Annotated in this window: 40 protein-coding genes and 1 riboswitch; of the genes, 14 read left to right on the forward strand and 26 right to left on the reverse strand. The window is 68.1% G+C overall.

All coding sequences use genetic code 11. The features are described 5' to 3' along the window. Window positions 1-1,013: NAD-dependent epimerase/dehydratase family protein (locus ACFULV_RS33150; RefSeq protein ID WP_378663715.1), on the forward strand; the 1,013-nt coding region annotated here is incomplete at its 5' end. Between the two features lie 54 nt (window positions 1,014-1,067). On the opposite strand, the gene ACFULV_RS33155 is transcribed toward ACFULV_RS33150, so the two are convergent. Continuing rightward, window positions 1,068-1,949: a DUF5995 family protein gene (locus ACFULV_RS33155; protein WP_378663718.1), complete on the reverse strand. Its 882-nt coding sequence runs from the start codon at window positions 1,947-1,949 to the stop codon at window positions 1,068-1,070. 108 nt (window positions 1,950-2,057) lie between these two features. On the opposite strand from ACFULV_RS33155, the gene ACFULV_RS33160 reads away from it, so the two are divergent. After that, entirely contained in the window at window positions 2,058-2,906 is an 849-nt protein-coding gene (locus ACFULV_RS33160; RefSeq protein ID WP_378663721.1) for an SDR family oxidoreductase, read from the forward strand. Between the two features lie 25 nt (window positions 2,907-2,931). Here ACFULV_RS33160 and ACFULV_RS33165 read toward each other — a convergent pair whose 3' ends face one another. From ACFULV_RS33165 to ACFULV_RS33190, 6 genes are all read right to left on the reverse strand, one after another. Further along, entirely contained in the window at window positions 2,932-4,506 is a 1,575-nt protein-coding gene (locus tag ACFULV_RS33165) for a regulator (RefSeq protein ID WP_378663724.1), read from the reverse strand. Window positions 4,507-4,521: 15 nt separating this feature from the next. Next, window positions 4,522-5,205, reverse strand: a complete 684-nt coding sequence (locus tag ACFULV_RS33170) for a cysteine hydrolase family protein (RefSeq protein WP_378663726.1) — start codon at window positions 5,203-5,205, stop codon at window positions 4,522-4,524. Continuing rightward, entirely contained in the window at window positions 5,202-6,587 is a 1,386-nt protein-coding gene (locus tag ACFULV_RS33175) for an allophanate hydrolase (protein ID WP_378663728.1), read from the reverse strand. Before ACFULV_RS33175 ends, ACFULV_RS33170 begins: the two co-directional genes overlap by 4 nt. Window positions 6,588-6,644: 57 nt before the next feature. Beyond that, window positions 6,645-7,310 (reverse strand): GntR family transcriptional regulator, encoded by a 666-nt coding sequence (locus tag ACFULV_RS33180; RefSeq protein ID WP_378663731.1) that lies wholly within the window; start codon window positions 7,308-7,310, stop codon window positions 6,645-6,647. 43 nt (window positions 7,311-7,353) lie between these two features. After that, the gene (locus ACFULV_RS33185) at window positions 7,354-8,712 is read right to left on the reverse strand and encodes a hypothetical protein (protein WP_378663734.1); all 1,359 of its coding nucleotides are present in this window, start codon (window positions 8,710-8,712) and stop codon (window positions 7,354-7,356) included. A 153-nt stretch (window positions 8,713-8,865) separates the two neighbouring features. Continuing rightward, a complete protein-coding gene (locus tag ACFULV_RS33190; RefSeq protein WP_378663737.1) occupies window positions 8,866-9,795 on the reverse strand; it encodes an IclR family transcriptional regulator in 930 nt (309 codons plus the stop codon). A gap of 87 nt (window positions 9,796-9,882) precedes the next feature. Here ACFULV_RS33190 and cysD point away from each other — a divergent pair, with 87 nt between their 5' ends. The 5 genes from cysD to ACFULV_RS33215 are packed head-to-tail and all read left to right on the forward strand — an operon-like array spanning window position 9,883 to window position 15,805. After that, on the forward strand, window positions 9,883-10,788 hold the full coding sequence (gene cysD, locus ACFULV_RS33195; protein WP_378663740.1) for a sulfate adenylyltransferase subunit CysD: 906 nt from the start codon (window positions 9,883-9,885) through the stop codon (window positions 10,786-10,788). Then, window positions 10,788-12,662 (forward strand): adenylyl-sulfate kinase, encoded by a 1,875-nt coding sequence (gene cysC, locus ACFULV_RS33200; RefSeq protein WP_378663743.1) that lies wholly within the window; start codon window positions 10,788-10,790, stop codon window positions 12,660-12,662. The genes cysD and cysC overlap by 1 nt, the downstream gene beginning before the upstream one ends. Further along, entirely contained in the window at window positions 12,659-13,876 is a 1,218-nt protein-coding gene (locus tag ACFULV_RS33205) for a hypothetical protein (protein ID WP_378663745.1), read from the forward strand. Before cysC ends, ACFULV_RS33205 begins: the two co-directional genes overlap by 4 nt. Next, window positions 13,873-14,658 (forward strand): SDR family oxidoreductase, encoded by a 786-nt coding sequence (locus ACFULV_RS33210; protein WP_378629410.1) that lies wholly within the window; start codon window positions 13,873-13,875, stop codon window positions 14,656-14,658. Before ACFULV_RS33205 ends, ACFULV_RS33210 begins: the two co-directional genes overlap by 4 nt. A 13-nt stretch (window positions 14,659-14,671) precedes the next feature. Continuing rightward, window positions 14,672-15,805 (forward strand): sulfotransferase family protein, encoded by a 1,134-nt coding sequence (locus ACFULV_RS33215; RefSeq protein WP_378663748.1) that lies wholly within the window; start codon window positions 14,672-14,674, stop codon window positions 15,803-15,805. Between the two features lie 156 nt (window positions 15,806-15,961). Here the strand turns inward: ACFULV_RS33215 and ACFULV_RS33220 are convergent, their stop codons facing one another. From ACFULV_RS33220 to ACFULV_RS33255, 8 genes are all read right to left on the reverse strand, one after another. After that, on the reverse strand, window positions 15,962-17,770 hold the full coding sequence (locus ACFULV_RS33220) for an exonuclease domain-containing protein (RefSeq protein ID WP_378663750.1): 1,809 nt from the start codon (window positions 17,768-17,770) through the stop codon (window positions 15,962-15,964). 150 nt (window positions 17,771-17,920) lie between these two features. Beyond that, window positions 17,921-19,141: a serine hydrolase domain-containing protein gene (locus ACFULV_RS33225; protein WP_378663752.1), complete on the reverse strand. Its 1,221-nt coding sequence runs from the start codon at window positions 19,139-19,141 to the stop codon at window positions 17,921-17,923. Between the two features lie 220 nt (window positions 19,142-19,361). After that, complete coding sequence (locus ACFULV_RS33230; RefSeq protein ID WP_378663755.1) at window positions 19,362-19,955, reverse strand: hypothetical protein; 594 nt, start codon at window positions 19,953-19,955, stop codon at window positions 19,362-19,364. Window positions 19,956-20,013: 58 nt separating this feature from the next. Then, on the reverse strand, window positions 20,014-20,649 hold the full coding sequence (locus ACFULV_RS33235; protein ID WP_378663758.1) for a hypothetical protein: 636 nt from the start codon (window positions 20,647-20,649) through the stop codon (window positions 20,014-20,016). Beyond that, entirely contained in the window at window positions 20,646-21,434 is a 789-nt protein-coding gene (locus ACFULV_RS33240) for an ABC transporter ATP-binding protein (protein ID WP_378629424.1), read from the reverse strand. Before ACFULV_RS33240 ends, ACFULV_RS33235 begins: the two co-directional genes overlap by 4 nt. Then, window positions 21,431-22,498 carry a FecCD family ABC transporter permease gene (locus tag ACFULV_RS33245; protein WP_378663761.1) on the reverse strand — a complete coding sequence of 356 codons (1,068 nt, stop codon included), beginning with the start codon at window positions 22,496-22,498 and terminating at the stop codon, window positions 21,431-21,433. Before ACFULV_RS33245 ends, ACFULV_RS33240 begins: the two co-directional genes overlap by 4 nt. Then, complete coding sequence (locus ACFULV_RS33250) at window positions 22,495-23,493, reverse strand: FecCD family ABC transporter permease (RefSeq protein WP_378663763.1); 999 nt, start codon at window positions 23,491-23,493, stop codon at window positions 22,495-22,497. Before ACFULV_RS33250 ends, ACFULV_RS33245 begins: the two co-directional genes overlap by 4 nt. Then, window positions 23,490-24,452, reverse strand: coding sequence for an ABC transporter substrate-binding protein (locus ACFULV_RS33255; RefSeq protein WP_378663764.1), 963 nt, complete (start codon window positions 24,450-24,452; stop codon window positions 23,490-23,492). The genes ACFULV_RS33250 and ACFULV_RS33255 overlap by 4 nt, the downstream gene beginning before the upstream one ends. A 103-nt stretch (window positions 24,453-24,555) precedes the next feature. Then, window positions 24,556-24,748: riboswitch (cobalamin riboswitch) on the reverse strand. A 191-nt stretch (window positions 24,749-24,939) separates the two neighbouring features. Between ACFULV_RS33255 and ACFULV_RS33260 the strand changes: the two genes are divergently transcribed. Continuing rightward, window positions 24,940-25,164 (forward strand): hypothetical protein, encoded by a 225-nt coding sequence (locus ACFULV_RS33260; protein ID WP_378663767.1) that lies wholly within the window; start codon window positions 24,940-24,942, stop codon window positions 25,162-25,164. A 265-nt stretch (window positions 25,165-25,429) separates the two neighbouring features. Then, a complete protein-coding gene (locus tag ACFULV_RS33265; protein ID WP_378663770.1) occupies window positions 25,430-26,197 on the forward strand; it encodes a helix-turn-helix domain-containing protein in 768 nt (255 codons plus the stop codon). 50 nt (window positions 26,198-26,247) lie between these two features. Here ACFULV_RS33265 and ACFULV_RS33270 read toward each other — a convergent pair whose 3' ends face one another. Next, window positions 26,248-26,727 (reverse strand): MarR family winged helix-turn-helix transcriptional regulator, encoded by a 480-nt coding sequence (locus ACFULV_RS33270; protein WP_378629435.1) that lies wholly within the window; start codon window positions 26,725-26,727, stop codon window positions 26,248-26,250. Between the two features lie 106 nt (window positions 26,728-26,833). Between ACFULV_RS33270 and ACFULV_RS33275 the strand changes: the two genes are divergently transcribed. Continuing rightward, window positions 26,834-27,964, forward strand: a complete 1,131-nt coding sequence (locus ACFULV_RS33275; protein WP_378663772.1) for a GDSL-type esterase/lipase family protein — start codon at window positions 26,834-26,836, stop codon at window positions 27,962-27,964. A 71-nt stretch (window positions 27,965-28,035) separates the two neighbouring features. On the opposite strand, the gene ACFULV_RS33280 is transcribed toward ACFULV_RS33275, so the two are convergent. The 4 genes from ACFULV_RS33280 to ACFULV_RS33295 form a co-directional block, all read right to left on the reverse strand. Continuing rightward, window positions 28,036-28,272, reverse strand: a complete 237-nt coding sequence (locus ACFULV_RS33280; RefSeq protein WP_378629440.1) for a hypothetical protein — start codon at window positions 28,270-28,272, stop codon at window positions 28,036-28,038. 196 nt (window positions 28,273-28,468) lie between these two features. Continuing rightward, window positions 28,469-30,412: an acetoacetate--CoA ligase gene (locus ACFULV_RS33285; protein ID WP_378663775.1), complete on the reverse strand. Its 1,944-nt coding sequence runs from the start codon at window positions 30,410-30,412 to the stop codon at window positions 28,469-28,471. Next, window positions 30,409-31,155, reverse strand: a complete 747-nt coding sequence (locus ACFULV_RS33290) for a 3-hydroxybutyrate dehydrogenase (RefSeq protein WP_378663778.1) — start codon at window positions 31,153-31,155, stop codon at window positions 30,409-30,411. Before ACFULV_RS33290 ends, ACFULV_RS33285 begins: the two co-directional genes overlap by 4 nt. Beyond that, window positions 31,152-32,525 carry an MFS transporter gene (locus tag ACFULV_RS33295; protein WP_378663781.1) on the reverse strand — a complete coding sequence of 458 codons (1,374 nt, stop codon included), beginning with the start codon at window positions 32,523-32,525 and terminating at the stop codon, window positions 31,152-31,154. Before ACFULV_RS33295 ends, ACFULV_RS33290 begins: the two co-directional genes overlap by 4 nt. Window positions 32,526-32,624: 99 nt before the next feature. On the opposite strand from ACFULV_RS33295, the gene ACFULV_RS33300 reads away from it, so the two are divergent. Next, entirely contained in the window at window positions 32,625-33,593 is a 969-nt protein-coding gene (locus tag ACFULV_RS33300; protein ID WP_378663784.1) for a LysR family transcriptional regulator, read from the forward strand. Between the two features lie 22 nt (window positions 33,594-33,615). Here the strand turns inward: ACFULV_RS33300 and ACFULV_RS33305 are convergent, their stop codons facing one another. After that, window positions 33,616-35,058 carry an MFS transporter gene (locus tag ACFULV_RS33305; RefSeq protein ID WP_378663787.1) on the reverse strand — a complete coding sequence of 481 codons (1,443 nt, stop codon included), beginning with the start codon at window positions 35,056-35,058 and terminating at the stop codon, window positions 33,616-33,618. Continuing rightward, window positions 35,058-35,594, reverse strand: coding sequence for a helix-turn-helix domain-containing protein (locus tag ACFULV_RS33310; RefSeq protein WP_378663789.1), 537 nt, complete (start codon window positions 35,592-35,594; stop codon window positions 35,058-35,060). Before ACFULV_RS33310 ends, ACFULV_RS33305 begins: the two co-directional genes overlap by 1 nt. A 134-nt stretch (window positions 35,595-35,728) precedes the next feature. Between ACFULV_RS33310 and ACFULV_RS33315 the strand changes: the two genes are divergently transcribed. Continuing rightward, on the forward strand, window positions 35,729-36,385 hold the full coding sequence (locus ACFULV_RS33315) for a TetR/AcrR family transcriptional regulator (RefSeq protein ID WP_378629448.1): 657 nt from the start codon (window positions 35,729-35,731) through the stop codon (window positions 36,383-36,385). Then, on the forward strand, window positions 36,382-37,224 hold the full coding sequence (locus ACFULV_RS33320) for an LLM class flavin-dependent oxidoreductase (protein WP_378663792.1): 843 nt from the start codon (window positions 36,382-36,384) through the stop codon (window positions 37,222-37,224). Before ACFULV_RS33315 ends, ACFULV_RS33320 begins: the two co-directional genes overlap by 4 nt. Here ACFULV_RS33320 and ACFULV_RS33325 read toward each other — a convergent pair. From ACFULV_RS33325 to ACFULV_RS33340, 4 genes are all read right to left on the reverse strand, one after another. After that, window positions 37,213-38,838, reverse strand: a complete 1,626-nt coding sequence (locus ACFULV_RS33325; protein ID WP_378663795.1) for a dipeptide ABC transporter ATP-binding protein — start codon at window positions 38,836-38,838, stop codon at window positions 37,213-37,215. The genes ACFULV_RS33320 and ACFULV_RS33325 overlap by 12 nt on opposite strands. Continuing rightward, window positions 38,835-39,650 (reverse strand): ABC transporter permease, encoded by an 816-nt coding sequence (locus tag ACFULV_RS33330; RefSeq protein ID WP_378663803.1) that lies wholly within the window; start codon window positions 39,648-39,650, stop codon window positions 38,835-38,837. The genes ACFULV_RS33325 and ACFULV_RS33330 overlap by 4 nt, the downstream gene beginning before the upstream one ends. An 89-nt stretch (window positions 39,651-39,739) precedes the next feature. Next, the gene (locus ACFULV_RS33335) at window positions 39,740-40,693 is read right to left on the reverse strand and encodes an ABC transporter permease (protein WP_378663798.1); all 954 of its coding nucleotides are present in this window, start codon (window positions 40,691-40,693) and stop codon (window positions 39,740-39,742) included. Window positions 40,694-40,699: 6 nt separating this feature from the next. Then, the gene (locus tag ACFULV_RS33340) at window positions 40,700-42,316 is read right to left on the reverse strand and encodes an ABC transporter substrate-binding protein (RefSeq protein WP_378663801.1); all 1,617 of its coding nucleotides are present in this window, start codon (window positions 42,314-42,316) and stop codon (window positions 40,700-40,702) included. A 244-nt stretch (window positions 42,317-42,560) separates the two neighbouring features. Between ACFULV_RS33340 and ACFULV_RS33345 the strand changes: the two genes are divergently transcribed. After that, window positions 42,561-43,043, forward strand: a complete 483-nt coding sequence (locus tag ACFULV_RS33345) for a nuclear transport factor 2 family protein (RefSeq protein WP_301907190.1) — start codon at window positions 42,561-42,563, stop codon at window positions 43,041-43,043. Window positions 43,044-43,090: the final 47 nt, after the last annotated feature.

Raw genomic sequence — 43,090 nt, forward strand, 5'->3', positions numbered from 1 at the left:
CGGTCACCCACCGCGAGGCCGGGGCCGTTGCGTTGTCCGGCCACGTAGCATCGGTGCCGAGGACGGGAGGACCCTCGATGTCGGTGCTGGTACTGGGCGGATATGGAACGGTCGGGGCGCACCTGGTGCGATTGCTGCGAGCCGAGGGGGTGACCGCGCACGCGGCGGGACGAGATCCCGCCAGGGCAGATCGGGTAGTCGACCTGCGCAACATCGCCGGCGTCGACGCGGCCTTGGACGGGGCGACCATCGTCGTGAATTGCGCGGGCGCGGAAGATATTCGCTTGGCACAGGCCTGCGCCGGTCGCGGGATCGTCTTCGTCGACATCTCCGCGACGTCGAACTACGTCCAGGCACTCGAAGACCTCGACGGCCCCGTGGTGCTCGGCGTCGGGTTGGCGCCCGGACTGACCACCCTGCTCGCCGTCGACGCGCTCACGCATCGTCGCGGCCCGGTCGACATCATGATCGGCCTCGGCTCCGGCGAAACCCACGGCCCCGCCGCGACTGCCTGGACCTACCAGCTCCTCGGCAGGCGCTTTCCCGACGCCGACGGCACGAGCGTTCGTAATTTCACCGGACGGCAACGCTTTTCAATGCCCGGGGACGCCGGCTACCGACCGTTTCCCGCCCTGCGCGCCGACTTCGCCGATCAGTACCGCCTCACCCGCGAGTTCGGCGTTCCGGTGCGAACCTATCTCCGCCTCGACTCCCGACTCGCCACTCTCGGTCTGGCCGCTCTCACCTGGGTGCCCGCCCTGCAATCGCTGGCGCCCGCCCACATGCCCGGTAGCAGTGACCGCTGGGTCGCGCTCGCCCGCGCAGCGGACGGGTCGACCACAGCGGCGAGCGGACGTGGACAATCGCTGGCTACAGCTGTGGTCGCCGCCATCACGGTTCGGGCGCTGATTCGCAATCCGGTCTCCGCGCCGACCTGGATCCACCAGCTGCTCGAACTCGACGACATCGGTCACGACCCACTCGCGGCCGAGATCCGGTTCGACCGCTCCTGACAACTCCGACAAAACTGCGCGAGAGGGTATTTCGACGGAGCTTCGCAGACGTGTTCAGAGTGCGTTGATCCGGGCCAGTGCTTCGAAAGCCAGATCGGCGGCCTGCCACAGGGCCGTGATCTCGGTGCGGATGGTCGGTGCGAGAGCGGGGTCTTGCAGGGCGAGGCCGTTGGTGAAGATCACTGTGTTCGCGCCGAGGTCAGCGGCGATGAGCATCTGCTCGGTGGCGACGCCGGCGCCGAACAGCTGGTCCAATCCCTCACCGACGAAATAGAACCGCCACAGCGGGCCGAGGTCGGCGCCGTAGGCCGCCTTGGTGCGGTCGATGATCACGTCGCCGACGGAGGCGATGCCGGCCACGATCTTGAAGTAGTCCGGCGCGTTCTCCGGCCTGCTGCCCACGGCTGCCACCGAGTAGGTCAGGTCGACGGTGAGGTGTGCGTTGTAGCCGGCCATGGCGGTACGGGCGCGCGACGCCCCGCAGTCGCGGGCGAGTGCGAAATAGTGTGCCCACTGTGGTTCCGCGATGCCACCGGTGAATTCGGCATGCAGATTGTCGAGAAATCGGCGCAGCAGTTCCGAGCTGATGGCGTGCGCGTACTCGCGGTTCGCGAACGCGGCCGGGTCGCGCTGCATCGGCATCACCGCGGCGTATTCGACGCCGTCGAGCCCGATCGCGAACAGTCCGCGTAGGTCGCGATGCTCGACGAGGATCTCGGTGATCCGATGATGGCGGCCCACCGCGTCCTCGAGCCGGCCCAGGCTGTCGGCGCCGGAGATCGCCGACGTGTCCGACAACCGCGCGATCTCGTCGATGTCGGTCTGGGACAGGGTGGACCCGCAGGCCGTGTCCCAGACCGCGCCCGCGGCCGGGCCCGCGGGCAGAATCAGTGCCGCGACGGTGACACAGGCGGCTATTGCACTCGATACGCGCACGCGCCGATTCCACCATCTCTCGGCGCGATTCGCGCATCGACGCGCACATCGACCCACCCGATGGGCGTGTCGGCCCACCGCGCCGCGAGGGGCCCATAGCCTGGACCGATGCCGGAGACGATTGCGATTTCAGGGGCCAGCGGACAAATCGGCGGCCGCGTTGCCCGTCTGCTCGCCCCCTCGGGCGCCCGCCTGCGACTGCTGGGACGCCACGTCGAGCACATCGCGCCGATCGACGGCGCCACCACGGCCACCATCGACTTCGGCGATCCGACCACCGTGGCGGCCGCGCTCGACGGCGTGCAGACCTTCTTCTTCGTCTCGGCCACCGAGAGCGCCGACCGCGCGGCTCAGCAGACGGCGGTGGTGAACGCCGCGAAAGACGTGGGCGTGCAACGGATCGTGTATCTGTCGTTCGTGGGGGCCGCGCCCGATGCCACGTTCACGTTCGGCCGTGACCACTGGTACACCGAACAGGCCATCCGCGCCTCCGGCCTCGCGTTCACCTTCCTGCGCGACAACCAGTACCAGGACATCATCCCGCATTTCGCCGACGCCGACGGGGTGATCGAAGGTCCGGCCGGAGACGGCGAAGTCGCCGCGGTCACCCGCGCCGATGTGGCGGATTGCGCCGCGGTGGTGCTCGGTTCGGACGCGCACAACGGCACGACCTTCGACCTCACCGGGCCGCGAGCCTTCAGCTTGACCACCGCCACCGCCGATATGACCGAAGTCCTCGCCCGACCGTTCCGCTACGTCGAGCAGACCGTCGACGAGGCTTACGCCTCCCGCGCGAAGTACAACGCGCCGAAATGGGAAGTCGACGGCTGGGTCAGCACCTACACCGCGATCGCCCAGGGCGACCTCGCGCAGGTCACCGACGCGGTCCCGCACCTGACGGGCCACCCGGCCATCGACTTCCGCGATTTCCTCGCGACACTGCCGAAGAACTCCTGAACTCTGGGGAGTCGCGCCGACCGGCTCACCCGGTCGTCTCCTCGGTAGCGGGCGTTGTCGCCGGCAGCAGCGAGTACGCCAGGCAGACGAGCGCGAAGAACAAGTAACCGAGTGCCACACCGGGCGCGGCGGCCCATTCGACCGCGTGCGCGTGAATCAGTCCGATCCAGCTCAATCCGGCGCCGATGATCGCCGCCACTCCCGCCGCACGGAAACGTTTGTCGAGGATGAACGTGACAATCGCACCGAGCACGAGACCGGCCAGTACCGCACCGGACCCGAACACTTTCAGCCCGTCATAGACCACGCCCGCTTGACCGAGCGCGTCCGAGCCGACCTTCGCCGCCGATGTTCCCGCCGCGGACAGCGCGTTGTCGATCTGGGTGACGGCCCACTCCGCCAGGTTGGGCAGCAGCGCGGCCACGACCGCCACCGCGTGGATCCGCGGCACCGCCTGGAATGCTTGCGCGCCGATCAGCAGGCCGATGTAGAGCAGGATCGGAACGATCGCCGGGATGGGCAGCAGCGTGGCGAGGATGCCGAAAAGGCCCAGCAGGCACATGATGCCGATGGTCAGGCCACTGGCGAGGGAATAACCCGTGCGCCCGCCCGCGTCCTTCCAACCCGGGTGACCGATGTAGACGGCGGGTGGGAAGGGCGAGCCGAAGCCCGCGCCGATCACCGCACCGAAACCGTCGGCCAGCAGCACGCTGCGCAGGTTGTAGTTGTCGCCCGCGGCGGCGGCGCTTTCCACGTTGCTCATGGCTTCGGTGAAGTTGTAGATGCCCAGCGGGATGGCGGTGGCCAGCAGCGGAGCGAGGTTGCCGAGGCCGTCGAAGAGCAGGTCGAGGCGCAGGTCGGGCAGCCCGAGCGCGATGTCGTGCGCGGCCTGGGCGACATCGGGTGCCGACATGTACCCGCCGATCCAGCCGATCGCCGTGCCGACCAGCAGCGCGACCAGCCCGACCGGGATGTTGCCCGGCAGTTTGATGTCGGTGAAGAAGCCGATCAGGATGATGGCCAGCACCGGCAGTCCGATCCAGGCCACCTCCCACATCTGCGCGGCGGGGCGCATGGCGATGAAGGTGATCGAGATGCCGGCCAGGGTGCCGAGCATCGCGGCGCGCGGGGTGACCTTGCGGATGTAGGGGCCGACGAAGGCGCCGATCATCACGATCACGCCGATCATGAACGCCCAGGCCAGCCCGGCTGCCCACGCCTGCAAGGGATCTCCGGTGGCCAGGTAGATCGGCAGCATCACCACGAACACGACGATGAACATGTGCGGAACGCTCGGCCCGTAGGGCAGTGCGGTGACATCGGCGCGTCCTTCGCGGCGGGCCAGGCGCCTCGCCAGCACCATGTAGTACAAGTTGCCCAGCACGAGCGCGACGCCGAGGGCGGGCAGCACCGTGCCGAGCACATCGGCACTCGGAATCTTCACCACCGCGATGGTGAGTGTGGTCAGGGTGAGGACGTTGACCAGGATGTTGAACGCCAGCCCGAAGAAGGCGTTGGTATCTCCCCTGGTCCACCACGGAAGTGCCGGTGGCGCAGGTTGTTCCGGTGTGACTGTTGTTTTCGAGGTGTCGACGGACATGGTGGATCCTGTTCGCTAGGCCGTGACAGTGGTGGTGGTGCCGAGTGCGGCGATGACATCCGCGGAGCCGGCGACCCAGCCGAAGATCGCGCCCTGAGCCGCGATCATCGCCAGTCCGACGCGCTGGAATTCCGGGAAATAGGAGCCGACGCAGTCCGCCACCACGAGGCATTCGTAGCCGCGGTCGTTGGCCTCGCGGACAGTGGTGTGGACGCAGACCTCGGTGGTGACGCCGGCAACGAGCAGGGTGGTGATCGAATGCTGTTGCAGCACAGCGGCCAGTTCGGTCGCGTAGAACGCGCCCTTGCCCGGCTTGTCGATGACAGTCTCGCCGTCGAGCGGCGCCAGTTCGTCGATGATGTCGTGGCCGTACTCACCCCGGATCAGGATGCGCCCGAATCGCCCCGGATCACCGATGCGCTGCGAGGGGTTGCCGCGCCGAAGTTTCGACGGTGGGCAATCGGACAGGTCCGGCAGGTGGCCCTCTCGGGTGTGGATCACCGTGATGCCCGCAGCCCTGGCCGAGGCGAGCACACCGGTGAGAGGTTCGATGACGGTGCGCAACAGCGCCACGTCGTTGCCGAGGCTTTCGCCGAAGCCACCGGGGAGCAGGAAGTCTCGCTGCATGTCGATGATGACGAGCGCGGTCGTGGTGGGATCGAAGGTGAACGGGCTCGGGGTGGCGGGGATTTCGGTCATCGTCGCTCCTGCAGGGATACCGGGCCGAGGTGGTGGGGCAGTGCGGTGGTGCGCGGTTCGTCCAGCAGCCGTGCGGCGGCGGCGAGAACGAGGTCGTCGGCGAGTGCCGGGCCGAACACCATGAGCGAGACCGGCCTGCCGTCGCGGGTGGTGCCGCCGGGAACCGCGATCGCGGTCAGGTCGAGGAGATTGCCGAAATGGGTGTAGTGGCCGAGCACGGTGTTGGTCGCGATGGGGTCGGCCAGCACCTCGGGGACCGTGAAGGTGGTGCCGATGGTCGGCACCACCACCGCGTCGACCTCGTCCCATATCCGGGCGACCTCAGCGCGCAGTTCCTGCAAACGTTGCTGTGCGCGGAACACGTCCACGGCGCTGAATTGCCGTCCACTGTCCAGGATTTCCCGGATCACGGGCAGGATCGAGGCGGGCCGGTCGGTCAGGAACTCGTCGAATTCGACCAGACGTTCCGCGACCCACGGACCTTGGTAGAGCAGCGCGCCCGCGGCGAGGAAGGGTGCGAGTGTCGTGTCGACGCAGCTGAACCCCATACCCGGCAACCTGTCTCGCGTACCGAGGTGTGCCGCGCGCATGGCGTCGTCGCCGAAGAACTCGAGCTCCTGCGATGCCGGTAGGCCGAGCCGGATCGGGCCACCGGGGAATCGTCCTCCTCTGGCGCGGGTCCACGGATCCTCGTGATCGAGCGCCATGATCACCTCGGCGACCAGGTCCAGGTCCTCGACAGTGGTCGCCATGAGGGTGAGGCAGTCCAACGACTTACACGCGGGCACCAGCCCGACGGTGCTGATCAGGCCGCGCGACGGCTTCCAGCCGACGATGCCGTTGAGTGCGGCGGGTACGCGGCCCGAACCCGCCGTATCGGTGGCCACACAGAACGGCACCTGGCCGAGGGCGACCGCGAGCGCCGATCCAGAACTGGAACCGCCGGAGATCAGATCGCCGCCGAAGACGCTGCGCGGCACCGGGTACGGAGTTCGGGTGCCGTTGAGGCCGGTCGCGAACTGGTCGAGATTGGTCTTGCCGACGAACAGCGCGCCCGCGTCGAGCAGGCGCTGCACGGCGGGTGCGGTGCGCGTGGCGAGGTAGGCATAGTCGGGGCAGGCCAGCGTTGTCGGATAGCCGGCGACGTCGATACTGTCCTTCACCCCGAAGGGAACGCCGTACAGCGGCAGCGTCCGTGCGCCGGGCATGCGTTCGATAGCGGCTGCGGCAGCGAGCAATTCGTCACGGGGTACCGGGGTGATCCAGGTGCCGTCGTCGCCGCGCGCGGCGATCGCGTCGGCCACTCGCGCCGCGGTTCTGGTCGGGGAGCCGTTGCCGCCCTGGTGCTGGGCGAGGATCTCGGTGACCGTAGAGCCTGTCATGTTGTCGATTGTCGACAGAAAGTGTGACGGCGGGAGGATCGGTCTGTATCGGATGTGTTAGCAGATACCGAGTTTCAGGTATGTTTGCTCACCGTGCTGACGGAGCGCGGTCTCCGCCCGCAGCGGGTCGTTGGTCTCCAGCGCGGCGAGCAGTTCCTGATGTCGGCGCACACCTTCGCGACGTGCGCCCACCTCGGTTTCCTCACGGAGATTGCGTGCCATCGCGAGCTGTAGCTTCACCAGGATCTGCTCGTACACGAGGTCCAGTTGCCGATTGCCCGCCAGCGCGACGATTTCGGCGTGAAAGCGGCGGTGGGCGTCGTCGCGGGCGACCCAGTCCTTGCGCCGGTCCGCCGCGGTCAGTTCCGCGAGCGCCGCGCGCACCCGCCCCAACCGCAGGTCCGTACTCGGGAGGGCGACGGTCACCGCGTGCTGTTCCAGCGCCCGCCGCACCTCGAACAACTCGACGATGTCGCGCGCCGACCACACCACCACCCGATACCCACGCCGCGGCAGATGCTCGACGAGACCCTGCTCGGCCAGGCGCCGCAGCGCCTCCCGCACCGGTGCCCGGCTGATCCCGAGCCGCGCGCACAGGGCTTCCTCGCCTACCCGCTCCCCCGGCGCCAACGCGCCGCTGAGAACCTGCGCGCGCACGTGCTCAGCGGTCATCTCCACCAGACTCGCCGGGAGATCGGTCGAATTCGATGCGGCTGCCGTCATGAGTCGAGTCTACGAACAGCGAACCGGGTGGCGCCGACGCCGCTTAGACCAGGCGCAGGCTGTCGATCATCTTCTTGGCCTGATCGGCGGTGAGTTCGCCGGTGGTGCCGCGGTCGACGAGGATGGTCAGGACGAGGGTTGTATTGGCGGCGTTGCGAAAGCCGAAGGTGTAGACGGAGTAGGCATTCGCGGTGCAGCCCGGGATCTGCGGGGTCCACGGCCCCGAGGTCTCGACGAATTGGCCGCTGATTCCGCTCTGGGTCTTCAACGACGTCGGCGCGCTGATCTTTCCGCCGGTCGGGTCCGAATATCCCCCTGCCGCGGCTATTTTCGCGACACTCTTCGCGGCGGCCGCCACCTCGGTCTCGGTGGTCGAGGTCACCGCGGCCATCGCGCGATACACCGAGCCGGGGCAGTAGTCGGCTCCCTCGGTCGCCTGGCCGCGACCGTCGATCGCGCCCGTCGCGTTGGAGAACGACATGGTGTCGCTCTCGGAGTGGACCGTCCACGCCGAGGGCACGTCGTAGGCGACGCGATAGGAGGCGATGAGCACGCCCTTCGAGCCGGGCGCGAGCGGTGCGGTACTGGTGCCCGACAGTGGTCCTGATTTCGTCGTGGTGGTGGACGTGCTCGCCGAGGTGGTGGACTCGTCCGAGGAGCTGGCAGCGAACCCGACGGCGACGGCGACCCCGATCACCAGCACGACGACCACCGCGATCGCCGCGATGATCGCGCCCGAACCGCCACTGCGCCGCGGTGGAGGCGAATACTGCTGTGGTGCATAGCCGTACGGCTGCTGGCCGTACGCCGGCTGCTGGGCGAACTGACCCGGTCCGAATTGGGACCCGTACGGCTGCTGACCGATCCCGGGCTGAGACGCGTAAGACTGTCCGCCACCGGACTGCGCCGCATACGGGTTGTGACCCGCTCCGGGTTGCTGCCCATACGCCTGCTGACCGCTCCCCGGCTGGGCCGCATACGGATCGTGGCCCGCCCCCGGTTGCGGCCCGTAGGCCTGCTGCCCGGTCCACGGTTGTCCGACCACTGTCGGCGGCGCGAATGGGTGCTGCCCGGTGCCCGGCTGTCCAGCTCCGGGCTGCTGCCACTGCTGCCCGGTTCCGGGTTGCGGCCCGTACGGCTGCTCACCGGTCCCCGGTGGTGCGAATTGCTGCCCGAACACGGTGGGCGGCGCGATCGGATGCTGCCCGCTCCCAGGGTGATTCGCTCCCGGCTGCGGGTCGGCAGCGGATTGCCGGCTGTCTTGCGGTCGGGGGGCCGACTGCTCGGCCGGGTTGCCGGGCGAGCGCAGGATGGTGGGGTCGGCGGGGGGTTGTGCGGCGGGGTCAGGGGTGGGGCCTGACATTCCGGGCGCCTCCCACCACCGATCACTGTCGTTTGCCACGGCCCGTCCTTCCTCGCCATCTGCCTCCACGACCGTCGAGCGGGTCGCGTTCGGTCAGATCCCCTCTCAGAGTAATGGCGAACCATCGTCGCCGAGAACTCGAAATGGTGCGTTCGCGGGTAGCCCGGGTGTCACTGGAAACCGAACGCGGGGTCAGTCCCCGAGACCGCCGGAGGTGATTCGGTCGGCGGCGTTCACCGTCGCCGCGCCGAGCTCGCTCAAGGCAATGGCCGACAGCCGACTGTCGGGGCAGCTCACGACCGCGGCGACGACCGCACCGGTGCGATCGCGGATCGGGGCGGACAGCGTGACGACGGCGTTCTCGGGGCCGAGTTCGTCGGGCAGGTAGTCGATGGTGATCAGTTCGGTGATGACGGAACCGAGTTGGGCGCGCAGGGCGGCCGTGATCGGTGAATCACGCAGGCCAGCCAGCACTTCCAGCATCGGTGTCGAATCGTCGACCAGCCGTTCGACCGAGTAGCCACGGGTGCGGATCTCGGCGAGCACGCGCGCAAGGCGGTCGCGGTGGGCCGGGTCGGCGGTGGCCAGCCAGGCCTGCTGGACGGGTTCGGGCGCCCAGGCGATGAATTCGCGGCAGACGGGGGGCGCGAGCGGCAGGCGCCTGCCCGGACGGATCCAGCCGGCCGAGGGATGCCCGACGACCTCGGTGACCACGATGCTGTCCCCGGCACGCTCGGCGAGGAACACCGGTACACCCACCTTCTCGGACAGGTCTCGCAGGTGCGGCACCGCGGTGCGACGCAGCGGAAACGCCGCTTCGGCACGCCGGGCGACGGTCAGCAGCCGCAGCCCGATGCCGTAGCAGCCGTCGTCGTCGCGCACGGTCCAGCCATCGGCGGTGAGCTGGGTGAGTACGGCATGCGCGGTGGCGCGCGACAGCCCCGCTTCGCGCACGATCCGAGCCAGCGACAAACGGTCGGTGGCATGTCGTGACAGCAGCTCGAGCACTTTCACCACGCGCTGTGTCGGCGGCGACGCGGCGCCCGGAATCTCGGCATCACCCATCGAATCAGGGTTCACCTCTTGACCGGCGCGCTCGGCCCGGCTTATCGTCGGTGTCACAATACCGAACAATAGCGTCGAATATTCGACATCGCAACCCGTCGGGGAAAGTTCCCCGGCGAACCGCACGAACGAAGTGGGTGAACAGTGCAGGCGGGGTACGAGTTATCGCATCTGGCGGCCTTGGAGGCCGAGTCGGTGCACATCTTCCGGGAGGTCGCGGCCACACTCGCGCGACCGGCCCTGCTCTTTTCCGGCGGCAAGGATTCCGCCGTGCTGCTGCACCTGGCGCGACGCGCGTTCTGGCCCGCGCCGCTGCCGTTTCCGCTGCTGCACGTGGACACCGGCCACAACTTCGACGAGGTGATCGAGTTCCGCGACCGCACCGCCGAACGCACCGGTGCGCGCCTCGAGATCGCCCGGGTCCAGGACGACATCGACACGGGTCGCGCGGTGGAACGCCCCGGCGGCACCCGCAACCCCCTGCAGACCACCACCTTGCTGCGCGCGATCGGTGAGCACCGATTCGACGCGGCATTCGGCGGCGCACGCCGTGACGAGGAGAAGGCGCGCGCCAAGGAGCGAGTGTTCAGCTTCCGCAACAGCTTCGGCGAATGGGACCCGCGAGCACAGCGGCCCGAGGTGTGGAACCTCTACAACGGCCGCCATCAGCCCGGCGAGCACATCCGGGTATTCCCGCTGTCGAACTGGACCGAGCTCGATATCTGGGAGTACATCGACCGCGAGGCCGTCGAGCTGCCGTCGCTGTACTACGCGCACCGGCGTCAGGTCGTCGAACGCGACGGAATGCTGTTGTCGGCCGGCCGATTCATCACGCCGAAGGCCGGTGAGCGCACGTTCGAAGCGACCGTCCGATTCCGCACGGTCGGCGACGCCACCTGCACCGGGTGCGTCGAGAGCAGCGCCGACACCGCGGCGAAGGTGATCGCCGAGACCGCCGCCACCCGACTCACCGAACGCGGGGCCACCCGTGCCGACGACCGGATCTCCGAGACCGGCATGGAAGACCGCAAGCGAGAGGGCTATTTCTGATGCGCCGCAACCTGTTACGACTGGCGACCGCGGGCAGCGTCGACGACGGTAAGTCCACCCTCATCGGCCGGCTGCTCTACGACTCCAAGTCCCTGTTCGACGATCAACTCGCCGCCATCGAACGAGTCAGCACCGAACGCGGCGGGGCGGCGGCGGATCTGGCGCTGGTCACCGATGGACTGCGCGCCGAACGCGAGCAGGGCATCACCATCGACGTCGCCTACCGCTACGTGACGACACCACGCCGTAAGTTCGTCATCGCCGATACCCCCGGGCACGTGCAGTACACCCGCAACATGGTGACCGGCGCGTCCACCGCGGACCTCGCGCTGATCCTGGTCGACGCCCGCACCGGCGTTTCCGAACAGACCCGCAGGCACGCGTTCCTCGCGACGCTGCTCGGCGTGCCGCACCTGGTGGTGTGCGTGAACAAGATGGACCTGGTCGACTGGTCGCAGGAGCGATTCGAGGAGATCCGCACCGAGTTCGCCGCGTTCGCCGCCAAGTTGACGGTGGGCGATCTGAGCTTCGTGCCGGTGTCGGCGCTGCTCGGCGACAACGTGGTCGACGGCTCGGAGCACATGGACTGGTATCCGGGACCGCCGTTGCTGCGCCACCTCGAGGACGTGCACATCGCCTCGGACCGCAACCTCATCGATGCCCGGCTGCCGATCCAGTACGTCATCCGGGCGCAGGAAGGACTCGACCACCGCAGTTACGCGGGCACCATCGCGGGCGGCATCTTCAAGCCCGGCGACGAAGTGGTGGTGCTGCCCGGCGGGCGATCCTCCCACGTCAAGGAGATCTGGGGCCCGGGCGGCACGAAGGTCGACGAGGCGTTCACCGGCATGGCGGTCTCGCTGACTCTGGACGACGACATCGATGTCGGGCGCGGGGACCTGCTCGCCCGGCCGGGTAACCGTCCACACATCGGCACCGACCTGGACGCGATGGTGTGCTGGTTCTCCGAGAGTGCTCAGTTGCGCGAGGGTGCCCAGTACTTGGTGCGCACCGCGGCGCAGACCTCGTCCGCCGAGGTCACGGCCATCGACTACCGCCTCGACGTGAACACGCTGCACCGGGTCGAGGACGTCACCACCTTGTCGCTCAACGACATCGCGCGCATCCGGTTGCGCAGCCGTCGCCCGCTGCTGTCGGACCCGTATCGGGAGAATCGGCGCACGGGCAGCTTCATCCTGATCGATCCGGTGACCGATCAAACGGTCGCCGCGGGAATGGTGACCGGCCGGGAATCCGGGATCGATTCCGCGAACGTCGGCAGCGAACGCGCGGCCCCGGCCGTGGTCTGGCATCGATCGGCGGTCAGTCGCGCCGAGCGCGGGCATGCGGGCGCGACGGTGTGGTTGACCGGCCTGTCCGGGTCGGGCAAGTCCACCCTGGCGGTCGAGCTCGAGCGACTGCTGGTCGCGGCAGGCCGTCCCGCCTACCTGCTCGACGGTGACAATCTGCGGCACGGTCTCAACGCCGGTCTCGGCTTCTCCCCCGCCGACCGGGACGAGAACGTCCGCCGGGTCGCCGAAGTGGCCGCGCTGTTCGCCGATTCGGGTGCGGTGGCGATCGTGTCGGTGATCAGCCCGTTCGCCGCGCAGCGCACCGCCGCGCGGACCGTCCACGCCGACCGCGAACTGCCGTTCCACGAAGTCTTCGTCGACACCCCGCTCGCGGAGTGCGAGCGCCGCGACTCCAAGGGCCTCTACGCGAAGGCCCGTGCGGGAGAACTGCCCGGCTTCACCGGAATCGGCTCCCCCTACGAACGACCCGACCATGCTGACCTGGTCATCACTCCCGAGCTCGGCTCCCCTGCCGAGATCGCCGCCCACATCCTCCGAGAGCTAGGAATCGCAGACCGTTGACCCACTCCAGTACCGCCACCGAATCCGGTAGCAGCGCGCCACCGGAACCGCTCACCGCGCCGTTCCTGGCCGCGGTGGCCCAGGCCGAAACGCTCATCGCCGGAGCGGACTTCGTCCGCAGCGATCAGGACCTCGCCGAGGGCTACGACTATCTCGCCGCCAGCGTCGCCGCCTGCCTGCGCCTTTCGGGCGCCCACGGCACTTCGCATCCCTACTTCGTGTCCTCGACCGGCCCGTACGCCAAAATGGGCCTGGACAACCCGGACACCCTCTACTACCACGCCACCATCGAGCCGACCGCCGAGTACCTGGTGAGCGGGGTGCGCGGCAGTACCGTCGATCTGAGTTTCCAGGTACTCAAAGGTGACTACACCGCGACCGACGTGCCCGGTGGCGCCGATGCCTTCGACGACCGGCGCATTCCGATCGCCGTCGACGGCAGCTTCTCGCTGCGCTTCGGACCGCCGAAGGCCGATGCCGGGCCGGACTACTTCCCACTCGGGGAAGGCGCGTCCATGCTGGCCGTGCGCGAGGTCTACAGCGACTGGACCGAGCGCAAGGGCTCGATCCGGATCGAGCGGGTCGACACCATCGGCACCGCACCGGTCGAACCGGATCTGGCCCGTCTGCGCAAACGGTACGGCGCGGCGGCGAAGATGCTGCTCACCCGCGTGCACACCTGGTTCAACTTCCCGAAGTGGTTCTACCTCGACCTGCCGGTGAACACCCTCACCGCGCCCCGGCTGACACCCGGTGGACTGAGCACCCAGTACTCCTCGGTGGGCCATTTCGATCTGGCCGACGATCAGGCACTGGTGATCACCGTCCCGAAATCCGATGCGCCGTATCAGGGTTTCCAGCTGGGCAGTCTCTGGTACATCTCCCTGGACTACGTCAACCACCAGACCAGCCTCAATCATGCCCAGGCCCAGGTGGATTCGGATGGCCTGATCCGGATGGTGGTGAGCAAGCAGGACCCGGGCATCGCGAACTGGATCGAGACCACCGGCCGCACGCGCGGCATTCTGCAGTTCCGGTGGCAGCGCACCGATCGGCCGATGACCGAGGCCGATGGGCCGACGGTCGAGGTCGTACCGATCGACGCAGTCGCACAACACCTTCCGTATTTCGAACACAACCGGATCGACGCCGCCGGCTGGCGCGACCGGATCTCGGCCCGGCAGCGGGCTTTCGCCGAAAGGATGCTCGGATGAGCGGGGCACTGTTGGACGGCAAGGTCGTCGTCGTTTCCGGGGTCGGACCGGGTCTGGGCCGGTCGATCTGTCTGGAGGCGGCCGCGGCAGGGGCGACGGTCGTGCTCGCGGCGCGCACCGAGTCCCGCCTGCTCGAGGTGGCCGCCGAAATCGAGGCCGCGGGGGGCGCCACGCTGAGCGTGCCCACCGACATCACCGACGAGGCCGCGGTGCGGAATCTCGTGGCGCGCACGGTCGACACCTTCGGCCGGGTCGACGCACTCGTGAACAACGCGTTCTCGGTGCCGTCGATGAAACCTCTGGACCGCACCGATTTCGACCACATCCGATCGAGCCTCGATATGACGGTGCTCGGCGGTCTGCGGATGACGCAGGCGTTCGCGCCCGCTCTCGCCGAGGCCAAAGGCGCTGTGGTGATGATCAATTCGATGGTGGTGCGCCACTCCGAGCCCCGCTACGGCAGCTACAAACTCACCAAGGCCGCGCTGCTGGCCATGTCGCAGACCCTGGCCACCGAACTCGGCGGCAAGGGCGTGCGGGTCAACAGCGTGCTGCCCGGCTACATCTGGACCGATCAGCTGAAGTGGTACTTCGGTCAGGTCGCCGAGAAGTACGGCATCACCGTCGAGCAGGTCTACGAGCAGACCGCGTCGAAATCCGATCTGAAGCGGTTGCCCGAGCCCGACGAGATCGCCCGTGCCGTGGTGTTTCTCGCCTCCGACTGGTCGTCGGCGATCACCGGACAGACCCTCGACGTCAACTGCGGCGAATACCACAACTAGGAGCTTGTAGAAGATGACTGTGCGCACCGATGTCGGCACCGTGGCCGACCTGCACGCCTCAGCCACCAAACTCACCGGTCTCACCGATTTCGGGGCCGACGACTACACCGAGGCGTTGCAGGTTCTGCTCGACTCGTATCGCGACGAGGCCGGGCTCACCGAGCTCGGCTCCAAGATGTCGCGCTTCTTCCTGCGCGGCACGCTGGTCGCCCGCGCGCTGAGCGAAGCGGCGTGGGCGGCGAATCCCGGCTATGTCGAAACACCGGTCACCCGGCCGATTTTCGTCACCGGCCTCCCCCGCACCGGCACCACCGCGCTGCACCGGCTGCTGGCCGCCGATCCGGCCAACCAGGGGCTGGAGATGTGGCTGACCGACTTCCCGCAGCCGCGACCACCGCGCGAGACCTGGGGCGACAATCCCGCCTACCAGCAGATCGACGCGGGCTTGCGGCAGCATCAGGTGCAGAACCCCGAGTTCATGGGCCTGCACTACATGAGCGCCTCCGACGTGGAGGAATGCTGGCAGCTACTGCGCCAGTCGGGCATGTCGCATTCCTACGAATGCCTCGCCTACGTGCCGGGCTACTCGCAATGGCTCGCCGGCCAGGACTGGACCCCCGCCTACGCCCGCCACCGCCGCAACCTGCAGCTGATCGGCATGAACGACACCCGCCGCTGGGTCCTCAAGAACCCCAGCCACCTGTTCTGCCTCGATGCCCTCCTGGCGACCTACCCCGACGCCATCGTCATCCAAACCCACCGCGACCCCGCGACCATCATCCCCTCGGTCTGCAGCCTCAACGAACACGCCACCCGAGGCTGGTCCACGGTCTTCACCGGCGACACGATCGGCCGCACCCAACTCGACCTCTGGGCCCGCGGCCTCGCGGAATTCACCGCCGCCCGCACCCGCCACCCCGAGGCCACCTTCATCGACGTCGACTTCGACGACCTGCGCGCCGATCCCCTCGGCGTCGTCGACCGGATCTACACCCGCACCGGCACCACCCTCACGCCCGAGGCCAGAACAGCCATCACCGCACTCGATCACGAAAGCCGCACGGGCGACCGCAAAGCCACCCACCACTACTCCCTCGCCGACTACGGCCTCACCGAGAACATGGTCGCCGAAAGCTTCGGCAGCTGATCTCGAACGGTCAGGCTATCGACGCTCGCCGGCATCTCCGACCGGAGGCCGGCGAGCGATGCGATGTCGTGCTTGTCAGCGAGGCCGGCATCGACCGACAGCAGGGCAAGCAAAACGCAGTCATCAGCGCGCGACCGGCCGCCACCTCGTGCGGCTTCATTCGTCGACGTCGACCCCGTACCGCCTGGCCAGTTCGGCGAGATCGGTCTCGTAGCCCTGGCCAACCGCGCGCAGCCGCCAATCTTCACCGCGCAGATACAACTCGGCGAGCAGCAGGGTGCGTTCCACGGTTGCGGCATCGAGCGTGGCACGTATCGCGGTGCTCGATTCCGTGCCTGCGGCGAAATCCAGCTCGATGGCGCCGACGTCGCCGAAGGTGAGACCGGCGCCGTCGAGCGAAGCGGCGAGGACGATGCGAGTGCAGTGCTCGGGCAGGTCATCGAGGACCAGGGTGATCGACTGCTCGTTCGGCCCATCCTCGGAAAGCTTGGCGCCCTGCGATTCTGGCTGGTTGTAGAACAGGAAGTCGTCGGAGTCCTCGACTCGCTCATCGCTGCCGAGCAGGAACGCGACGAGATCCACGGTCGGCGCACTGAGCTGGCTCCACGTTGCCCGCAGAGTCCACGTATTGCCGCCCTCGGCGATCGGCACGTCGATCACCTGACCTCGCGACAGCACCGTCGGCTCCGCGGGCCGGATTTCAGCACGACCAGGTGCGGTCGATGCCGCAGGGATAGCCGCGGGCGCGATCGCACCCTGCTCGAGCAGGTCTGGCCCGTGGACCGCCAGTGCGAGTTCGTCGGCCTTTCGCGCGCGCCGGTCGGATTCCCCACCTGCGAGAAGGAGCAGATCTGTCACTGTCGCGGAAAGATTGACCGCGGCCGAACCACCGAGCTCGACGATCCGCGAGCGCGCCGCCGCAGCCTCGCCGTGGGTTCCGCCCAGAACCAGAATCCGCCGACCGGCCAGCGGACCCGATATCGCCCGTGCGGATGGTGTCGACCGACGTGGCGCCGCAACATCGGGTACCGCCGTCCCTTTCCGGTGCCCCGGTTCTACCGACTCGAGCAGCGCGGCGAACCGAGCCTCATCGATCACCGGCGTTCCGAACTCGAACGCCTTGCGCGCCTTGCCCGTTTCCGCATGGGCATTGTTGGTGACCAGCACACTGGTTCGGTTGCTCACCGTGCTCGTGACGTCGAGCCCCGCAGCCTCGGCACGGGCGACGAGCTCTTCGCGTTCGATCCGGGTCTCCCCGGTCAGCGCTACCTTCATCCCCTGGCGCAGGCGGCCGGCCACCGCCAGCTTCCCGGGATAGGCGAAGTCACACGGCTGCTTCGGGCCGCGACGTTCGACCGGCCACCTGGACTGCGTCGGCCTGGCCGAATCAGGTGTGCAGTCGAGCAAAGGGGGTGCGATACCGAGATGGGCCGCGTCGGCGACCAACGCTCGAAGAACATTCGCGAGAACACGGGTGTCGTCGAGCGCATCGTGCGCCTTCTGCTGCGGCACACCGTAATACGTCGCCAGCGTGCCCAACCTGTAGTCAGGTGTCGGCAGCGCGATGCGGCGGGCCAGTGCCAACGTGCACAGCCGGCGCTGCACCGGCAGGGCTCCCCCGGCCCGGGCGAACTCCTGCAGCAGGAACCCGTAGTCGAACAGCGCGTTGTGCGCCACCATCACCCGGCCGTCCAGCATGGCCGTCAGTTGGTCGCGCACCTGACCGAACTCGGGCGAGCCCTGCAGCACCGCGGCAGTGAGCCCGTGGATGTGCACGGGACCCGGATCGCAACCCGGGTCGATCAGGCTGTGGAACTCTCGCGTCACCCGGCCGGTGCCGTCCAGCGTCACCGCCGCGACAGACAGCACCCGATGCTGGTGCGGCCGTAGCCCGGAGGTCTCGACATCCACCACGGTGAACGCACCGAACCCGGCTGTTTGCTGCTGCTCATCGACCTGCGTCATCCCCTGCATGAGCATCGCATCGTTCGCCGGGCCCGGAACGTTGCACTCGACGCTCAGTGACGCGCGAGTTGCGGTGCGAGACTTCGGCACCGAGTCGGGGCACTTGATCCAGGCCGACGACTGCCGGGGGCACATAGCACCGCCGAAGGATCACTCGCCGCCCATCGCGGTTTGGTAGAGGGTGGCGAGGGCGTCGTCGATGGGGTGTGGCTTCGGCTTTCCGTCGGGGCCGATCTCGTTCCACCGCACGAGGTTTGTCGCGACCGACATCTGGCGGGTGCCGTCGGCGCTGGTCAGAGATAGTGCTTGGGCACCGAAGACACTGCCGTCGTGGCCCCAGAATGTTTCGCCGCCGGGAGTCCGTACCCGGTGCAGGCCGAGACCGTACTCGATCCGCGTACCGTCCAGTGCGATGACGGGCACCGTACGCTGCATCTGCGCCAACGACTCGCGGCTGACGATGTGCCCACCGAACAGCATGCGGTAGAAGCGATTCAGGTCCGCCATGGTCGAGACGAGTCCGGCGCCGGGCATCGCCCACGACATGTTGTAGACGCTGTAGTCGCGCGGCGGATCGATCATTCCGAACAGCCGCTCGTACATTCGCGGGTGCGGAACCGACAGGGTCGGCCCGTCCGGAAACGCGGTGTGCTCGAGCCCGGCGCGTCTGATCACCTTCTCGGCGACATAGGTCTCGAATGCAGTTCCGGTCACCTGCTCCAGCAGTTCGCCCAGCAGGAAGTAGTTGGTGTTGGAGTACACGCCGGGGGTCGCTCCGGGCGCCCGGGTGGCGGGCGGCGCGCTGACACCCATTCCGATCAACTCGACCGGGTCGAACTGGGTGAACCGATGCTTGTCCAAGCTCTCCGATGAGAGCTGCGTCCCGCCGAAAAAGGCTGCGAGGGAAGGAAATGAGTACGGCAGGTGCTCGGCCAGACCGCTGGTGTTGTTGAGCAGCATCCGGACTGTGATCTGCGCGCCGCGCTCACCAGGGACCAAGTGCGGCAGGTAGTCTCCGATCGGTGTGTCGAGCCCGATCCGCCCCTGCTCGACCTGCTGCATGATCGCGGCCGCGATGAACGTCTTGGTGATGCTGCCTACTCGGTGGACCATGTCCGGGCCGATGGGTTCGCCGGAGGCGACGTCGGCGACCCCCGCCGTGCCACTCCACACCCGGTCGCCGTCACGTACCTCCATGTACACACCGGTCATTCCCGCGTCGCGGACCGCATCCAGCGCGGATTGCAGCGCAGCCGGATCGAGTCCGGAACCTGGTTGCGCAGTGTCTGTTTCGCCGGCCGCCGGCCGCATCGCGCATGCGCTGACGGTCAGGACGGCGACGCCTACCAGCATTGTCAGTGGGATCTTCACGATTTCTGTCCTCTCGTGGTCGGCCGCTGTGGTTCGAAGCGGCGCACCGTTACCGTGTCAGGTGTGACCGATGGGGCGCTTTCGAAATCGTGTGGTCCGGCACGGTAGCCGGTGGTCTGGATCCGGCCGGGTCATGCCGGGTATTTCGGGCCCCGACCTCGGCGTCGACCGCGGGCGCCGCCCGCCTGATAGGCAAGGCGCCGAGGTTCACTCGCCGCGTTCACTCCCCGGGCTGCGCCGAATCCAGGGCTGCCAGCAAGGCCGCGCCGCGGGGTGAGATCCGGTAGCCGGTGCCCAGGCTGATGGTCAGGCCGAGGTTTTTCAGCTTGCGTACGTTGAGTTTGAAGCGGTGCGGGTCACGCCCGAGTTCCTCGGCCAGGTCGGGAGCCCGGGTGGCTGGGCGCCGCTGGATGATTCGGAGCGTGTCGTGGGTCCACGGGCCCTCGGCATCGGTCCGGTCCATGCGGGCGAGGCGGGCGGCCAAGGCCGCGGCATCGTCGATCCGGTCGTCGGCGGCCAGCGCGTCGCGCGGATCTTCGTCGGTGAGACAGCGGATCCGGAGCAGATAGATCGGGTCCTCCGGCGCGCCACGGAGATCGGCGATCACCTCGGCGGGTGCGTCGTATCCGGCGGCGCGCGCGTCCTCGATGCTGATCTGATCGGCGGTGACCGTCGACAGCTGGTCGACGGCGATGCGCCCCGCGCCGGTGCGGTAGACCTTGCCCTCGGTGGCCTGCCGGTGACGCCACCGGCGAAACAGCACCGTCACCGCCCCGCTGCGGATCCCGGCCCAGCGCTGCTTCTCGATCAGCATGCGAAGGCCGACCGCCGCGCGGCCCGGTCCGGGTGGATCGTGGTCGGTTCGTCCTCGATCATTCCGTCAGGCTATCGTGCGCAGCGCCGACGGAGTCACCCCCGCGGATGCCGTCGGTATGCCATTCGCCGTCCGGGTAGGTGATGTAGAGCGGGCCCAGATTGCACGGGTTGAGGCAGCCGGTCGCGGTGATCAGGGCGTCGGGGTGGTCGCGGCGCAGTGTCCGGTGCAGCTCGCCCGCGCCGTACACGGTGCAGCGGGGGCCTCGGCACACCAGGATATGGGAGGTGTGGTCCGGGATTTCGGACCAGGCCGGACTGCGGAAGGCCCGCGGGCTCGCCGTCACCGGTGCACCGTCCTCGGACATCCTGGAACGCACCACATCGGCGAATCCGGCGGCGGTGTCGATGCCGTCGGTGATGCGCACGTCGAGTTCGCTCCCGCGCGTTTCCTTCCAGTTCGCTACCGCTCGCGCGATCCAGGTCTCGAGGTAGCGGTCGCGTGGCACGGCCAGCGGGATCAGTGTGACCGGCGATCGGTCGCGGGCGGCGGTATCCAGGGCGGTGTGGATGGTCGGCTCCTCCTGGTCGAGTAGCGCGTAGCCGACCCCGCAGGCCTCGGCCAGAGCTCGGACAGACGGCAGGTCGACACCTGACGGAGTCGGCCGGGCGATGAGGACATACCGGCGCGTCATGCTGTGCGCACCGTTCGCGGGGCCGGAATCACCAGCGGTGTGCCCGTCATCGGGTCCTCGATCACCGTGCAGTCGATACCGAAGACTTCCGATACCAGCTCGGGGCGCACGATCTCGGCGGGTGGACCCTGAGCGACCACCCGGCCGTCCTGCACGGCGACGAGATGGTCGGCGTAGCGGGCGGCGAGGTTGAGGTCGTGCAGGACGACGATGATCGTGCGCGGCAACAGATTTCGCAGGACGTCGAGCACGTCGAGTTGGTGTGCCAGGTCGAGAAAGGTCGTCGGTTCGTCGAGCAGCATCACCTCGGGGTCCTGCGCCAGCGCGAGCGCGATCCACACCCGTTGCTTCTGCCCGCCCGAGAGTTGATCCACCGATCGGTCGATCAGCTCGAGAGTGTCGGTGGCCACCAGCGCTTTTCGCACGGCCTCGCCGTCCTGCGCCGACCACTGACGAAACCAGCGTTGGTGCGGATGACGGCCACGGCCGACGAGTTCGCCCACGGTGATGCTGTCGGGGGCGACGGGCTGTTGCGGCAACATACCGAGCCGACGGGCGACCGTGCGCGCGGGCTGCGGTGCGATATCGGCGCCGTCGAGCAGGACCGCGCCCGCCGTGGGCGCGATCAGCCGGGCCAGTCCCCGCAGCAGGGTCGATTTGCCGCAGCCGTTGCGGCCGACGATGACAGTGATCGCACCGGTCGGGAAGTCGACGGTGGCGTCGGTGACGATCGCGGTGTCGCCGTAGCCGAGGGTGAGTCCCTCGGTGGTCAGGTGTGCGGTCATCCAGCGTGTCCGATCCGGGTTGCACGGGCGAGGAGGTAGACGAGAACGGGAGCGCCGAGGATGGCGGTCACCACCCCGACAGGTAGTTCCGCCGGGAACAGCCGCCGGGCGGCCAGGTCGGCGGCGACCACCAGCAATGCCCCGGTGGCGGCCGCGGGCGCGAGCCCCGCACCGCGTTCGGCCAGCAGCCGTCGCGCGATCTGCGGCGCCACCAGGGCGACAAAACTGATCGGCCCGGCCGCGGCCGTCGCCAGGGTCGCGGCGGTGGCCGCGACGACGATCAGCGTGATGCGGTGTGGGCCGCGCCGCCCGGCCAGCGAATTCGCCAGTTCGTCGCCCATTTCCAGCAGCGGCAACGAGCGAGCGAGAACGATCAGCGGCGGCACGATCACCACCAGCGCCGCCGCGGCGAACCCGACGTGGGTCCACTCACGGTTGGCCAAGCTGCCGGTGAGCCACATGGCGGCCGTGTGCGCCTGGTAGTTGTCGGCGATGGTCAAGATGAACGCGATAGCCGAGGACAGCATCGCTGTGACACCGATACCGACGAGCACGAGTCGATAGCCGTCGAGCCCGTCCTTGGTGGCCACGGCCACGATCAGCGCCATGGCCACCCCGGCACCGATCATCGCGCCGCCGACCAGCCCCAGCCCGGCGCCACCGAGCAACACACTCACCACCAACGCGCCCAGGGAGGCACCCGCGTTGATCCCGATGATCTCGGGACTCACCAGCGGGTTGGTCGCGATTCGTTGCAGGATCGCCCCCGAGATCGCGAAGGCCGCGCCGACACTCAGCCCGGTGAGCACGCGCGGCAACCGATCGGCCACCACCACGTCGTACTCGATGAGCGTGCCACCGCCACCGAGGACCCGCACCACGTCAGCGACCGTGAGCGGGTAGTAGCCGATCGTGAGTGACCACGCCGCCACCGCCAGCGCGGTCGCCGTTACCAGCACGGTGACGACCGTGGCCCGTTTCCCGACGCGAAAGACGATGCGCCGGTCGGGTGTTCGCAGCAGCAACGTCCCGCTGGGCAGTACGCCGCGCTCGGTGCCCGTCACAGTGTGGCCACCTTTCGATTGCGCACGAGATAGAGAAGGAACGGCGAGCCCGCGAAGGCGGTGATGATGCCGACCTGGATTTCCTGTGGCCGCGCCAGCATCCGTCCGAGGATGTCGGCCACCAACAGCAGCGTCGGGCCCAGCAGTGCACACCAGAGCAGGATCCACCGGTAGTCGTGTCCGGCGAAGAATCGGGCGATGTGCGGGATCACCAGACCGATGAAGGCGATCGGTCCGGCGATGGCCACCGCCGAGCCCGCGAGCAGCACCACGCTCAACGCACCGGTCGCGCGCGTCGCGACCAGCCGCGTGCCGAGCGTGCGCGCCATGTCGTCACCGATGGCGACGGCGTTCAACGGCCGGGCCACCACTACCGCCAGCAACAACCCGACAGCGATGAACGGTGCTGTTTGCCACACGGATTCGATGTCGGCACGAGCCAGCGAGCCGACCACCCAGAAACGGAAGTTGTCGAACAGGGTGCGGTCCAGCAGGGTGATCGCCGTGGTGATCGACCCACACAGCGCGGTGCAAGCAGCGCCCGCGAGCGCCAGTTTCACCGGTGTCGCGCCACCGAATCCCAACGATCCCAGCGTGTAGACGAACGCCGCGGCGACCGCGGCACCGAGGAAGCCGAACCAGATGAATCCGCCTGTCGCCGTGAGGCCGAACGCACCCATCGCGATCACGATCGCCAGGGACGCACCGGCGTTGACGCCGAGCAGGCCGGGCCCGGCCAGCGGGTTGCGGGTGAGCCCCTGCATCACCGCGCCCGCCAGCGCCAACGCGACACCGGCGAGGAGTCCCGCGACAGTTCTGGGCAGCCTGATGTAGCGCACGACCCGGTCGGTGTCGGTCCCCTGGAAATCGGTGAACGCGACCACGGCCTGGTCGAGGGTGAGCGGGTGCGAGCCGATCAGGATGGACGCGACGCAGACAGCAACCAGCACGGCACCGGCCACGATCGGACCGGCGCCGCGCGCGGTGCGCGTCACCGCCGGAACAGCTCGGGATGGATCAGGGCGGCGACCAGTTCGGTCGAGTGCGCGATCCGCACCCCTGCCGCCCGGTCGGCGAACAGGAACGGGTGCACAGTCGCATTCCGCACGGCCGCCAGATTCGCGAACGCCGGGTTTGCGACGATCTTGTCGACCTGGGGCTGACCGTCGGCGCGCGTGTAGGTCGCTTTGCAGCACAGGCTGGTCAGGATGACGTCGGGGTCACGGGCGATGAGCTCTTCCGCGCCGACGGGCACGTTGCGTTTCGTGGTGAGATCGGCGAAGGCATTCACGCCACCGGCAGCCTCGATGATCTGGGTGATGAAGTCGATGCCGCCTGCCACGGTGTAGGAGCCGTCGTCTTTGGGGGTGACGACCGCGACCCGCGGCTTCCCGGCGTTGCCGACCTTGGCCCGGACCGCGTCGATGCGTGAACTCAGCTGCGTGACAACGTCTTCGGCGCGCTCGGAGGTGCCCCACAGGGCACCGAGGTCGCGCAGGTCGGCGTACACGTTGTCGAAGCGCACGGTATCGGGGTCGATCGCCTCATCGGCGAGCCCGTCGGCGCTCGGGCACAGCGGACTCAGCACCCAGGTGCGCACACCCAATTCGTGCAGGCTTGCCCTGGTACCGACGCTGTTCTGCGCCGAGGACGCGAACACCCCGTTGAAACCCGACATGACGAAGTCCGGTCGCTGGGCGAGTAGTTCGTCGCGACTGGGCAGCTTCTCGACGTATGGCGAGCGTGCCTGCGCGCCGGCATATTCCGCGAGCACGGCGGAGTCCAGGAATGCTGTCCTCACCAGCCGATCGGTGACACCGAGCGCGTGCGCGATCTCGATCGAGGGCTGATACGCCGCGTAGATCCGCTGCGGTGGGCCGTCGACGGCGACGTCGATCCCACAGTTCACGCGGGTGACGGCAGCTGCGCCGCCCGCGTCGGAGAGGGGTTGCACACCACAACCGGTCACAACAATCGTGCAGGCGAGCAACGCGCCGGAACGTAGGCGCGCGAAAACAGAGCGGGTCAAGAGTCGGCCTTCCAGGTCCTCGTGGAATGGGGTACTGCGTAGCCGTGGCCGGTCTCCTGGCTGACGGGATAGTGCGCGGTGAATCCACCTTCCCAGGGCAGGACCCCAGTGGCTCCGGATGACAGACGTCGTCCGAATCGATTCACAACTCCCGATCACAGTGGCGAGGGCCGCACCGGTTCTACACCGGTTTCCCGAACACCACGGCTGGTGAACTGTAGCAACGTCGGCCTCAGCGAGGGGTCGGCGCCGGGGCCTGTGCTCGAGCGCGGGCTCCGGATCCGATCCACAGCCGACTCCCAGCCGGGTCCCACCGGGCTCGACGGTTGCGCCGCGAAGATTCAGCTATCGGCCGAGCACTTCGGCCGGCCGACGATCTCGGCGGTGAGATCGAAGATCAGGAGGAACGCGCATGAGGATGAAATCGACACTGGCCAAGACCGCGGTGGCGGGCACGCTGGCACTCGGGGTGCTCGGCGCGACAGCGAGCGTGGCGAGCGCGGATCCGGGTGGGCACGACCAGCAGCGGCCCGAGCAGAGTCAGGAGCACCGGCCGCAGCAACAGCCGGAGCATCACCGAAACGACGCGCCGCAGCACGGTTTCTGGTTCTTCGGCACCTGGGTCCCCCTGCCCTGAACCCCCACCGCAGACCCGGTGCCCGCCGGGCCTGCGGTGCCCGTTGCTACGAGTTGCGCTGCGGGACTTGGCTATCCAGCTCACGAACCCCATCCGTGCCACTGCCGGTGACGAATGGATTGCAGGCGGGTCGGCACCGTATAACCGGTACCATTCACTCCCCTGAAGCCGACCCGCCTGCTTTTCACCAGCTCCTGTCCGGCCATCGATGCTGGGCGACATCAGCCGGCGCGGTTGCGGGCGGCGCACCGATACGCTGGCAGGTGTGACCGACAGTGCGCCTGCGAAACCGCGTGGTCCGGCGCGGTCACCGGTGGTCTGGATCCGGCCGGGTCATGCCGGGTATATCGGGCCCGAACTCGGCGTCGACCTGCATTCCACCTCTGTCGCGGTACTCAGCGTCGGGCTCGACGGGCCGTTCGTCCTCGAGACCGCCACCCACGGTGAGATCCTCACTCGTAGCGCGTACGCCCCGGCTCGCGCGGTGCACCGGGTGAACACCCTCGATAAACCGATCCTGCTCCTGTGGTCGCATGCCTCGGCCATCGAAGGACAGATGGCGACCACCGAGGGCCCCTACGGATTCGACCACCTTCGCGAGCGCGAGCTGGTCGAGCAGTGCCGTCTACCGGACACGGACCCGGGTCGAATCGTGGCGCTGGCCGGCGCCGGTCCCCTTGCCGAGATCGATCCGCGCATCGAGCGCGTCGCGGCCGCGATCCGACAACACCCGGATCGGGCGTTCCGGGCCGAACCGATCGCCGCGAATCTCGGCCTGTCCACCTCGCACTTCCTGCGATTGTTCGTCCAGCAGTACGGGACCACTTTCCGCCGATACCAGCAGTGGGCCCGCGTCCTGCACGCGATGCGCAACGTCGCCGCCGGCCACGATCTGACCCGATCGGCGACGGACGCGGGGTTCGCCACACCCTCCCATTTCAGCGAAACCTTCCACCGCATGTTCGGGATGTCGGCCACGGCGGCCCTGCGCTCGGGGTTCCGATTCGACCTCGACACCACGCCTGCACCCTGACAGCTGGGCCGATCAGCTACCCGGCTCGCCATGCGGACAGTGGGACAGCCTCACGACTGGTCGGACACAGCGGTAGCCGCCGGGTTCGTGGCATCGCGGATCACGCGCAGGCCGGTGATCAAGCCGTCGAGTTGAGTGGGGGTCAGCAGGCCGGTGAGCCATTGCTCTAGGGCGGCCAGGTAGTCGGGAAGGACCTGTTCGAGGCGGCGGATGCCGGCGTCGGTCAAGGCCGCGTAGGCACTGCGGCGGTCGGTCGGGTCGAGCTGGCGTTCTATCAGTCCCGCGGCGGCCAGGCGGTCGACAACACGGGTGACGCCGCTGGTCGAGAGCTCGGTTTGGGTGGCGAGATCCGACATCCGCAGGCGGCGATTCGGGGAGCGACTCAGTCTCAGCAGGGCATTGAGGTCCAGACCGGAAAGGCCGTGTGCTTTCCAGGTCGGCTCGAGCTTGGCGATCAGACCGCTGTGCGCCTCGAAGAGCAAGCCGGAGATGGTGAAGCGGGGGTCGTCGAACAGCTCGTGGACGGACATGAGACCAGCTTAGCCGATACTTGCTATGCGGATAGTTGACACGAGGAATACCTTCCCGTAAACCTATGCGTAGGCATTATTCCGCACAGCAAATATCGGAGAAATCATGCAGCACAACATGTGGGTCGCCGGGTTCCGGACCGGTGTCATCGACCCGAAGGGACAGATCAAGCTCGCCGAGTCACGGGAGTTCGCCGACGAAACTGTGCGCCACGTCGTACGCATGGCGGGTGGCGGCGACGCGGTACGCGTGCGGCTGACCAACCGCTACGGTCTCGCGCCGCTGCGGATCGGCGCCGCGCGCATCGCAGCGCGCAAGACCGGGTCGGCGATCATCGCCGATCGCGAGATCACGTTCGGCGGCGCCGCACAGGTCACCATCGACGCGGGGGCCGAGCTCGTGAGCGATCCGGTCGCCTTGCCGGTCGCCGCGGGCGAAGACCTGTTGCTCAGTCTGTACGTCCCGGCACCGACCGGCCTTGCCACCTTCTCCCACCAGCCCGGCGACATCGCCTACATCGTCACCGGCGACCACACCGCGGACGTGGAACTCAGTGGTGCGCAAGAGGTTCCGTTCCGCTTCTTCATCACCGGGATCGACGTCCTGGTCACCGACCCGCCACCGATCGCCGTCGCGTTCGGCGACTCCTGGTTCGAGGGCTTCGGTACGACACAGAGCGCCAATCGCCGCTCGGTCGATGCTCTCAACGCCCGTCTCACTCGGGGCTGGGTGGTCAACAACGGGATCTCCGGCAACCGCCTCACGGCCGAGCAGATCGGCGAATCCGGTTCGGGTCGATTCGACTCCGACGCGTTGCAGGTCCCCGGTGTCACCGACATCCTGATCAATTTCGGGATCAACGACCTCATCCTCGGTGCGATGGGCGGCCAGCCCTCCGCGACCACCGAGGAATTGATCGCCGGTTTCACCGACCTGGCCGAGCGCGCCCACGCCGCCGGACTGCGCATCCACGCCGCCACCATCGGCCCCTACGCCGGCTGCGTCTACCCCGGCATGCCCCTGCTGGAAACCCAGCCGACTCGTCACGCCGTCAATGACTGGCTGCGCACCACCGACGTCTTCGACTCGATCTTCGACGTCGATCGCGCCGTGGCCGACCCGCAGCGTCGCGACTACATCCGCCCCGAGTTCGACAGCGGCGACGGCATGCATCTCAACGACGCGGGCGCTGCGGCGATGGCAGCCACCGTCGATCTCACCGCCCTGTTCCGCTGACGCCGCGATCGAGATCAGCACGCTCGGACCGTGTCCGCTTCGGTGCGAGCGTGCTGTTCGGCAATCGGTGCCTAGTGCTCGCGGTCTGTCAACCGCAGGGTCACCTCGATGGGTGGGACCCAGGGTTCGGGTAGCTCGTCCAGATCGGCGAGGGTGGTGTGCACGAAGGCCGCGATCCGATGACGGGCCGCCGAACTCAGCCGTTCGACCCGGTCGGAGGTCAGCGGACTGTCCGCGATCTCGACCGCGGGCAGATCGCCGGCATCCCTTGCGATCGCCTCCGACCCGTTTTCCGTGCGTCGCGCCATCTCGGCCCCCAACCTTCCGAACGGTCTCGGCGGTCGCCCGGACACAAGCAACCAGCGCCGCCGACAGTCATCAGCAAACATCTGGATTACAACATGACCAAGCGTCCACAACAAGCGTTCTGCCCGGCGAATATTGTGTAGATCGTGCCGTCGCGGCCCGATCGACACCACGGCTTCCGCGTTCGTCGCCAGGAAGCTATGTTCGGGCGAACCGGGCGTACCAAACGAGTAGTGCGGGGTCGTCGACGGCGCTGAGATCCACGACGGTCGTGGGATCGGCCCCCTGGAGGAGCTTCTTGATGGGGACTTCCAGCTTCTTGCCGGTGCGGGTTCGGGGGATGCCGGGGGCGGTGATGATGTCGTCCGGGACATGGCGCGGCGACGTCCGGGTTCGGATGACCGCACGGATCCGGGCGATCAGGTCGTCGGTGAGGGTGGCACCCTCGGCGAGAACGACGAACAGGGGCATCCAGTAGCCGCCATCGTGTTGCTCCGCGCCGATGACCAGTGAGTCGGCGATTTCCGGGAGCTGTTCCACTGCTTGATAGATATCGGCGCTGCCCATGCGGATGCCGTGGCGGTTGAGGGTGGAATCGGAGCGGCCGTGGACGATGACGCTGCCGTGCTCGGTACGGGTGATCCAGTCGCCGTGGCGCCACACACCGGGAAAGGTGTCGAAATAGGCTGCGTGGTACCGAGTTCCGTCCGGGTCGTTCCAGAAGCCGACGGGCATGGAGGGCATCGGCTCGGTGATGACGAGTTCGCCGACGTCGCCGTGCACCGGGTTGCCCTGTTCGTCCCAGGCTTCGAGGGCCACACCCAGGTAGGGCGCGGACAGCTCGCCGGGCCGGACCGGGACGGTTCGCGCGCCGCCCGCGAAGGCGGAGACCACGTCGGTGCCGCCGCTGATCGACGCGACCGGGATGTGCGCGCCGATGCTGTCGCGCAACCAGATCGACGACGACGGGGGAAGCGCGGCCCCGGTGACACCGATCAGACGCAGGGCCGTCAGGTCGTGTTCGCGCCGCGGCACCACACCTGCCTTCGCGCAGGCCAGCACGTAGCCGGGACTGGTGCCGAGAACTGTCGCGCCCACCCGAGCAGCGATGTCCCACAACGCGTCCGGGGACGGATAGCTCGGACTACCGGCGTAGCAGACGATGCTCGCGCCGACCAGGAGACCGGCGACCTGGAAGTTCCACATCATCCAGCTCGGGCTGGTGTACCAGAGGAACGTGTCGTCGGCACCGAGGTCCGACTGCAGCGCCATCGCTTTCAGGTGCTCGAGGAGCACCCCGCCGTGACCGTGGACGATACCTTTGGGCAGACCTGTCGTACCCGACGAGTACAGCACCCACAGCGGATGATCGAAACCCACCTCGGCCGTCGAGAGCGTGGATCGATCACCTCCAGCGGTGACATCCGCCCAGTTCAGCGTGCCCGAAAGGTGCTCGGGCGACACCACGATCGTCGCCACCACCGTCGGCAGACCGGCGCGCAGTTCGGTGATCTCGTCGGATCGCCGGTGTTGCTTGCCCGCGTAGCGGTAACCCGCGCATGTCACCAGCACCACCGGCTCGAGCTGCCCGAGCCGGTCCAGCGCCGCCTTCGCCGAGTAGTCCTGTCCGCACGCACTCCACACCGCGCCGATGCTCGCGGTCGCCAGGAAGGCGATCACCGCCTCGGGGATGTTCGGCAGGTAACCCGCGACCCGATCTCCTGACCGAACACCGAAGCCACGCAGCGTCTGTGCGAACGCCGCCACCTGATTCAGCAGGTCCTCCCACGACAACTCGCTGACCGACCCGTCCTCCGTCACCGACACGATCGCGGGACGATCGGTGCGGGCCTGCCGGATCACCTGGTCGACATAGTTCAGCCGAACCTCGGGAAACCATCGCGCCCCTGGCATTTCCGCGGAGGCCAGCACAGCACCGGGGCGCTCGCCGAGTTCGAAGTAGTCCCACACCGAACCCCAGAATCCGTCCAGATCGTCGACCGACCACTGCCACAACGCGTGGTAGTCGGGCACCGCGACGGTGTGCCGCTCGGCGACGAACCGCGCGAAGTCGGTGATCCGGGCACTGGCGATGTCGTTGTCGTCCGGCACCCACTGCGGTGCCGCTGCCACTGCGGTCATCGGGCGCTCCACCCTCCGTCCATGACGTAGGACGAGCCGGTGACCATGCCCGCGGTGTCGGAGGCGAGCCAACCGACCAGCGCCGCGACCTCCTGCGGCTCGATCAGCCGTTTGATCGCGCTCTCGGTGAGCAGCACCCGCTCGAGCACCTCCTGCTCCGGGATCCCGTGCGCGGCCGCCTGCTCGGTGATCTGCTTGTCCACCAGGGGTGTTCGCACATATCCGGGGTTGACGCAGTTGCTGGTGACCCCGTGCGGGCCGCCTTCGAGCGCGGTCACCTTCGACAACCCCTCCAGCCCGTGTTTGGCCGTCACATACGCGACCTTGAACTGGGAGGCGCGGATCCCGTGCACCGAGGAGATGTTCACGATCCGGCCGAAACCCCGCGCGTACATGTGCGGGAGGGCAGCGCGGATGAGCAGGAACGGCGCTTCGACCATCAGTGTCTGCATGGCGCGGAACCGGTGCGGCGCGAAATCCTCGATGGGGCTCACGCTTTGCACCCCCGCGTTGTTGACGAGAATGTCGGTCTCGAGCCGCAAGTCGGCCAACGCCTCGACCTCGAGCAGATCGACGCTCCAAGCATGCCCGCCGATGTCGTGCGCCACCGCCTTCGCGGCGACTCCGTCGATGTCGGCGACGGTGACCTCGGCGCCGCGCGCGGCCAGCTCCCGCGCACACGCGGCGCCGATGCCGCTCGCCCCACCGGTGACCAGTGCCCTACGTCCGGTGAGGTCGCTCATGCGGCAACACCTTTCGTGGCGGAGGCATCGGCGAGGTCGACGGATTTCAGGTCGATCCCGCGGGTCTCCTTCGCACACACCACCGCGATCACGGTGACGGCCGCCGCGAACGCCAGGTACCAGGCGATCGGGACCGACGAACCGAACTCGTCGAGCAGCTTGACCGCGATGATCGGCGCCAGCGAGCCCGCCACGATCGAGGTGACCTGGTAGCCCAGCGACACACCGGAGTAGCGCATCCGGGTCGGGAACATCTCGGCCATGATCGCCGGCTGACCGGCGTACATGAATCCGTGGAACACCAGCCCGATGATGATGGCGGACAGGATGATCACGCTGTTGCCGCTGTCCATCATCGGGAAGGCGAAGAAACCCCAGGTGGCCGCGGCGACCGCGCCCGCCAGGTAGACCGGGCGGCGCCCGACACGGTCACCGAGGCGACCCGCCACCGGAATCACCACCATGTGCACGGCGTGGGCGATGAGCAGCCACCACAGAATCGTCGTGGTGTCGGCATGCACGTGAACCTTGAGATAGGTGATCGAGAACGTGACGACCAGGTAGTACATGATGTTCTCGCCGAAGCGCAGACCCATCGCGGTGAACACACCACGCGGGTACTTGCGCAGCACCTCGAACGGGCTGAACGAGGCGGCCTTGGCCTGGTCCATCGACTGCTGCGCGGCCACGAAGATCGGGGCGTCGGTCACCTTGGTCCGCACGTAGTAGCCGACCAGCACGACCACCGCCGACAGCCAGAACGCCACGCGCCAGCCCCAGCTCAAAAATGCCGCGTCCGACAGGGTCGAGGTCAGCACCAGCAGCACGATCGTGGCGAGCAGATTGCCCGCGGGCACGCCGGCCTGCGGCCAGCTCGACCAGAAGCCGCGACTGCGACTCGGGCTGTGCTCGGCCACCAGCAGCACCGCGCCGCCCCATTCGCCGCCGATCGCGAAGCCCTGGACGAAGCGCAGGATCACCAGCATCGCCGGTGCCCAATAGCCGATCTGGGCGAAGGTCGGCAGACAGCCCATCAGGAAGGTCGCCGCACCGACGAGCACCAAACTCACCTGCAACAACTGCTTGCGGCCGTATCGGTCACCGAAGTAGCCGAAGACGATGCCGCCGAGCGGGCGCGCCGCGAAACCGACGGCGTAGGTGACGAAAGCGGCCAGGATCGCGTCGAGGTCGCTGGTGTCCTTGGAGAAGAACACCTTGCTGAACACCAGGGTCGCGGCGGTTCCGTAGAGGAAGAATTCGTACCATTCGACGACGGTGCCGGCCATCGAGGCGGCCACGACCCGCCGCAGTCCGCTGGGGGCTTCGTCCGGGTCGTCGCCGGTCGGTCGTATCGCGTTCCGCACGCTCATCGCACTACTCCTTCGATGTTCCAGGTCACATCACGCTGTCGATGTGATGCGGCCCACAAGCCGTGAGGAGAGTATTCGTGCAGATCCATCTCGATGACAATGGCCAGTTTCGCAGCAGCAATCTGCGAAACTGCACATGTGAGTCATTCTTCGTCGACGTCGGGACGCAGGCCGAGCGCTGATGATTTGCTGGTGCTCCTCGCGGTCGGCCGGTCGGGGCGCTATATCACCGCCGCCGACGAGCTCGGCATCAACCACACGACGATCTCGCGTCGCATCGCCGCCCTCGAACATGCCATGGGCGGACGGGTGCTGACCCGGGTCACCGGCGGCTGGGAGCTCACCGACCTGGGCCGCGAGGCACTGACGGCGGCCGAAGCCGTCGAGGCCGCCGTCCGATCGCTCGGCTCGAGCGCGGGCGAACGCACACTCGAAGGCGTGGTGCGGATTTCGGCCACCGACGGTTTCAGCGCCTACCTCGCGCCACCGTCCGCGGTACGCGTGCAGCGCAGACATCCGGGCGTCGCCGTCGACATCATCGCCGCGACCCGGCGAGCGTCCACACAGCGAACCGGCCTCGATATCGAAGTGGTGGTCGGCAAACCGCAGGTTCACCGCGCCGAAGCGATCGAACTCGGCGACTACTGCCTTCGCCTCTACGCCTCCCGCGACTACCTCGCCGAACACGGCGTCCCGACCACCGTCGCCGCACTCACCCGCCACCCACTGGTCTACTTCATCGAATCCATCCTCCAGGTCGACGACCTCGACCTGGCTCTCGCTTTCGCCCCCACCCTGCGCCGATCCGTCTCCTCGACCAATGTCTTCGTCCACGTGGAAGCCACCAGGGCCGCCGCGGGGATCGGGCTACTCCCCTGCTTCATGGCCGACCGCCACGCCGACCTCGTCCGGGTCCTGCCCGACGAGGTCCGCGTCCAGCTCACCTACTGGCTCGTCGCCCGGCCCGAAACCCTGCGGCGCCCCGAAGTCGCGGCGGTCGTCGAGGCACTGCGAGCTACGGTCCGCGAACGCCGTGCGGAGCTACTCGGCGACCACTGCGCCGAGTAGACACGTTGCCGTTCCGCAGGTCTCAGCCGGCTGCTTCTGGTGCGGGGTCCGGCGAAGGCAACGCGAAGCACAGCGCCGCACTCACCACCAGCGCCGCGATGATCGTCAGGGCACACGCCGTCAGAGCGCTGCGGTAGCCGTCACTGGCGGCGACCCCGAAGAAGATCGCGCTCAGGGACGCGACACCCACCGCGCCACCGAACTGTTGGCCGGTGGTCCAGATCCCCGACGCCGACCCCGCGTATCGCGTCGGCACCGTCGACAGGAACAAGGTCGTCAACGGCGGCTGGACCAGGTTGATGCCGACACCGACGACGAACAGCCCAGGCGCGACCAGCCACGGGTTCACATCCGTGGTCGCGGTCAGCGCCGCGCCCAGCACCGCCAAGGTGCCCACGGCGCCGAACAGGGTACCGGCGACGACGGCGTAGCGGCCGAACTGCATGGTGAGCCGTCCCACCAGCGGGGCGACCGCCAGTCCGCCGACGGAGAACGCGACGGTCACGACGCCTGCGCGCAGCGCGGTGTAGCCCTGGCCCTCTTGCAGCCAGAGAACGAAAACGAGCAGGAATCCGCTGAAGGCGGCGAAGGCGACCAGCTGGACGACGAGGGCGACACTGCTGATCCGCGCGCGGAGCAGCTCCAGTGGCAGGAGCGCGCCGGCCCGACCGACGGCATCGCGATTCTCGACGATGGCGACAAGTGCCACCGCGGCGATGCCCGCCACCAGCAACAGCCAGATCCACGGCGCCCAGTCGTAGGTACGGCCTTCCAACAGCGGGAACACGATGGCGACCAATCCGACGGTCAGGCCGACCGCGGCGAGCCATCGCGGCCGCAGCGCACCTTCGGCACGGTTCTCCGGGACCAGCCAGGCGCCGAGGCCGAGCAGGATGACGGCCGCCGGGACACTGATCCAGAAGATCGCGCGCCAACCGAGACCGGCGACGTCCGCGGTGACGAGTACGCCACCCAGCAGCAGCCCGCCGGCCTGCGCGAGTCCGGCGACCACACCGAATATGCCCAGGACAGTGGCACGTTCGGGTCCACGGAACAGGACGAACAGGCTGGACAGAACTTGCGGGGCCAGGATCGCCGCGGCCGCGCCTTGGGCGGCGCGACTGGCGATCAGTTCGGTCGGGCTGTTCGCGAGTGCCGACCAGGCTCCGGAGAGAGCGAACAGCGCCAAACCGACGAGGAACACCCGTTTGCGGCCCCACAGGTCGCCCAACCGGGCCGCGGTGATCAGCGCTGCCGCGAACGCCAGCAGATAGGCCGTCGCGATCCAGCCGACCTGGGACGGAGTTCCCCCGAGGTCGGCCTGGATCGCCGGGAGGCCGACGTTGACGATGGTGACGTTGAGCAGGTCCAGGGTGAATCCCAGGACGAGCACGACCATCGCGGCCCAGCGCCGTGGGTACAGCGCTTCGGCCGTGTCGTCTCGGGTGGAAGTCGATGTGCTCATCAGGTGTAGCTCCCTGCGTAGCTAGGTGTCCGGTGTGTGGTCGTCGATTGCTCCGGCATCGCGGCGCTCGGCGCCCCGTGGTCCGACCGGGTACCGACCAGACCGTGGCGGCGCAGAATCGCGTGCACTGTCGACACAGCCGGGACACGAGTCGACCCGGCTCGCTGGAGGTGCGCGCGGATTCTGCGTGCGCCCCACTGCGGACGGTCCAGCCGGACCCGCACCACGACGGCCTCGATGTCGGCCGACGTGCGAGCGGGGAAACTCTTCGGGCGGCGCGACCGCGGCGCCAATCCCGCCACGCCGTGTTCCCGGTAACGCGCGAGATAGCTGTAGTAGCTCTTGCGCGAAATGTTGTATCGCCGGCACACCTCGGTCACCGTCAACCCGTTGCGGTCGGGTGCCTGCAGGATCTCCAGCCACGGCTCGGCCTCGAGACCGATCACCGCGCCGCGTTCGTTCGGCGGGCGGGTGCCGCCGCGCCGAACATGCTGGCGGGCAAGCGGATCGAGCCTGTCTCCTGGGGGTTGCATCATAGATATCTCCCGACGTGGAACAGAGCAATTGAACTTGCTGGTTCACTTTAATGTCCTCGCATACACCTCGCAACTCGGTATATAAGAATGAACCCGTGAGGCAACTTCAGGTCCGATTGCGCTATGGTTCATAGATGGCTGTAGCAACACCGCCGACCGGACAGTCGGCCTCGCGTGGACGGATCGACAAGCGGCAGGCGATCCTGGACGCGGCGTTCGTCGTCTTCGCTCGCCGCGGGTACGCGCAGGCGGGCGTGCAGGAGATCGCCGAGGTCGCCGGTGTCGCCAAACCGACCATCTACAACCATCTCAACGACAAGGAAACGCTGTTCCGGCACACGCTCGCCGCCGTGAGCGACGCGGTGCTCGCCGAGAACCTGGCGGTGGTCGAGCGGTTGCGCAATCCCGGTGAGGATCTGCGCGCCACCCTGGAAGACGTGGCCTACCGACTGATCCGGTCCTGCTGTACCGAGCAGTCCCGGTCGCTGCGCTGGCTCACCTACGGTCAGGTCGCGCAGTTCCCCGATCTGATGGATGTCGTGGTGAGCCGGACCTCTGATCAGCTCGGCGACGCGCTCGCGGATCGGCTGGCACGCTTGTCGCTGTCGGGCCACCTGCGCGCGAGCGATCCGGCGATCGCCGCCGAGCAGTTCCTCGTCCTGATCACCGGCCCGATGGAAGGCCGCACCCGGCTGGGCACCCGCAAGGTCTCCACCGCCGAGATGCACGCGGTCGCCACCGCTGCCGTCGACACCTTCCTACGCGCCTACGGGACACCGGAGAACCCTTGAGCCACCGCCCTTTTCGCTTCGGCCTCGTCACCGTTTCCCCCGCCGACCCGAAGTCGTGGATCTCGACCGCGCGATGGGCCGAGGACGCCGGGATCTCCGCGTTGCTGTTGCCCGATCTGCCCGCACCGGTGCCCGCGCCACTGACCGCGTTGAGCTACGCCGCCGCGGCGACAACCACGCTCCAGGTCGGCACGTGGGTGCTGGCCAACGACTTCCGCAATCCGTTCGTCCTCGCACGGGAGGCCGCGACCCTGGACCTGGTATCCGACGGCCGCTTCCAGCTCGGCCTCGGCGCCGGCCAGACCGCCATCGGCTACGGCGAACTCGGGATCGCCGCCGACTCCGACCGGGTTCGGTTCGAGCGCCTCGCCGAATCGGTGGGCATCCTCAACGCACTGTTGCGCGGTGAGCGGGTCGAGGCCACCGGGGCCTACTACACGAACACCGGAACGACGCTGGTGCCCGCTCCGCCACGCAAGGTGCCGCTGCTGCTCGCCGCGGGCGGACGACGAGCCACCGAACTCGCCGCGGCCGAAGCCGACACCGTCGCGTTCAGCACCTTCTCCCGCGAGCAACTCACCCGCCAGGTCGCCTGGCTCGACAGTGCCGCGGGCCCACGGCTTTCCGGCATCGAACGGGCGCTGCGCTTCAGCACCCCGACGAGCACCATCGGTCCGCCGATGCCCGATAGTGCCCCGACACTGCTCACCGGATCGCCCGCGCAGGCAGCCGATCAGCTGCGCCGGCTCCGCGACGAGTTCGCGATCTCCTACATCGTTCTCGACGACGACGCGGCACGCGAACTCGCGCCCGTGGTGAGTCTGCTCTCAGGCACCTGAGCCGCCGTCCACCAGGTCGGCACCGGGGATGGCGGCCAGCAGCTGACGCGTGTACTCGTGGGTCGGCTCCTCGAAAAGCTCTTCGGTGGTGCCGATCTCGACGATGCGGCCCTGCCGCATGACCGCGACCCGATGGGCGATCTGACGCACCACCGCCAGATCGTGCGAGATGAACAGGTACGCCACGCCGGTCTCGGCCTGCAGCTCGGCGAACAGGTCGAGGATCTGCGCCTGCACCGAGACGTCCAGCGCCGAGACCGGTTCGTCACAGACCACCAGCTCCGGCGACAGGGCCAGCGCCCTGGCGATCGCGACCCGCTGACGCTGTCCACCGGAGAGCTCCGCGGGCCTGCGCCCCAGCGTCGACGCGGGAAGGGCGACCCGGTCGAGCAGTTCGCGCGCCCGCACCGCGCGTGACGCGCGGTCACCGATGCCGAAAACCCGCAGTGGTTCGCTGATCACGGCCTGGATCGAGAACCGCGGATCCAGCGACTCGTATGGATTCTGGTAGATCACCTGGGCGCGGCGACGCAGTGCCCGCAACCGCGCACCCTTGATGGCCGTCACATCGTCATCGTCGAACACGATGCGCCCGGAGGTCGGCGGGGCCAGGCGCAGAATCATTCTGGCCGTGGTGGATTTGCCCGACCCGGACTCCCCCACCAGCGCCAGCGTCTCCCCTCTGTGCAGCGAGAAGCTCACGCCGTCGACGGCACGCACCGTCTTCGCTCGGCCGTTCGCGCGCGGCAGCGGGAACTCCTTCACCAGGTTCTCGACCGCGAGCAACGGCTCGGTGCCGGGCTGCCGCGACCGGGCACGCACACCGGTACGTCCGGGCACACTGCGCAACAACTGCTGGGTGTACGGATCGCGCGGGTCGTCGAGTATCTCGCGGGTCGGCCCGCTCTCCACGATCCGGCCCCGCGACATCACCGCGATCCGCTGTGCACGATCGGCGGCGACTCCGAGGTCATGGGTGACGAGAAGTACTGCTGTGCCGAGGGTTTCGGTCAGACTCGTGATGTGGTCGAGGATGCGTCGCTGCACGGTGACATCCAGCGCGCTGGTCGGCTCGTCGGCGATGATCAGCGCAGGGTTCGCGGCGATGGCGATCGCGATCAGTGCCCGCTGGCGCATGCCACCGGACAGTTCGTGCGGATACTGGTCGGCCCGGGTTTTCGGGTCGGGCATCCCGGCCCGCTCGAGCAGGTCCACCACTGCCTCGGGCGCCGATCGCCGGGTCGCCAGGCCGTGGATGAGCAAGACCTCGGCGACCTGGGTGCCGATGCGCTGCACCGGATTCAGCGAGACACCGGGGTCTTGGGGAATCAACCCGATCTGCGCCCCACGAATCGCGCGCAACTCCCGGTCTCCCGCCCTCGCCAGGTCCCGGCCCGCGAACTGGATCCGGCCCGCGTCGATGTGCCCTGCCGCAGGCAGCAACCCGGTGACGGCGTGCGCGGTCGAGCTCTTGCCCGAGCCGGATTCACCGACCAGTGCCACGATCTCACCCGGCGCGATGTCCAGATCGACCGCTCCCACCGCACGCACCCGGCCGGTGCTGGTGCGGTAGGAGATCGACAGGCCACGCACTTCCAGCAGATTCGCGGTCATCGCCGATTCGCCCACTCTCCATCGAGTGCCCGTGCGATCCGGTTGGTCGCGAGCACGACGAACGCCACCATGAGGCCCGACATCGTCGAGATCCACCACGCGTTGGCGAGATAGTTGCGCCCACTCGAGATGAGTGAGCCCCACTCCGGCGCCGGGGGCACCGCGCCGTAGCCGAGGAAGCTCAGCGACGACACCGCCAGCACGGCGGTGCCGAGGTCCAAGGTGGCCAGCACGACCACGGGGCCGATCGCGTTCGGCAGTATGTGCCGGCCGAGCACCGTGTACCAGCGTGCCCCCGACGACCACGCGGCCTCGACGAACACCGCTTGCCGTAACCGCAGCACCTCGGCACGCATCACCCGGGCGAAGCCGGCCACGCTGGCCACACCCACCGCGATCGCGACCTTCACGGTGCCGTAGCCCAGCGCGGTCACCAGGGCCAAGGACAGGAACAGCGACGGAATCGACAGCAGCACATCGGCGAAGCGCATCAACACGTCGTCGACCCAGCGACCGACGAACCCCGCGATCAGGCCCATCGCGCCCCCGACGACGAACGCGACGGCCACCGCGATCACCGTGGCCTGCAACGACAGCGCGGTGCCGTGCACGACGCGGGTGAACAGGTCGCGGCCGAGTTCGTCGGTGCCGAACCAGTGCTGCCCGCTGGGCGGCGCGAAGATCTCCGACGGGACGCCGAACAGTGGATCCCGGGAGGTGAACAGCGTCGGCCACAACGCCGCCAGGACGACCAGCACGAGCGTGACCACCGACAGGACCAGGCCGGGTCGGTACAGCAGGAACCCTGGCAGCCGACGCCAGTCGAAACCCGTGCGGTGTTCGTCGTCGAACTCGTCGATGACGGTTCGGGTGACGGCCGCCTCGGTCAGCACGATATCGGTCACGCGTAGCTCCTCGGGGGCGCGACCACGATCCGTGGGTCGAGCACCGGGTAGATCAGGTCGACGATGAGGTTCACCACGACGAAGACGAACGCGCCGAACACCACAACTCCTTGCACGAGCGGAATGTCCTGCACGCTCACCGCGCTCGCCATGACCCGTCCGAGTCCGTTGCGCGAGAACACCGTCTCGATCACCACCGCGCTGGCCACCAACTGCCCGACGAGCAGGCCGACGATGGTGAGCGCGGGCAGCGACGCACTGCGCAGCGCGTGCCGCAGGTGGACCCGGATCCGGCTGGCGCCCTTGGCCCGCGCGGTGTGCACGAACGGCGCGTCCAGGGTGGACAGCAGGCTCTTCGCCAGCACCTGTGCGATCAGCGCGCCGGTCGGAATGGCCAGCGTCACCGCGGGCAGCACCAACCCGGCCAGGCCGGCGTTGCCGAACGCGGGAAACAGCCGGATCCGAAACGACAGCAGCTGCACCAGCATCAGGCCCGCCCAGAAGGACGGGATCGAGATCGCCAGCGGCGGCAACGCCAGCAGTACCTGCCGCAGCCAGCGCCGCGAGGTGTAGGTGGCCGCCACGGCGAGCCCGCCGCCGAACAGCACCGCGAGCACCAGCGCCGCCGCCGTGAGCTGCAGGGTCGGCGGCAGCGCCGCGGCGATCGTGCCGGTCACCGACCGGCCCGTGGCCACCGAATCCCCGAAGTCGCCGACCAGCCCCCGGCCCAGATAGTCCAGGTACTGCACCACGATCGGCTTGTCGAAGCCGTACTGCGCCCGCAGTGCGGCGAGCTCGGCGGGGTCCACCGGCGAGGAGGTCAGTCCGCCGCCCGCCATCGCCGACACCGGGTCGCCCGGCAAGAATTCCAGCACGAAGAACGACACCGTGTACGCCGCCCACAGCACCCCGACCGCCTGTGCGAGGCGGCGTAACACGTACCGGCCCATGCCGGTTCAGCTCCGCCAGGTGTCGTGCAGCCGGGTCCGGCTCGACGACTCGAAGTTCAGGCCGTGCACGGTCGGCGCCGCCGCGAGCACAGTCTCGAGTTCCACCACCGGGATCACGTACGCATTGCGCACCACCAACTGCTGGGCCTGCTCCACGAGCGGGCGGCGCTTGGCCGGATCGGCCTCGGCCGCCTGGGCGGTGAGCAGTCCGTCGAGCTCGCTCGGCGGCAGCCGGTAGGCGTTGACCTGCTGGGTCGAGTACAGCGTGCGCAGGCAGTCGGGGTCGGCGCGGCTCAGGTCGCCGCCCCACAGTCCGTCGAAGTCACCGGACCCGATCAGCTGCGGGAACTGGGTCACCTGGAGCTCCTGGAGCTGCAACTCCACCCCGACCACCTTGAGCTGCTGCTGGACCAGTTCCAGTGCCGCCCGGGTGTTCTGGGAGTTGTTGAACCACACGACGGTGAGACTCAGCCGGGTGCCGTCCTTGCGCCGGATGCCGTCGCCGCCCACCTGCCAGCCCGCCGCGTCCAGCAGCGATGTGGACCGGGCGGTGTCCAGAGCGAGATCCGCCGACAGATCGGTGTAGCCAGGGGTCGTGTGCGAGAGAATGCCGGTGGCGGGCACGGTGCCGCTGGCGAAGACCGCCTCGACGATCTGGCGCCGGTCCACTGCGGCCTGAATTGCCTTGCGCACCTGAACATCTCGCAGGATGGGCCGGGAGTTGTTGAGGCCGAGGTTGAACACCGCCCCCGGGTGCGATCGGGTGAGCAGGGAGATCCCCGACGCCTTCAGCCCGGCTTCGTCGGCTCGGCCGAGGCCGGTGGCGACGTCGAGCTGCCCGGACTGCACACTGCCCGCACGCACCCCGGATTCGGGGATGACGGTGAACTCGATGGAGTCGAGGTAGGCCTCACCCTGCTTGGTCCACAACGGCGAGCCCCACCCGTAGCCGACCCGCTTGGTGATCGTGATCGATTGGTTGGGAACGTATTTCGACAAAACGAAGGGACCGGAGCCGGTCACGCCGTCGCTGCAGCGTTGCTGGGGCGTCTTGGCCGCGTCGGCCGTCGAGATCAGGCCGAGTGCGGCGGTCGAGGTCGCCTGCAGGAACTGCGCGTTGGGCTGTTCGAAGGTGATCTTGGCGGTGTGCTCGTCGACCACCTCGGTGCCGACGTACCCGGTGACATAGCCCTTGGACAGGATGGCGAGAGCGCCCAGCTTGGGGATCGCGTCGAAGTTCGCCTTCACCACTTGCGCGTTCAGCGGGGTGCCGTCACTGAAGGTCACATCGGACCGCAGCCGGAACGTGAACGACCTCGCGTCGGGACTCACCTCCCAGCTCTGTGCCAGCCACGGCACCGGCTGACCGGTGTTGGGATCCTGGTCGGTCAGCGAGTCGACCGTCTCGCGCAGCGAATACAGGGTGTCGCTACTACCGACCTGCTGGGGATCGACGCAGCCCGCGTCGGAGGCGACCGAGAACCGCAGCGTGCCGCCGGATCTCGGTGGACCGGCATCGCCGCCCTGCTCGCCACCGGCGCCACAGGCACCGGTGAACAGGGTGACCGCCGCCGCCGACACCACGGCACAGCGAATCGACTTCGAACGCACAACACTGATCACGCCAGAATTCCTCTGTCTACTGCCCGGATTCACGTGGGACTCACGGCGGGCGACACGACGAAACATTTCACATCTCGAAATACCCGGTCAACAATTCGGATCACCTCGTTCGGAATACATCGTCGCACCGAATAGTGCGGTACGCCATCGGGCGGTGTCCGGGATCGTGCTAGCTTCGCACCGTGTCGATAATCGAACGACGCGCCGAGCGATGTGTTGTCGTCCGGCAGGAGAAAGGACCGACGTGACCGCTGTACATGACAATCTGCTCGCGACGATCGAAGCGGAGCGGGCGATCTTCCGAACGTTCTACAAATTCTTCCGGATCGCCGACACCCAGGAGAGCGAGCGGTTCAGCGAGTGCTTCACCCCCGACGCGCTGATCGAGTACCGGATCATGCCCGGCCCGCCGGTGCTGTTCCACGGCCGTGACGAGTTCACCGATCACATGAGCCGGGTGCCCAAGTCGCAACGCTCCCTGGTCGCCCATGTCATCGGGCAGGCCACCATCGAGTGGAACGGCGATAAACCCCTGCTCACAGCCTATGCGACGGTGTGGCACTGGTTCTCCAGCACCGCGGCCACCGACGTGGGACGACCGGCCGACTGGGTGGTCATCGGGCTGGTTCAGGACGAGTTCGAGCAGTACGAGGGTGAGTGGCTCATCTCGCACCGGGATGTGCGACATGTCGCGGGCCGGGTCGCCGCCGGCCACGGTCCGGGCTGAACATCACGGTTCACCACCGCCGCAAGATCGGGCCGGACTCGTTGCCG

This window comes from Nocardia sp. NPDC057272, assembly GCF_042668615.1.
GTDB lineage: Bacteria > Actinomycetota > Actinomycetes > Mycobacteriales > Mycobacteriaceae > Nocardia.

What these genes read in the sequence shown, in the direction of transcription:
- ACFULV_RS33280 (WP_378629440.1), bottom strand. Translation starts at nt 28,272, where the DNA reads ATGGCGCGACGCACGGAAAACGGGTCGGAGGCGATCGCAAGGGATGCC.
- ACFULV_RS33210 (WP_378629410.1), top strand. Translation starts at nt 13,873, where the DNA reads ATGAGCGGGGCACTGTTGGACGGCAAGGTCGTCGTCGTTTCCGGGGTC.
- ACFULV_RS33260 (WP_378663767.1), top strand. Translation starts at nt 24,940, where the DNA reads ATGAGGATGAAATCGACACTGGCCAAGACCGCGGTGGCGGGCACGCTG.
- ACFULV_RS33315 (WP_378629448.1), top strand. Translation starts at nt 35,729, where the DNA reads ATGGCTGTAGCAACACCGCCGACCGGACAGTCGGCCTCGCGTGGACGG.
- ACFULV_RS33165 (WP_378663724.1), bottom strand. Translation starts at nt 4,506, where the DNA reads ATGTCCGTCGACACCTCGAAAACAACAGTCACACCGGAACAACCTGCG.
- ACFULV_RS33285 (WP_378663775.1), bottom strand. Translation starts at nt 30,412, where the DNA reads ATGACCGCAGTGGCAGCGGCACCGCAGTGGGTGCCGGACGACAACGAC.
- ACFULV_RS33215 (WP_378663748.1), top strand. Translation starts at nt 14,672, where the DNA reads ATGACTGTGCGCACCGATGTCGGCACCGTGGCCGACCTGCACGCCTCA.
- ACFULV_RS33335 (WP_378663798.1), bottom strand. Translation starts at nt 40,693, where the DNA reads ATGGGCCGGTACGTGTTACGCCGCCTCGCACAGGCGGTCGGGGTGCTG.
- ACFULV_RS33300 (WP_378663784.1), top strand. Translation starts at nt 32,625, where the DNA reads ATGGCCAGTTTCGCAGCAGCAATCTGCGAAACTGCACATGTGAGTCAT.
- ACFULV_RS33235 (WP_378663758.1), bottom strand. Translation starts at nt 20,649, where the DNA reads ATGACGCGCCGGTATGTCCTCATCGCCCGGCCGACTCCGTCAGGTGTC.
- ACFULV_RS33305 (WP_378663787.1), bottom strand. Translation starts at nt 35,058, where the DNA reads ATGAGCACATCGACTTCCACCCGAGACGACACGGCCGAAGCGCTGTAC.
- ACFULV_RS33170 (WP_378663726.1), bottom strand. Translation starts at nt 5,205, where the DNA reads ATGACCGAAATCCCCGCCACCCCGAGCCCGTTCACCTTCGATCCCACC.
- ACFULV_RS33180 (WP_378663731.1), bottom strand. Translation starts at nt 7,310, where the DNA reads ATGACGGCAGCCGCATCGAATTCGACCGATCTCCCGGCGAGTCTGGTG.
- ACFULV_RS33270 (WP_378629435.1), bottom strand. Translation starts at nt 26,727, where the DNA reads ATGTCCGTCCACGAGCTGTTCGACGACCCCCGCTTCACCATCTCCGGC.
- ACFULV_RS33240 (WP_378629424.1), bottom strand. Translation starts at nt 21,434, where the DNA reads ATGACCGCACACCTGACCACCGAGGGACTCACCCTCGGCTACGGCGAC.
- ACFULV_RS33230 (WP_378663755.1), bottom strand. Translation starts at nt 19,955, where the DNA reads ATGCTGATCGAGAAGCAGCGCTGGGCCGGGATCCGCAGCGGGGCGGTG.
- ACFULV_RS33175 (WP_378663728.1), bottom strand. Translation starts at nt 6,587, where the DNA reads ATGACAGGCTCTACGGTCACCGAGATCCTCGCCCAGCACCAGGGCGGC.
- cysC (WP_378663743.1), top strand. Translation starts at nt 10,788, where the DNA reads ATGCGCCGCAACCTGTTACGACTGGCGACCGCGGGCAGCGTCGACGAC.
- ACFULV_RS33275 (WP_378663772.1), top strand. Translation starts at nt 26,834, where the DNA reads ATGCAGCACAACATGTGGGTCGCCGGGTTCCGGACCGGTGTCATCGAC.
- ACFULV_RS33325 (WP_378663795.1), bottom strand. Translation starts at nt 38,838, where the DNA reads ATGACCGCGAATCTGCTGGAAGTGCGTGGCCTGTCGATCTCCTACCGC.
- ACFULV_RS33295 (WP_378663781.1), bottom strand. Translation starts at nt 32,525, where the DNA reads ATGAGCGTGCGGAACGCGATACGACCGACCGGCGACGACCCGGACGAA.
- ACFULV_RS33220 (WP_378663750.1), bottom strand. Translation starts at nt 17,770, where the DNA reads ATGACGCAGGTCGATGAGCAGCAGCAAACAGCCGGGTTCGGTGCGTTC.
- ACFULV_RS33160 (WP_378663721.1), top strand. Translation starts at nt 2,058, where the DNA reads ATGCCGGAGACGATTGCGATTTCAGGGGCCAGCGGACAAATCGGCGGC.
- ACFULV_RS33310 (WP_378663789.1), bottom strand. Translation starts at nt 35,594, where the DNA reads ATGATGCAACCCCCAGGAGACAGGCTCGATCCGCTTGCCCGCCAGCAT.
- ACFULV_RS33290 (WP_378663778.1), bottom strand. Translation starts at nt 31,155, where the DNA reads ATGAGCGACCTCACCGGACGTAGGGCACTGGTCACCGGTGGGGCGAGC.